43 protein-coding genes, 1 tRNA gene, 2 rRNA genes and 7 pseudogenes are annotated in these 48,402 nt (G+C 45.1%); 27 read left to right on the forward strand and 26 right to left on the reverse strand.

Annotated elements, in window-relative coordinates; translation table 11 throughout:
• Positions 1 to 464 (forward strand): hypothetical protein (locus tag MiSe_RS21770; RefSeq protein ID WP_226584860.1); only part of this gene is annotated, 464 nt, incomplete at its 5' end.
• Here MiSe_RS21770 and MiSe_RS21775 read toward each other — a convergent pair.
• Positions 448 to 912, reverse strand: coding sequence for a DUF29 domain-containing protein (locus tag MiSe_RS21775; protein WP_226584861.1), 465 nt, complete (start codon positions 910 to 912; stop codon positions 448 to 450). The genes MiSe_RS21770 and MiSe_RS21775 overlap by 17 nt on opposite strands.
• 179 nt (positions 913 to 1,091) lie before the next feature.
• Between MiSe_RS21775 and MiSe_RS21780 the strand changes: the two genes are divergently transcribed.
• From MiSe_RS21780 to MiSe_RS53940, 5 genes and pseudogenes are all read left to right on the forward strand, one after another.
• On the forward strand, positions 1,092 to 1,313 hold the full coding sequence (locus tag MiSe_RS21780; protein WP_226584863.1) for a hypothetical protein: 222 nt from the start codon (positions 1,092 to 1,094) through the stop codon (positions 1,311 to 1,313).
• Positions 1,314 to 1,904: 591 nt separating this feature from the next.
• On the forward strand, positions 1,905 to 3,431 hold the full coding sequence (gene bchB, locus MiSe_RS21785) for a ferredoxin:protochlorophyllide reductase (ATP-dependent) subunit B (protein WP_226584865.1): 1,527 nt from the start codon (positions 1,905 to 1,907) through the stop codon (positions 3,429 to 3,431).
• 56 nt (positions 3,432 to 3,487) lie between these two features.
• A complete protein-coding gene (locus MiSe_RS21790; protein ID WP_226584867.1) occupies positions 3,488 to 3,718 on the forward strand; it encodes a hypothetical protein in 231 nt (76 codons plus the stop codon).
• 551 nt (positions 3,719 to 4,269) lie between these two features.
• Positions 4,270 to 4,500, forward strand: a complete 231-nt coding sequence (locus MiSe_RS21795; RefSeq protein WP_226584869.1) for a hypothetical protein — start codon at positions 4,270 to 4,272, stop codon at positions 4,498 to 4,500.
• Positions 4,497 to 4,760 (forward strand): annotated as a pseudogene (locus MiSe_RS53940) (ParE family toxin-like protein). Before MiSe_RS21795 ends, MiSe_RS53940 begins: the two are co-directional and overlap by 4 nt.
• Before the next feature lie 68 nt (positions 4,761 to 4,828).
• Here the strand turns inward: MiSe_RS53940 and MiSe_RS21800 are convergent.
• A complete protein-coding gene (locus MiSe_RS21800; protein WP_307731495.1) occupies positions 4,829 to 5,920 on the reverse strand; it encodes a formylglycine-generating enzyme family protein in 1,092 nt (363 codons plus the stop codon).
• Between the two features lie 143 nt (positions 5,921 to 6,063).
• Positions 6,064 to 6,207: a hypothetical protein gene (locus MiSe_RS21810; protein ID WP_226584871.1), complete on the reverse strand. Its 144-nt coding sequence runs from the start codon at positions 6,205 to 6,207 to the stop codon at positions 6,064 to 6,066.
• 236 nt (positions 6,208 to 6,443) lie between these two features.
• Between MiSe_RS21810 and MiSe_RS21815 the strand changes: the two genes are divergently transcribed.
• Both MiSe_RS21815 and MiSe_RS21820 read left to right on the forward strand, forming a co-directional pair.
• Positions 6,444 to 6,827 (forward strand): type II toxin-antitoxin system TacA family antitoxin, encoded by a 384-nt coding sequence (locus tag MiSe_RS21815; RefSeq protein ID WP_226584873.1) that lies wholly within the window; start codon positions 6,444 to 6,446, stop codon positions 6,825 to 6,827.
• Positions 6,828 to 6,830: 3 nt separating this feature from the next.
• Positions 6,831 to 7,349 carry a GNAT family N-acetyltransferase gene (locus MiSe_RS21820; RefSeq protein WP_226584875.1) on the forward strand — a complete coding sequence of 173 codons (519 nt, stop codon included), beginning with the start codon at positions 6,831 to 6,833 and terminating at the stop codon, positions 7,347 to 7,349.
• Between the two features lie 102 nt (positions 7,350 to 7,451).
• Here MiSe_RS21820 and MiSe_RS21825 read toward each other — a convergent pair whose 3' ends face one another.
• Together MiSe_RS21825 and MiSe_RS21830 are read right to left on the reverse strand one after the other, a co-directional pair.
• Entirely contained in the window at positions 7,452 to 7,826 is a 375-nt protein-coding gene (locus tag MiSe_RS21825; RefSeq protein ID WP_226584877.1) for a type II toxin-antitoxin system PemK/MazF family toxin, read from the reverse strand.
• Positions 7,823 to 8,116, reverse strand: a complete 294-nt coding sequence (locus MiSe_RS21830) for a hypothetical protein (protein ID WP_226584879.1) — start codon at positions 8,114 to 8,116, stop codon at positions 7,823 to 7,825. The genes MiSe_RS21825 and MiSe_RS21830 overlap by 4 nt, the downstream gene beginning before the upstream one ends.
• 74 nt (positions 8,117 to 8,190) lie before the next feature.
• Here MiSe_RS21830 and MiSe_RS21835 point away from each other — a divergent pair, with 74 nt between their 5' ends.
• The gene (locus tag MiSe_RS21835; protein ID WP_226584881.1) at positions 8,191 to 8,520 is read left to right on the forward strand and encodes a type II toxin -antitoxin system TacA 1-like antitoxin; all 330 of its coding nucleotides are present in this window, start codon (positions 8,191 to 8,193) and stop codon (positions 8,518 to 8,520) included.
• Between the two features lie 41 nt (positions 8,521 to 8,561).
• On the opposite strand, the gene MiSe_RS21840 is transcribed toward MiSe_RS21835, so the two are convergent.
• From MiSe_RS21840 to MiSe_RS21860, 5 genes are all read right to left on the reverse strand, one after another.
• Positions 8,562 to 9,428, reverse strand: a complete 867-nt coding sequence (locus MiSe_RS21840) for a DUF6999 family protein (RefSeq protein WP_444980532.1) — start codon at positions 9,426 to 9,428, stop codon at positions 8,562 to 8,564.
• Between the two features lie 59 nt (positions 9,429 to 9,487).
• Entirely contained in the window at positions 9,488 to 11,341 is a 1,854-nt protein-coding gene (locus tag MiSe_RS21845) for a StlD/DarB family beta-ketosynthase (protein ID WP_226584884.1), read from the reverse strand.
• Between the two features lie 416 nt (positions 11,342 to 11,757).
• A complete protein-coding gene (locus tag MiSe_RS21850) occupies positions 11,758 to 12,393 on the reverse strand; it encodes a Uma2 family endonuclease (RefSeq protein WP_226584886.1) in 636 nt (211 codons plus the stop codon).
• Positions 12,394 to 12,461: 68 nt separating this feature from the next.
• Entirely contained in the window at positions 12,462 to 13,097 is a 636-nt protein-coding gene (locus MiSe_RS21855; protein ID WP_226584888.1) for a Uma2 family endonuclease, read from the reverse strand.
• A 173-nt stretch (positions 13,098 to 13,270) separates the two neighbouring features.
• On the reverse strand, positions 13,271 to 13,585 hold the full coding sequence (locus MiSe_RS21860) for a hypothetical protein (RefSeq protein WP_307731496.1): 315 nt from the start codon (positions 13,583 to 13,585) through the stop codon (positions 13,271 to 13,273).
• Between the two features lie 585 nt (positions 13,586 to 14,170).
• On the opposite strand from MiSe_RS21860, the gene MiSe_RS21865 reads away from it, so the two are divergent.
• Positions 14,171 to 14,356, forward strand: a complete 186-nt coding sequence (locus MiSe_RS21865) for a ribbon-helix-helix domain-containing protein (protein WP_226584890.1) — start codon at positions 14,171 to 14,173, stop codon at positions 14,354 to 14,356.
• On the forward strand, positions 14,356 to 14,556 hold the full coding sequence (locus MiSe_RS21870; protein WP_226584892.1) for a hypothetical protein: 201 nt from the start codon (positions 14,356 to 14,358) through the stop codon (positions 14,554 to 14,556). Before MiSe_RS21865 ends, MiSe_RS21870 begins: the two co-directional genes overlap by 1 nt.
• On the opposite strand, the gene MiSe_RS21875 is transcribed toward MiSe_RS21870, so the two are convergent.
• From MiSe_RS21875 to MiSe_RS21885, 3 genes are all read right to left on the reverse strand, one after another.
• Positions 14,510 to 15,436, reverse strand: coding sequence for a PRC-barrel domain-containing protein (locus MiSe_RS21875; protein WP_226584894.1), 927 nt, complete (start codon positions 15,434 to 15,436; stop codon positions 14,510 to 14,512). The genes MiSe_RS21870 and MiSe_RS21875 overlap by 47 nt on opposite strands.
• A gap of 103 nt (positions 15,437 to 15,539) precedes the next feature.
• The gene (locus MiSe_RS21880) at positions 15,540 to 16,799 is read right to left on the reverse strand and encodes an RNA-guided endonuclease InsQ/TnpB family protein (RefSeq protein WP_226584896.1); all 1,260 of its coding nucleotides are present in this window, start codon (positions 16,797 to 16,799) and stop codon (positions 15,540 to 15,542) included.
• Positions 16,800 to 17,028: 229 nt separating this feature from the next.
• On the reverse strand, positions 17,029 to 19,209 hold the full coding sequence (locus MiSe_RS21885) for a CBS domain-containing protein (RefSeq protein WP_226584897.1): 2,181 nt from the start codon (positions 19,207 to 19,209) through the stop codon (positions 17,029 to 17,031).
• 219 nt (positions 19,210 to 19,428) lie between these two features.
• On the opposite strand from MiSe_RS21885, the gene MiSe_RS21890 reads away from it, so the two are divergent.
• Complete coding sequence (locus MiSe_RS21890; RefSeq protein WP_226584898.1) at positions 19,429 to 19,635, forward strand: hypothetical protein; 207 nt, start codon at positions 19,429 to 19,431, stop codon at positions 19,633 to 19,635.
• A 1,088-nt stretch (positions 19,636 to 20,723) separates the two neighbouring features.
• Here the strand turns inward: MiSe_RS21890 and MiSe_RS21895 are convergent.
• Complete coding sequence (locus tag MiSe_RS21895; RefSeq protein ID WP_226584899.1) at positions 20,724 to 21,158, reverse strand: FHA domain-containing protein; 435 nt, start codon at positions 21,156 to 21,158, stop codon at positions 20,724 to 20,726.
• A 29-nt stretch (positions 21,159 to 21,187) separates the two neighbouring features.
• On the reverse strand, positions 21,188 to 21,970 hold the full coding sequence (locus MiSe_RS21900; protein WP_226584900.1) for a double zinc ribbon and FHA domain-containing protein: 783 nt from the start codon (positions 21,968 to 21,970) through the stop codon (positions 21,188 to 21,190).
• On the opposite strand from MiSe_RS21900, the gene MiSe_RS21905 reads away from it, so the two are divergent.
• A complete protein-coding gene (locus MiSe_RS21905) occupies positions 21,901 to 22,200 on the forward strand; it encodes a hypothetical protein (RefSeq protein WP_226584932.1) in 300 nt (99 codons plus the stop codon). The two genes, MiSe_RS21900 and MiSe_RS21905, sit on opposite strands and share 70 nt — an antisense overlap.
• Before the next feature lie 230 nt (positions 22,201 to 22,430).
• Here MiSe_RS21905 and pgl read toward each other — a convergent pair whose 3' ends face one another.
• Positions 22,431 to 23,159, reverse strand: a complete 729-nt coding sequence (gene pgl, locus MiSe_RS21910; protein WP_226584926.1) for a 6-phosphogluconolactonase — start codon at positions 23,157 to 23,159, stop codon at positions 22,431 to 22,433.
• Positions 23,160 to 23,466: 307 nt separating this feature from the next.
• Here pgl and MiSe_RS21915 point away from each other — a divergent pair, with 307 nt between their 5' ends.
• The 3 genes from MiSe_RS21915 (at position 23,467) to MiSe_RS21925 (ending at position 28,896) form a co-directional block, all read left to right on the forward strand.
• Positions 23,467 to 24,321, forward strand: coding sequence for a hypothetical protein (locus tag MiSe_RS21915; protein ID WP_226584901.1), 855 nt, complete (start codon positions 23,467 to 23,469; stop codon positions 24,319 to 24,321).
• A gap of 405 nt (positions 24,322 to 24,726) precedes the next feature.
• Positions 24,727 to 26,778 carry a GAF domain-containing sensor histidine kinase gene (locus tag MiSe_RS21920; RefSeq protein WP_226584902.1) on the forward strand — a complete coding sequence of 684 codons (2,052 nt, stop codon included), beginning with the start codon at positions 24,727 to 24,729 and terminating at the stop codon, positions 26,776 to 26,778.
• A gap of 426 nt (positions 26,779 to 27,204) precedes the next feature.
• A complete protein-coding gene (locus MiSe_RS21925) occupies positions 27,205 to 28,896 on the forward strand; it encodes an ABC1 kinase family protein (protein ID WP_373872835.1) in 1,692 nt (563 codons plus the stop codon).
• Positions 28,897 to 28,966: 70 nt separating this feature from the next.
• Here MiSe_RS21925 and MiSe_RS21930 read toward each other — a convergent pair.
• A tRNA-Glu gene (locus tag MiSe_RS21930) sits at positions 28,967 to 29,039 on the reverse strand.
• Between the two features lie 726 nt (positions 29,040 to 29,765).
• Between MiSe_RS21930 and MiSe_RS21935 the strand changes: the two are divergent.
• The 9 genes and pseudogenes from MiSe_RS21935 (at position 29,766) to MiSe_RS21975 (ending at position 38,941) form a co-directional block, all read left to right on the forward strand.
• A pseudogene (locus MiSe_RS21935) lies at positions 29,766 to 30,799 on the forward strand (IS701 family transposase).
• 6 nt (positions 30,800 to 30,805) lie between these two features.
• A pseudogene (locus MiSe_RS21940) lies at positions 30,806 to 31,187 on the forward strand (transposase); the annotation flags it as partial.
• A gap of 135 nt (positions 31,188 to 31,322) precedes the next feature.
• On the forward strand, positions 31,323 to 32,177 hold the full coding sequence (locus tag MiSe_RS21945; RefSeq protein ID WP_226584903.1) for an RNA polymerase sigma factor: 855 nt from the start codon (positions 31,323 to 31,325) through the stop codon (positions 32,175 to 32,177).
• A 37-nt stretch (positions 32,178 to 32,214) separates the two neighbouring features.
• Entirely contained in the window at positions 32,215 to 32,841 is a 627-nt protein-coding gene (locus tag MiSe_RS21950; RefSeq protein ID WP_226584930.1) for an IS607 family transposase, read from the forward strand.
• Between the two features lie 196 nt (positions 32,842 to 33,037).
• Complete coding sequence (locus tag MiSe_RS21955; RefSeq protein ID WP_226584905.1) at positions 33,038 to 33,511, forward strand: hypothetical protein; 474 nt, start codon at positions 33,038 to 33,040, stop codon at positions 33,509 to 33,511.
• Positions 33,478 to 33,996, forward strand: coding sequence for an RNA-guided endonuclease InsQ/TnpB family protein (locus MiSe_RS52820; RefSeq protein WP_226584906.1), 519 nt, complete (start codon positions 33,478 to 33,480; stop codon positions 33,994 to 33,996). The genes MiSe_RS21955 and MiSe_RS52820 overlap by 34 nt, the downstream gene beginning before the upstream one ends.
• A gap of 8 nt (positions 33,997 to 34,004) precedes the next feature.
• Complete coding sequence (locus MiSe_RS21965; protein WP_226584909.1) at positions 34,005 to 35,678, forward strand: tetratricopeptide repeat protein; 1,674 nt, start codon at positions 34,005 to 34,007, stop codon at positions 35,676 to 35,678.
• Positions 35,679 to 36,089: 411 nt separating this feature from the next.
• Positions 36,090 to 36,470 (forward strand): hypothetical protein, encoded by a 381-nt coding sequence (locus tag MiSe_RS21970; RefSeq protein WP_226584911.1) that lies wholly within the window; start codon positions 36,090 to 36,092, stop codon positions 36,468 to 36,470.
• A gap of 1,628 nt (positions 36,471 to 38,098) precedes the next feature.
• A complete protein-coding gene (locus MiSe_RS21975) occupies positions 38,099 to 38,941 on the forward strand; it encodes a hypothetical protein (protein ID WP_226584913.1) in 843 nt (280 codons plus the stop codon).
• A gap of 201 nt (positions 38,942 to 39,142) precedes the next feature.
• Here the strand turns inward: MiSe_RS21975 and MiSe_RS52825 are convergent, their stop codons facing one another.
• The 6 genes and pseudogenes from MiSe_RS52825 to MiSe_RS22005 all read right to left on the reverse strand — a co-directional run bounded on the left by MiSe_RS52825 (position 39,143) and on the right by MiSe_RS22005 (position 46,383).
• A complete protein-coding gene (locus MiSe_RS52825; protein ID WP_373872836.1) occupies positions 39,143 to 39,397 on the reverse strand; it encodes a zinc ribbon domain-containing protein in 255 nt (84 codons plus the stop codon).
• A 37-nt stretch (positions 39,398 to 39,434) separates the two neighbouring features.
• Entirely contained in the window at positions 39,435 to 39,701 is a 267-nt protein-coding gene (locus MiSe_RS21985; protein ID WP_226584917.1) for a hypothetical protein, read from the reverse strand.
• Positions 39,702 to 39,728: 27 nt separating this feature from the next.
• Entirely contained in the window at positions 39,729 to 40,115 is a 387-nt protein-coding gene (locus MiSe_RS21990) for a hypothetical protein (RefSeq protein WP_226584920.1), read from the reverse strand.
• 56 nt (positions 40,116 to 40,171) lie between these two features.
• A pseudogene (locus MiSe_RS52830) lies at positions 40,172 to 41,929 on the reverse strand (group II intron reverse transcriptase/maturase).
• A 627-nt stretch (positions 41,930 to 42,556) separates the two neighbouring features.
• A pseudogene (locus MiSe_RS52835) lies at positions 42,557 to 44,314 on the reverse strand (group II intron reverse transcriptase/maturase).
• An 819-nt stretch (positions 44,315 to 45,133) separates the two neighbouring features.
• Positions 45,134 to 46,383 (reverse strand): annotated as a pseudogene (locus MiSe_RS22005) (RNA-guided endonuclease InsQ/TnpB family protein).
• A gap of 54 nt (positions 46,384 to 46,437) precedes the next feature.
• On the opposite strand from MiSe_RS22005, the gene tnpA reads away from it, so the two are divergent.
• Positions 46,438 to 46,845, forward strand: coding sequence for an IS200/IS605 family transposase (gene tnpA, locus MiSe_RS22010; protein WP_226584922.1), 408 nt, complete (start codon positions 46,438 to 46,440; stop codon positions 46,843 to 46,845).
• 39 nt (positions 46,846 to 46,884) lie between these two features.
• Here tnpA and MiSe_RS51100 read toward each other — a convergent pair whose 3' ends face one another.
• The gene (locus tag MiSe_RS51100) at positions 46,885 to 47,019 is read right to left on the reverse strand and encodes a hypothetical protein (protein WP_264196638.1); all 135 of its coding nucleotides are present in this window, start codon (positions 47,017 to 47,019) and stop codon (positions 46,885 to 46,887) included.
• A gap of 359 nt (positions 47,020 to 47,378) precedes the next feature.
• Between MiSe_RS51100 and MiSe_RS22015 the strand changes: the two are divergent.
• Positions 47,379 to 47,886 (forward strand): annotated as a pseudogene (locus MiSe_RS22015) (transposase); the annotation flags it as partial.
• A gap of 221 nt (positions 47,887 to 48,107) precedes the next feature.
• On the opposite strand, the gene rrf reads toward MiSe_RS22015, so the two are convergent.
• Positions 48,108 to 48,224, reverse strand: a 5S ribosomal RNA gene (gene rrf, locus MiSe_RS22020).
• A gap of 55 nt (positions 48,225 to 48,279) precedes the next feature.
• Positions 48,280 to 48,402, reverse strand: a 23S ribosomal RNA gene (locus tag MiSe_RS22025); the annotation flags it as partial.

The raw sequence follows: 48,402 nt of genomic DNA on the forward strand, positions 1-48,402 counted from the left end.
ACCTTAATATTGCCGTGCCCCTACGCCAAGGGGCACGGCGGGCGAGATATCTGCCAAAAACAGATAACCTTAATATTGCCGTGCCCCTACGCCAAGGGGCACGGCGGGCGAGATATCTGCCAAAAACAGATAACCTTAATATTGCCGTGCCCCTACGCCAAGGGGCACGGCGGGCGAGATATCTGCCAAAAACCGATCACCTTAATATTGCCGTGCCCCTACGCCAAGGGGCACGGCGGACGAAATATCTGCCAAAAACCGATCACCTTAATATTGCCGTGCCCCTACGCCAAGGGGCACGGCGGACGAAATATCTGCCAAAAACAGATAACCTTAATATTGCCGTGCCTGAATTAGAAGTAGGGGCACGGCACGCGAGATATCTCCCAAAAACAGATAACCTTAATATTGCCGTGCCCCTACGCCAATACGCAATTTACGAACCAATCAATCCTCGTCAATAGCTTCATCATCTTCCAATAAACTGTAAGATTCCTCAAATACCTCTGACCATGTCAGGGAAGCCAGTTGACATTTTTTCCCCATTTCTAAAACAGCTTGTTTCATCGCTGATTTAAAACATTTATCCCAAACTGATTCGATATAATTTCGATTCAAACTCGGCATGTCTTCCCGGATATCTTCAATTTCCATCCGAGCATAGTTAATAGTGACAGCCCAGCTTGTTGACCGTTTTTCCGGTTGACATTTCCATTTGATAACATGAGCCATCAACCGCACCAACTGGCTTTTCAGTGCGTGTCTTTCTGTTCTTGACATCGCTTCGATCAGCGCATCTAAACCTTCACTTGCTTCCATAGACTTTCCTTCTCTTAAAAGTTGTTGCACGGCTGTGGCGGTTTGGTAATGGGAGTTAAAGGCTAACCATTCCCATTCTTGTTGAGTTGGCATGGTTATTTTTCCTAGTTTCGTCTCAACTAACTTAGTTTGAAAAACATACTTATTATAACCTTGAAAAATACTTGTGTATACACACTTAAATTGTCTACAATAAACCATTTAAGTGTGTATATACAAATTTATTTATTGCTAGTAACCTATTGCCAATACCCATTTATTGGTATTGAGCCATGAATAATTCCAACAGCCTTGTTTTAGACGGTTTGAAAAATTCTCAGCCTTATGCGATCGTTGCTGTGTTTCCCGAACGCAAACCAAAGGCAGTAGGGCGAACTCGTAACCGCTCCGATGCCGAGGATATAGCAAGGTTTTTGAGCCGAAAGGTTCCAAAAGGCGCATTTTACGTAATTTTTGACCCAGAAGAAAGCTATACCCAAATGGCATCCACATAAGCGAGGCAGAGCCTCTACAATCTCGTTCCCAGGCTGAGCCTGGGAACGAGGAACGAGAAATACAGCGGCTTGCAGCCGCGTGAGGGAAAGCGTTATCGCTTCGTTTGTGTAGCGGCACCCTTAAGGGTGCCGCTACACAAACGAAGGTGTACCTCACTCATTTGCAATCCGCTGTAAATATGTATTTTGTAGGGGCGAAGCATGAGGGCGACAATTGAGCGCGATCTATAACAATCTTTTTTCCCGAATGCTTCGCCCTGCCGAGATCCCGATAGAAAATCAGACTATGCCGCGTTTATCAACCTCTTTTAATGGACTGGCATTCTAGATCCCGATAGAAATTCTGCAATTTCTTGAGAACTGTGGCAAAAGATTAAGAATCATTGCACTAAAACAACAAAATAGTTGTTTAAATTACCCATAAAACCCAATCAGCAAGAGCGTTTGAGACTTAGCTCGCCTACCAAACGCCGTAAAAAGTCTTAACTTTAAGGGACAGCATCTTTAGAGAAAATCAGAAACGTCGTTAAAAATGCTCGCGCCCACCCTTCATCATCGGGCTTACTCAAACAGCGCCAGGGAGAACAGATTATGAAATTAGCTTATTGGATGTATGCAGGTCCCGCCCACATTGGCACTCTCCGGATTGCCAGTTCTTTCAAGAACGTCCACGCCATCATGCACGCGCCTATAGGCGATGATTACTTTAACGTCATGCGATCGATGTTAGAGCGGGAGCGGAATTTCACCCCAGTAACCGCCAGTGTAGTTGACCGCAACGTGTTGGCACGGGGTTCTCAAGAAAAGGTGGTAGACAACATCACCCGCAAGGATAGAGAAGAACGCCCTGATTTGATCGTTCTTACTCCTACATGCACATCGAGCATTTTGCAAGAAGATTTACAAAACTTTGTAGAGCGCGCCCAATTGGAAGCCAAAGGCGACGTGATGCTGGCGGATGTGAACCACTACCGAGTGAACGAACTGCAAGCAGGCGATCGCACTCTCCAACAAATCGTCCAATACTACATCGAAAAAGCCCGCAAGAAAAACGAACTACCCGAAGGTAAAACCGAAAAACCTTCAGTCAATATTATCGGAATTTCTACCCTTGGCTTCCACAACCAACACGACTGCACCGAATTAAAGCGGTTAATGGCAGATTTGGGCATAGAAGTCAATCAAGTAATTCCCGAAGGCGCTTCGGTTCACAACTTGAAAACGCTACCCAAAGCTTGGTTTAACTTAGTTCCTTATCGCGAACTCGGCTTAATGACTGCCAAGTATTTAGAGCAAGAATTCGGCACGCCTTATGTCGATATTGCGCCGATGGGTGTGGTAGAAACTGCCCGTTGCATCCGCAAAATTCAGCAGGTAATTAACGCCCAAGGTGCGGAAGTTGATTACGAAAATTTCATCAACGAGCAAACCTTATATGTATCCCAAGCAGCTTGGTTCTCTCGGTCGATTGACTGTCAAAATTTGACGGGTAAAAAAGCCGTCGTATTTGGCGACAATACCCACGCCGCTGCGATGACCAAAATCCTCGCACGGGAGATGGGAATTAAAGTAGTTTGTGCTGGAACTTACTGCAAATACGACGCCGATTGGTTCCGCGAACAAGTAGCAGAATACTGCGATGAAATTCTGATCAGCGAAGACAACGGTCAAATTGGGGATATGATTGCTCGGATCGAACCCGCCGCCATTTTCGGCACGCAAATGGAACGCCACGTCGGTAAGCGTCTAGATATTCCTTGCGGTGTAATTGCAGCCCCGATTCACATTCAAAACTTCCCGATTGGATACAAGCCATTTATGGGATATGAAGGCACAAATCAAATTGCCGATTTGGTCTACAATTCCTTCACCTTGGGAATGGAAGACCACTTGTTAGAAATATTTGGAGGTCACGATACCAAAGAAGTGATTACCAAGGGAATTTCGGCTGATTCCGATCTGAATTGGACGAAAGACGCGCAAGCAGAATTGAATAAGATTCCTGGATTTGTGCGGGGGAAAGTGAAGCGGAATACCGAGAAATTTGCACGCGATCGCAATATCTCGCAAATCACCGTTGAAGTGATGTACGCTGCCAAGGAAGCTGTCGGCGCGTAGGTTATAATAGTAGGGTGGGTGTTGCCCACCCTATTTGTTAGACGAGGATTGTAGGTATGTCATCTCATGCGATCGCCACCGTAGTAGCCATCATGGAGTCTTTGCCCGAATCTTTGCAAAACCAAGTAGCAGAACATTTACAGGAATATATTTTAGATTTGCAAGATGAACTGAAATGGGATGAGTCTTTCAAGAAAACACAGCAGCAACTTATTAATGCTGCCAAGCGTGCTAAGCAAGAAATTGCTGAAGGAAAGGCGAATTTACTCGATTATGACCAGTTATGAAGTCAGCAACTCTCCCTTCTTTTTGGACTGCTTACAGATCTCTTGATAATGAGATCAGACAAAGATCCCGAAAAGCCTACCGCTTGTGGACAGAAAATCCCTTTCAATCCTCGTTGCATTTCAAATGTATTAATCAAGAAGAAAAATATTTTTTACTAGGGCGTAAATATGAGCAGTAACGCACCATCTGGCAATTCCGCTCAAAATCGAGTCTATACCAGATTTATTAAAAATATAAAAAGAATTAGGATAGTTATTTATCTGATTTTAATTTTTTATTCTTTAGTTGCCGCAGCGCCAGCATTCATCTTTATAAGGCCAGAGAGCTTTTTAGGGGTGTTATTGATTTTTTTATTTCTTGCTGGTTCCTGTAGTTTTGTCTACATTTCAACAGAAGCATTGATAGTATTTTTTGACATTCTAAATCGTATAGAAGAGAATACAAGGTCAATTTCAGGAAGTAGGAGATTAAACGAATGAGTAACGCGCGAGCATTACAAGGGGTGCGATCGCCTTACACTGGAGTCAGATAGCATAGGAGGAGCATAGGTATGTCATCTCATGCGATCGCCACTGTAGTCGCCATCATGGAATCTTTGCCCGAATCTTTGCAAGACCGAGTAGCAGAACATTTACAAGAGTATATTTTAGATTTGCAAGATGAACTGAAATGGGATGAGTCTTTCCAGAAAACGCAACAGCAACTGATTAATGCTGCCAAGCTTGCTAAGCAAGAAATTGCTGAAGGAAAGGCAAAGTTGTTGGATTATGACCAGTTATGAAGTCCGCAACTCTCCCTTCTTTTTGGACTGCTTACAGATCTCTTGATAATGAGATCAGATAAAGAGCTAGGAAAGCTTACCGCTTGTGGGCAGAAAATCCCTTTCACCCTTCGTTGCACTTTAAATGTATTAATCAAGAAGAAAATATCTGGTCTGTCAGAATAACCCGGAGTTATCGGGCTATTGGAATTTTGGAGAATGATACAGTCACCTGGTTTTGGATTGGTAGCCACGATGACTACGAGCGTTTTTTTTCGTAAAAGATTAGCATCGCAACCAAAAACCAGAAGGCCGGAAACCGAAGAGGCGAAAACCAAGCAACCGAAGACTAAGCCCCCGGAAACAAAGAAACCGCAACCCGAAAACTGCAATTCCTGCTCCCATAGCCCAGCACGTTCCAGCTGCGGTAGGCACTGCGGCAAAGGACCGCACTGTAGTCCCACGAACCTCCACGCCGCACTCGGTAATCAGATTCGCCAGTTTCCCAGGAACTTCCGTCACAAGGTGCGCCGTTATAGTTATCGTGCCAGCGATCGCTGCACCATTCGCAAACATTCCCGTGCATATCGTACAGTCCAAACGCATTCGGCAGAAAACTCCCCACCGGCGTTGTTTCCTTGCGGTAAAGTCCCTTTGGCGCAGAACCATAGGGGTAGTATCCGTTGTAATTGACTAAATTGGGGGTAATAGTCTCGCCAAAGTGGAAAGGCGTCGTTGTACCTGCACGACAAGCATATTCCCACTCTGCCTCGCTGGGTAAGCGATAATTTTTCCCCGTTTTTTGCGATAATTTGGCACAAAATTCCACTGCATCTTGCCACGATACTTTTTTTACAGGTCGTTTCGCGCCTTTGAAAATCGAATAATTATTTCCCATCACCGCTTGCCATTGTTCTTGGGTGATGGGATATTTGCCTATAAAGAAAGGTTTGACGGTTACTTGATGTACGGGTTGTTCGGAATCTCTTTCTGTTGAACCCATTTGAAATGTTCCGCCGGGAATATAGACTATTTCCAGCACAACTCCATCCCCTAAGTCTTCGGGAAAAAACTTAGCCGAGTGAGGGCGGCGGCTGATTTCTTCTCCTTTAGCATTTACGGTTATGACATCAAAATTAAAGCTAGGAAGAAACTTATCTAAATTCTGTTTTACTTTTTCTTCATTTCTATCTCGCAGCAGCGAAAAGGCAGCCAATTTCACCTGCATTGATTCATCGCGCCAAGCCTCAATCATCAAATCTAAACCAGCTTCACCATATTTGAGTGCATCCTTTAATGCAGCGATTCGCACTTCAACAATCGGAGAAGCTAAGCGAGTTTTAACGCCAAGAATCCCGCCTAAAACAGCCGCATACAATGGGATTTCAGATTTACCGCCCAGGACAGCATCGTATTCTCTAGGTTGATTTTCATTTTCCATTACGTTATTTCCTTAGATCTAAAACAATACAGCTACTTGATATTGCGGAGTTTCGCTATCATATCGACCTTTCTCTGTTGCAGGGGAACCAATCATAAAAGTACCGCCCGGAATCGATACCATTTCTCAAGTCACCCCGCGCCCTAAATTTTCGCTTTACCTTTCAAAGTTTTGATGACAACTCGCTTCCCGTTGTGCTTTTTGGCTAAATAGGTGATGCCAAACCCACCCTCCCCCAGCTTACGCTCAATCGTGTAGCGATCGCCATATAATCTCTTCCCCGCCACCCAAACCATAATCGCTCAAACCAGGAATACTTTATCCTCCGATTATGCCATAATCGCTATTTTGCTTGTGCGATCGCGCAAGCTATCCTAGTAATAACCATAAGGTAGCCTCTTGGGGATTTGGAGACTAAACGAATGAGCAACGCGATCGCACTCATATCACCCAAGCTGCGATCGCACAAGTTATCCTAGTAATAACCACAAGGTAGCCTTTTGGAGATTGGGAGATTAAACAAATGAGCAACGCGCGAGCATTACAAACCGTTATCGAGTACGTTGAAGCACTTTCGCCGGAAGAACAGGACTTGCTAGTTGAACTCATCCACAAGCGGCGAGTTGAGAAGCAAAGGGCAGAAGTTGCAGAGAATATCGAGCTAACTCTCAGCCAACAAGACAAAGAAACTCTCGAAAAAGCAGCCGCAGCGCAAACTAAAAGCCTGAGCGAGTATCTGCTAGAAGTTGCTCTCAATTTAGCCAAAGAAACTCCAGAAATAGAGCAGATTGTATTGAGCGATCGCGACTGGGAAATCTTCGCATCCGCCCTTGAAAACCCACCTGAACCAAACGAAGCACTAAAAGCAGCCATTAAAGAGTATCAGGAAGAGTATGGAAAGTGGTAACCCATGAAATGGATTTTTTGTGCGATAGATGATGACAGAGTAAGGAGGGAAACTTTTGACTGTGGCGTACCGGAGTTAAATGAATATCTGAAAAAGTATGCGCGACAGAATGATAGAAGAGGAATTGCTAAAACCTTTGTGGCAATTCCTGAAGGTGAAAGTGGAGATGTAGCAGGGTACTACTCTGTCAGCATGGCTGAAATTAAACGCGAGTCCCTACCCGAAAATTATCGGAGAGGATTACCTCGCTATCCCGTACCAGCTATGCGCCTTGGTAAACTTGCTGTTGCTGTTTCCATGCAAGGCAGAGGACTGGGCAAAAAACTGTTGATCAATTGTTTTGAAAAAGCCCTTCGCCTTTCCTCGGAGGTGGGAATATTTGCAGTAATAGTCGATGCTAAAAACCAGCAAGCTAAAGAGTTTTATTTGAAATATGGTTTTATACTGTTAGAAGATGATGAGCTTTCACTTTTTATCCCGATAGCTACAATCATCGGGGTGCTTGAAATCCCTTCCCCATAACTCAGTCAACATCAGGAATTTGGATGCTTGGGGAAAAGTGCGATCGCACTCAAACACCACTAGAGCGATATGCCTCCCTTCCGCTACGAGATCGCATGTTATTTAAGGACTTGTCATCCGCTGAAGTCCACTCAAGATAGGTGCATATTCTTCAGGTGTCAAACTTCCCCGATAGTCCACAATTCGGTTAATATCCAAAACTCTTACCTGATCTAACAAAGCAATAGACGGCGACCTTAAACCTGCAACTCCCGCCGCAAAACGTGGATATAAATCGGGAGAAGCAATAGCCCGCGCTTGATTTCGATCTGTTGTCATTGGAATCACAATTATTAATTCAAAGCGCGGTGTTCCCAGTCGGTTTGGAAAACCGATCGCAATCGCAGGTCGATAACCTTCTTGTTCGCGACCTTGAGGATTTTGTGTGGGAAATCGCACCGTTACAATGTCCCCAAACAGTAAAGAACGATTAGTCATTTCTCAACAATTACTACACCCATACCAGGAACATACTTAACAGGCAAACCCTCACTCATTTCTCCGGGTTGCCAATCGTAAGCGTCGTAGCTTTCCAGGTTAGATAAATCCATCTCTAACCATGCTGTATCTTGTTCTTCTCGTAGGTCATCCTCTACTACAGATAATGATGATTTCTCACGATTTCGGTCGCGCCATATTACGAAATCTAAAAACTCTAGAACTTCTTGAAGTGCCATTTCAGGAAGGCTGTCCAGTTTCTCTACAATCTTTTCTTTGAGGGAATCCATGTTTCTGCTCTATCAAGAGTCTGATTATCTTGGATGATGGGAATCCTGTAAACAAGTGTAGTCTATAATTTAGCTTGCTGCGCTTCGCTTTTCCCCCTAACTCAGTTAAAATCAGGAATTTGGGCGCTTTGCGGAGAAGTGCGATCGCATCTGGGGAGGTTCTGGCGCGATCGCCCTCGCCCACCTCCATTACCTACTTTCATTTCGCTCAAAGGTCGCTAAAATACAATCAATCCCTCTGTCGTGAGGAACCCGAAACGATGTCAAACCCAATCCAGACTACCCAAACAACCACAATTGAGATAACCATGAGTCAGGAACAAAAAGAAGTACTGGAAAACGCTGCCACTATCAGGAGTCTCAGTCTAAGCGAGTATTTGCTTGAAGTAGCTTTGAAGCTTTAGTTTGGCGCACTCTTCCACTAAAATAATCCGAACCAGGAATATTACTCAGTTTTTTCATTACGAATCTCCAAATAGCGGTGAAGATACTCAGAGACAATGCCGTGCAACATCAGATCGCGAGCTGCATTAAAAGGACTATTGGGCGCTAAAGGATGGCGATTCTTAATTACGTGATTCCAGTCATAATCGCCCGTAACTTCACTGACATAAAGTCCAAAATTTTCATCGAATTGCAGCGATAAAACTGCCCTGGCAAACTCATCGCTGGTTAAACAGAAAGAATAAAATACTTTAAACAGTTCGATGGCTGATTCTAAGTCCAAAATCCTTAACCACCGACGCTTCTGAAAATCGACTTCCACCTGTACGGGTTGAATGCTGTTATAGCTAAGTCCTCGCTTTTTTACTTCGTCCAGCCATTGGGGATTGGCTTGCTTTGCCTCCTGATAGTCGAGGATAAAATTGTAGAGAATGAGGTCATGCTCCCAAAAAGCATTATTCGCTAAGTCACTGACAGTGCGAGGATAGAGATGGGCTTTCTCAATCCTTAGATCTGGGCCATTATCAATCAGAAAATTGACAATATTAGAACCGAGTCCCAAGTGTCGCACAATCAGATAGGCGGCTTCCGGCGAGACAAAATTATTGATGAAAAAAGCAGCCGACTGGTGCATGAGTTTGTAAGCGCTGAATTGAAAGGGTAGCAAGCGCTTTGTTGTCATAATTAAAGCTAGGGATATATTCGCAAAAATTTTGATCGGGATTAATAGATAATTGCGAGTCCAGCTTTGTAAATCCCGCACCATGTAGGCTTTGGCAACTGGATCGACTGGAATGGATGCGTCCAAATAAAGAGCATCCCAGACATTGGGGTTGGCGCGATCGCGTGGCTGTGGCGTCCAAGGCATCACCGATTCGGCTTTTTTTCCCTTGCCAACTGCTTCTCTAGTTTCAGTATAAGGTTGCATTATCGAATTTCCTCCAGTTGCAGCAAGTATAAACGAGCAGTAACTTGAGCGGTTTTAACAATGCGCCTCGCAATTTCTGGAGTCATCCATTCCGCATTGATTAAAGCATCCAGCTTACCGATATGAGATTCATCATTTACGCCGTGATAAGCCAGGAAAGAAACTTGTTCGTCAGTGAGACTCAACTTTTGTTTAATTTGTTCTGCCCATTTGGCAGCCAAGCGATTACCCAAACCTTCAATAATAAACATGCTGCCAATCAAATCAACAGGATTTTCTCGCGAAGCTTGATGGAAAATAAACGCCGAAAGCGCCTCGCTGCCAATATTTTTTTCAGCCTCAACAATCTCTGACAAATTGCCCCCAACTGCCACATAATTGCGTTCCAACATTTGGTAGTCGCGATGCTCATCTTGAGCATGACCGATAAACGTAGAACGCCGGCGAAAATCTATCATATTAGAAGCAGCACGGGCAATCCACCGCGCCCCTTCTACAACTTGAGGACGCAAATTCCGCAGCATAGCTTTGTAATCTTCTAGGGTAAAATCGCCTCGATTGAGTTGGCGAATAATCAAGACAGAATTCAATTTGCGTTCAAATTCTAGCCATACTAAAGCTAACTGGCGCAATAAAGTAGCTGAAACTGATTCATCTGCGGGGCTAATAGTAGCGGGAGCGAATTGGTTATCTGTAATACCTTGCACATCGCTGACTAAACCCGTTGCTTCCACAACAGTTAACATCATGTAAGCAGTTGTAAAACGACCGCTTTCAGGGACAAAACAGAATATTTTTTGACCTGGTTGCAATTTGCCAGAATAAAATAGTTCTTCCAGCATTAAGTAAATGGAAGCACAGCCAGTATTTCCCCGCGTGTAGAGGTTCGTAAACCACTTAGATTCGGGAATCATGCAGCCTGCTTTAGTCAGCAATTCGACAATTTGCCCCCGGAAGAAATGGGAGGAATAATGACACAACAACCAGTCAATTTCTTCAGGTTTGACGCGCCCCGCTTCAATCAACTTCAACCAACCTTCTACGCCCAATTTAATTACATTATCCAGCAACCGAATATTCTGCCGCAAGTTAATCGCCCCCTCGGCGGCGGCATCTGCATAAGAAAGATAATCCATCCAACTTTTTTGCCCAGTTTCCTCGGTTGTTCCAGCATACATGCACAAGGGGTAAGCATTGGCATGGGAAATTAATTCAATCCACTCTATTTTTAAACTGATACCTTGAGAATTAGGGTGATTTTGTAGGAGAAATGCTCCTGCACCATCAGAAAGCATCCAGCGCAGAAATTCTGTATCAAATGGCAATACACTACCAGATTTTAAAGCAGTTTCAGCTTCAAATTTTGTGTTTTTAAACAAGCGAGAAGCAAACTCAGAAGCAACGGCAACGGCTGTCTGTTTTCTACCTAAACCAATCTGAGAAGCGGCGTAGTTTAATGCTGCTATACCGGCACAACAGACACCTTGAGTCGAAATAATTTCTAGGGGCGATAACTCTGGTAATTCGCCGTGTACCATACTGGCAAATCCGGGTACTAATAAGTCTGGCCAGCTAGTAGCGCAAGCTAGTAAATCAACTTCAGCTAGGTTTAAATTAACCTGTAATAAGGTATCGCGTACCGCATTAGCTGCCATTTGGCTATTAAGATAAGTGGTGTTTTGCTGTTTATCTATTGCGTAGTAACGCTGCTGAATTCCGTTGTTTTTGAGGATGCGATTTTTGACCTTAGAAGGACGTCCGTTAATTTTACCTAAGTAGTCTTCGATCTGGTCATTGCCAATAGGATCTCCAGGCAAAAATTTGCCGATGCTGTTGATATAGATACTGTTCATAGTCAAGCTTTTGAGTAGCAGTCAATTTAATGTAACTCTACTTAAATCTTATTTAAGATTCCAGTAAAAAGGACAGTTTAAATAATTGGCACAATGAAAAAATTCTAGGCATATCTTAGCTAGAGGCTTGACAGATAGCGTCGGCCTTGTCTACTCTAGTTCGGGTAAGGTTTGTACTTAAAATGTTCGTCAGTCGTGCTAGGGCTAAAAAGTAATTATTAATGTGACACTTAAGAAACTGTCATGAAATAAGTTGATAAAAAAGAGTCGCTGTTATATACATTGTCAAATGTCTAATCGTAGCGAAATATCTTGGATCTTCCCGATCTCAGGTAAGCAATGGAATGGATTTTTTGGGCGATAGATGATGCCACAATCGTCAAAGTGCTTGAATAAACAGAAATGCGATCGCTTCCTCACTCCCCCTCCTTCTCTTCCACCACTTCCACCTCTTCTTCTACTTCCTCCGCCTCAAAATCAACCTTCTCATAAATATCAACCAGCGGCACTTCTAACCCGAAGGAATTAAACAATAACCCAGCATCCTCTTCATCGTACTCGCAATAAGACCACCGCTTATTTGACTGCTTAGAAAATTGTTCGATTGCGATCTTAGTCTGAGCGATCGCAATATATTCTTGAAATGTCGGAATAGTTCTGTAATAACTAAACTTGTCGCCTCGATCGTAACCTTTCGTCGATTTCGATAAAACTTCAACAATTACTTGAGGATTGGTAATCGTATCCTTGCGATTATCGTGATACTCAGGTTTACCTGCAATAACCATCACATCAGGATAAACATAGCTTCTGATTCTGGGTATCCACAGACGCACGTCACTCATAAAAACATCGTATTCCTGTCCTTTAAGTGCAAGACGCAACGCAATGCTCATGCTAAGCGCAATTCGGTTATGATTTGTAGTTCCACCTGTCATGGGAATAATTACTCCATCATGATATTCACTTTTATATTCTGCTGCTTCTTCCAGGGCTAAATATTCCTCTGGCGTGTAGTAGCGTTGTTCCATTGGTAGTAAAGTAGCTGTCATAGTTATCTGCTCAACTTAATTATTGTCTTACATCTAGTTTAACTTAACTAGACAGAGCGATCGCTTTCTCACTCCCCCTCCTTCTCTTCTATCACTTCCACCTCTTCTTCTACTTCCTCCGCCTCAAAATCAACCTTCTCATAAATATCAACCAGCGGCACTTCTACCCCGAAGGAATTAAACAATAACCCAGCATCCTCTTCATCGTATTCGCAATAAGACCACCGCTTATTTGACTGCTTAGAATATTGTTCGATTGCGATCTTAGTCTGGTCAATCAGAATATACTCTTGAAATGTCGGGATAGTTTTGTAATAACTAAACTTGTCTCCTCGGTCGTAACCTTTGGTAGATTTCGATAAAACTTCAATAATTACCTGAGGATTGATAATCGTATCCTTGCGATTATCGTGATACTCAGGTTTCCCTGCAATAACCATCACGTCGGGATAAACATAGCTTCTGATTCTGGCTATCCACAAACGTACATCACCAATGAAAATATCATAGTTCTGTCCTTTGAGAGCCAGTTTTAACGCAACGTAAGTGTTTCCTGCAATTCGGTTATGATTTGTAGTTCCACCTGTCATAGGAATAATTACCCCATCGTGATATTCGCTTTTGTCTTCTGCTTTTTCTTCTAGTGCGAGATACTCTTCTGGCGTGTAGTAGCGTTGTTCTGTTGGTTGTAGAGTCGCTGTCATGATTTTTCCCCAACTTATACTATGTCTTGAATTTAGTTTAACGCGCGGGGAGATTGGGGCGCGATCGCACATACAATAGCTCTCTCCAATAACTCTTGTGGGGTGGGCATTCTGCCCGCCTTTGAGAGTAGTTATTGGAGAAGTCTAATCAACAGCGATCGCACCCACACAAATTACATGCGATCGCCCAGCGTGCCGGATGGCATATCGCTTTGCATTTTCTTAGGCATCTCCCCAGGATCGAAAACAACAATCAATTCAGCCCCAGGAATCAATTGTTGCAAAATTCTCAAATGACCATCTGCATCAGACCAATTGCGAAATCGACCCACAACAATTCTTTGCAAATTTGGCAGCAGACGCACAATAATCCAAGGACTAAGACGTTCTCGGTGCAGCATAATAAAAATATCTCCTTTTTCAATTGGAGCCAGAGCCAGTCCGTGCTTTTCCAGGGCGAGGGGCTGGCTTCTGACTTTTTTAGGCACTCAACTCTTGCACCAATACACCGGGCGGGCGGGACGCCCACCCCACAAGAGATAGTTTTTCTTGTGGGGTGGGCGTCCCGCCCGCCCCACTTATTGCAGGTGCAAGATTTGATTTACCTCATATTATTACACGGAGTTTGCGATTTAGCACATAAAAAGTGGCTAAAAAGTGGCTAATGCCTCGCCCTTGAGTGGAAGCCTGTACCATAGGGAGCGATAGCAAAATGCAAATGTTGACAGTCAGCACCCCGCTCTGAAGAGACGGGGCTTCATGCCCAGAAACTTCAGGTAGCTGACGGGCCTAAGTCAAAACTTGCCTACGTTATTTAGGTCACGACACCCTGGGATGCTCTCGCTAGTCCCCTGCTCTGTCGCTAGTGGTTAAACAGTTTTACGAGGGGTAAGACAGTGCTGCTAGCCTAACAAGCCTAAATAACATTGGCGAAGCTAACTTAACCCGTTTAACGGAGTTTTGGGGGCAACCATACCCCCACCCCTTTTTGGGGAACGGCGGTTAAAACCGCTCCTGTCCTATTTCATCCCCCACTTAAAAGATGGGGGCTTGCATACTCCCGGTGGTTTAAGGTGAGCAAGCGCGTCTACGTAACGCTTCCCGATTCAGTGTACGAAGCCCTAGAGCGATGGGCTGATAAACAAGGCAGACCGACAGCGAACCTGGCTGGTTTTCTGATCGAAGTGGCTGTGTTGGAAGCCCAAAAAACTGGCGAAATACCGCCGCAACAAAAAAAGCCCCCAGAGGGGCCAAAGTGATGGAGGAGCGTTCGCGCAAGCGAAGGGAGGCATATCGCGCACTTGCAGCTGTAGGGGTGCGATCGCTCTATCCTCACCACCAGCGCAGGATTATGTTAGATTTGGCGGCATCCGGTAGCTATGATGCCACAGGTTTACTCAACAAAGACTCTTTTATTTTTCCTCTGCATCGGATGACACAGAAACATCGATATCGATAGTCTTATCCACCTGACTATCCAAAGCAACATCTTGACGTTTTGGTTTAATTTCAGATAATTTTTCCTTCGCTTTTTCTGTTACCGATTGAGCTTGATCTTTGACTTGCTCGCTTAGTTCCTTCGCTTTTTCCGTTACCGATTGAGCTTGATCTTTGACTTGCTCGCTCAATTCCTTAGCTTTTTCCGCAGCCACTTGAGCTTGATCCTTAACTTGAGCGCTCAATTCCTTAGCCTTATCACCTACAAATTGAGCCTTATCTTTAACTTGCTCCGTCAACTGTTGACCGCCGCGCTTCAGCGAATCCAGATCGAGCTTAGTTTTCTGGAAATCTTCCTTAATAAACTCAGCCGCCTGACTGACTTTTTGACTTAATCCGGGAGTAAACAGCTGCGGCTCTTGAACAGCACCATCTGCCACGATAACGCGCTTGCTACCAATGCTGGCTATCGCTGAAATCGGTAATATATAAACCCCATCCAACCTGCCGCGCCACCCGCTAGAAACAAATAAATAATTTACCACCGCACCCGTTTCGGGGACGAATAGATAGTCCGATACCTTACCAACCTTATTGCCAGCATCAGTCCAGATTTCGTGACCGATCAAAGTACGAGGTGATTCTGGTTTCGCCGGATCGTTTGCATCTGGGTTGAGGTTTACGATAATGCTATCAGCCCCAATCGATTCAATTTCAGCCCAAGCAAACGATCGCTTCTTGCTGCCAAGGATACCAGACTTGCAAGTAAAACCCACTACTTGATGCTCGCGCACAGAAAGCCACAGTTCGTTGACCCGACCTACTTCCTCAGCAGTACTGCGATCCAGCACCAACCGATTGAGTAACTCACTTTGCTGTATAACTTGTTGTTGCGTATTCATAAACCAACTCCAAGGCTGTTTGAATCAGAGCGAGTCCGGTAACACACCCATCGTGACATCCTCCCACACTAACCGCAAGCGGTATAGTGTGGGCTTCCAAGACTCACGCCCTGGATTTCCTGGTTGTTCCCTTACGGGGTTTCGACACTTGCCTAGACTGAGTTACCCCAGTCCCCGGTAGAGCGTCTGCACAGGCAGTTTCCATTCCCGTCTGTCCAACGGTACTAATTAATTGAATTCCTCGGTTTCGTATGTTTTGACCTGCTGCTACATCCCTATCAGTTTTATATCCACAATGAGGACAATTATGAATTCTCACACTCAGGTCTTTTTTGACTTCACCACCACATTCAGGACACTGTTGAGAAGTCCCCCTCGCATCAACTTCGGCAAAGAACTTTCCACGTTTCCAACACACATACTTGACGATGGTTCTAAACTGACCAAACGCGGCGTCAAGCATATGTTTACCAAACATTCCCTTTGCACTGGTTCGATAGTCCAAGTCTTCCATGAAGATCGCGTCACCAGCATCACAAATGGCATGAGCTTGTTTGTAGTGAAAATCTTTCCTCGTATTGTCGATTTGGTGATGAATTCGAGCTACCTTGATTCTGGCTTTCTCGTAATTGAGCGACCGCTTCTTTTTCCTAGAGAGTCTACGTTGCAGCAATTTCAGCTTACTTTGCAGACTCTTAAAAAACTTGGGCGGTTTTACGAGAACACCATCACTGGTTGCCAAGAATTTCTCCAGTCCCACATCTACCCCAATGGGATGACCATGAGGGGTTGGGTCAGGAACAGTAACATCACATTGCAGCGAGATAGAGGCATACCATTTATCGGCTTTCCTCAAGATTCGCACCTGTTTGACCACAAATCCTGCTGGGATGGGTCGGTGCAAGTTGATGGGGATGGCCCCAATCTTGGGCAGCTTAATATGAAGGTTCGTTACAGGGTTTTCTTTAAATTGAGGAAACAGCAACGACTTAAATTGCCCGTAATTCTTAAACCTGGGAAAGCCAAATCCTCTGTGTTGAAAGTATTTCCATCCAACGTGCAGTTGCTTAATCGCTTGTTGGAGAACCCCAGAAGGAACTTCGCTCAATCTAGGAAATTCCTTCTTGGCTTTAGGCAAGTTGTTAAGTTGTTGGATTTCGTTCGGAAATTTCAGTTCAGTAGAGAGGATGTACTCTTTCTCGATGGAGCATCTATCCACCAGACACTTCCGACTATCGCACCAATCTTTTATCTCCCGCAGGGCGTAGTTGTAAGCGCTGCGACAGATATCCATCCACTCAATCAGTGTTTGTTCGGTAGCGGTGTCTGGATAGATTCGGTAGCGGTGGGTGATAGTCAGCATTCCAGTATTATACTGGGTTTACCGAACACAATTTAACCTTTAAATGTTAATTTAAGGGTTGTTGAACCCCTTAAATTAACTTGGGGAGCGAGTGTGGTCTTGGGGGTTTCCCCCATGAACATCTCGCGTGGAGTCCATGTATCCCACGCCAAATTAAAAATTATGGCGTGGGTCTTATAGCTCCCCCAAACCCCCACGAAAAGATAAATTGACGCCTCAAACCTGGCTACTAAGTTAACGCGCCTTGCCGAATGGGAATCTCAATAATAAACTCAGTTCCCTGTCCCGGTGCTGAAACGCAATTCAATCGACCACCGTGTTTCTCAACCACTATTTTGTAACTAATTGACAAACCCAAACCCGTACCTTTGCCCACAGGTTTCGTGGTAAAAAAAGGGTCAAACAGCTTCTGGCGGGTCGATTCTGTCATTCCCGGTCCGTTATCTGCAATCCGAATCCCTACCCAGTCGCTGTTTATGACTTCGGTGCGAATCCGAATTTGGGGTGAGGAGTCTGGGGAATCTTCTGAGGACGCATCCTGCATCCTATCCCCACAATCTTCTTCCAAAGCATCGATGGCATTGCTGAGAATATTCATAAACACCTGGTTCAGCTGCCCAGCATAACAGTCCACCCGTGGCAAGTCCCCGTACTCCTTAATCACCAAAATACCGGGATGTTCTGCTAGAGTCCCTCGTTTCCGAGATACCCCCTGGGGACGCAATCGGTTCTGTAAAATCAGCAGAGTGCTATCAATCCCCTCGTGCAAGTCAACTGGCTTCATTTCCGCCTCATCCAAGCGCGAGAAGCTTCGCAAGCTCAGCACAATTTGGCGGATACGCTCTGCACCCAGATGCATCGAAGCCATCAATTTGGGTAAGTCGTCCAGCATAAAATTGAGGTCGATCGCTTCTGCCTGCATTTGAATTGCAAGGCCGGGGTGGGGATATTGCTGCTGATAGAGCTGTACTAGGCGCAACAAACCTTGGACATATTCAGTTGCATAAGGGAGATTGCCGTGGATGAAACTAACCGGGTTATTGATTTCGTGCGCCACACCCGCCACCATCTGTCCCAAACTGGACATTTTTTCCGTCTGAATTAGATGAGCTTGGGTATTTTGAAGTTCGTGCAGCGCTCGCTCTAGTTGCTGGGTTTGTTGCCTCAGTTGCGCTTCCGATTGCCGCAAAGCCGCTTCTACCCGCTGGCGAGAGGCAATATCCTGTTTTAGAAGTGCGTTAGCTGCTCGTAGTTCAGCAGTCTGTTCCTCGACCTGTCTTTTTAACTCGTCGTTGGCTTTTTGTAGCGCTACCTCAGCTCGCTGGCGTTCGATAATCTCTTGCTGCAATCGTTCGTTGGTTTTCCTTAATTCCGTTGTACTTTCTTCGACAGCTTGCTGTAACTCTTCAATAACACCATACATTTCCGTTGGGGAAAGCACTTGCAGCAAGCTCGTCTGGGAAAGTACTCCCAGCAGTTCTCCTTCATCCCCAGTGACAACCAAGCGCCGCACGTGTCGTCGCTGCATTTCTTGGTAGGCAACCCACAAAGATTCTGTTGCTCCCAGACAAAACGGTGGAGTACTCATTACGTCTACTGCCTGCATCTGGGATAAATTCAGCTCCAGCGCCTGAAACTCCACGATATCCCCTTCTGTGACGATTCCTACCGGGATGCAAGATGAGGAAGAAAACGGTTCGAGTGGGAGACAAGGGAGAGCGGGGAGTGTTTCATTTATATTCCCCGTGTCCCCCTGTCCCCGCGTCCCCCCTTCTCCTTCTCCCCTCTCCTCCGTAATCACCACACAACTAACCCGATGCTGAGCCATTAGCTGGGCTAAACTCAGCACCGACGCCGTTGCTCTGGCATGAACGACTTCGGTTGTCATGACGTCCGCCACGTACCACAATCGGGTCAGTAGATTTACGGGTTGCATCCCTCTGCCAATACTTACAGGCGTTACCACACCCATCAGCTGACCCTGCTTGTCCATAATTGGCAGGTGGCGAATCCGGTACTGGCGAAAGATTGAGAGTGCCGTGAAGATATCTTGAGAGTCTGATTGTGTCAGGGTAATTACTGGATGGGTCATCACCTGAGCCACCGTAAATTCCCTTAAATTCATTCCCAGCGCAGTCAGCCTGACAATATCCCTTTCTGTAAATATCCCTACTAATTGCCCTCGTTCCATTACCAAAGCACAGCTAGCTCGTTTGAGACTCTGGAGGGAAGATGTGCTTGCTTCGACTTCTGACAATGGATGCGATCGCGTTACCGAGCAACTGCTTCTCACCTGACTCATCCGCGCCATCACCTCGATCGCGGGAGTGTCAGGATCGACAATCAGGACATCAGGCTCGATGGCACGCCTTAGATCCAAAGAATAGATGCGGGGGCCGTTTAGCTGCATGGTTCGTTGGCTGCGTGATGATTGCCACATCACAATTCTTTGATGGAGACATTGTATGCTGCTATCCGGTCAGCTTTGCAGCTATTCTTCATTATGCCTACTGAAGCCACCCCATGCCGTCCATGCGAGGGGGTTCACGCCTCGCTTTCAACCTCTCTGGAGACTCTCCCTATTTCTAGGTACAGCATCGGTGAGTCTCAGTATTAGGAATTAAAACTTTTGTGGCGACTCGCTCTGACTGGACGAGGTTTTCCAAAGCAAGAAGGAACTTGCCCTCCTACTCGCAAGTTAATTGTTGCGGTCGCCTGTCTGCTTGCCGCCAGCAGGAACGCTTGGGCACCCGACCACGCCAGAAAAGCATTGTCTACTTGGAGCAGTACAAATCTCTCTGACCAAGAATTCCGCCTTCACACTTGTGGACGCTAGTTGATATCGTTGACCGTTGCATCGGAATTAATCCCTGTAGGAGCAATTAGCAAGCGAGCAATTAGCAATTACCCAGAAAGGCCGATCATTCCGATGCAACCGGATTTGATATGAGAGGTTTTTCTTTTTTTTGGTGACCCATTGATGACAAGTTTGAGATAACTTAGTTGTCTGTGTGGAAAATTCGACCACGTGAACGCCAGCGCTTTGGGCCTGTGCGTTTCAAATCAGATACGAATTCTCCCGTTGCACAGCGAAGCACAGACTTTCCGAATAGTTTTTGTCAAGCTTTGTAGTCAAGCTTCTCTAACTTGATTGTGTTTCCCAGACTCAGAATCTCATCAACTAATCTCCCGTGTAATGACTTGCGATGCGCGCGTCAATTTTTTTCCAGGTTAGCCAAGGCACTTCTTGTTGATAGGTAAGCTTTAGAATCGTTCCACTTTTTGCAACCTTTTTTGACAGTTCCTTTTTTCTTTTTCCCTTTGCTGTCAACAAAGTCGGCCAAATTGTAGTTATCTGGATTTGCTAATGGCTAATGGCTAATAGCTAATGGTAGAACCGAAAAATATTCCCATAAGCAATTAGCAATTAGCCATTAGCAACCCACGATAGTTATAACTAGCAACTTGGGTTATGTACTGTGACGCGAGGTTTTGGCAAGAGTAATCTCTCCAAAACTCGCTCAAGTTTTTACCCAACTACAGAATTGGGCACATCTCACCCAAAGTTTTTAGTTGTCACCCCGTAATTTTAATTGTCTAGGTTCCGACCAGTTTATGCCGGAAAGCGCTGTTCACCACGCTGCTATGACCTGTGAATTTGAGTCAAAGCAACCGATGGTTATTCGGTATGTTAATCATATCATTTCTGTTGGAAATAGCAGCAAACGTCGTCAACAGAAAAGTTAATTTTAGGGTTATTGAACCCCGTAAAATTAAAGTGAGGGAGTCCATGTATCCTATGCCTCCCTATCGGGTAGGACGTCGGTCAAAGAGCTAACCCAAGCCCCCTCGAAAGATAAATTGTTATTGATAGCGATGTCCGACTCTTGGCGCGGTTTCATCGCTTTACCTGACCGATGGTTTTCAGGCATCGGTTACAGTTGGGTCTTCCCGGTTGTCGCTTCGGGGATTGACCAAAGTGTCTCTTGATTTGTCAGGCTGTGGTTCGACGGGCGATCGTTTTTGGGAGATGATTTTTTGCCCCTCCATCACCTCTGCCATTCCCAGGTGGATTTGGATTTGAGGCCCGGAGCGAGCTAAGCGAATCAAAGCACCATCTCCGATCGGTGCTTCGCTGATGCGTTTCCCATCTAGGTAAGTACCGTTTGCACCCAAATTAACTATTTCCCAGGTAGAACCCCGACGACGCAGTTCTACGTGGTGGCGGGAAACCACGGCGCTGTACAGAATCACTTGGTTATCGGTAGCACGCCCGATGCGAATCACCGATTCCTCCTCAAAAGACCAAGTTTGAATCGGGATTGACTGAAGCGGATGTAGAAGGTTTAGCGTAATCACATTAACAGTCTCAACTCTCTTAGATCGAGCTACGAAAGTTGGAACAAAAATGTTACCAGGTCACCTTTGCCCAGAGAAATGCGATCGCCCGGTCGCAATCGATGTCGGTTTCCCGTTGGCAGGGGCGTGTGGTTAATGTAAGTCCCGTTGGCACTCCCCACATCTTCGATATAGTAACTATCTCCCTCTACCCTAATATCGGCATGAACGCGGGACACTATCTCTGAATGGGGAAATCCGGAAACATCGATGTCCGGCGGAATCTGGTCGTTGGGCTTGCCGAGGTGGATAATAGATAAATTTTGTGGCAACTCAATCGTCTTTTGGGTTTGGACGTGCAGCAATCCTGCCGTCTGCTGCTGCAATTGAGTTTTACCCCCAAAGGCAAAGCTAGGCGGTGCAACGGTGGGGACGTTTGAAGACGGTATGGGTTCGCTCTCTGGCGCCATGGGCGGCGGCGTCACCCTTGCGGGTGCAGGAGGACTGGTACTGGGTGGTTGCGGATCGGGCAATGGAGAACTCATGCTCACAGAATCGGGTTGAACCAAAGGATCGGGTGCCACTAAATCTGGCAAGGGTACCTGTGCTGTCGGGGCGACTGTTGGAATAGCGGCAGCCACTGTCTCTGCTGCGCCTGTGATACTGCCACCAGGGCGCAAGTCAAAGCCACACTGACCGCAGAAGCTAGCATCTGTTTGCACGGAGGTGCCACAGTTCGGGCAACTGGTCGTTGCCGGTAAGGGTGTATAACAAGCTTCGCACTGAACCGCTCCGTCAGGGTTTTGGTGGTTGCAATTCGGGCAAACAATCATCTTTCTTCCTGCCTGGAGAACAACGCTATACCGCTTTGGCGGTGGGAGGAAAGGCAGGGCAGGGTTTGTGCCTTTCCACAATTAAATTAAGTACTGGTCTTTTTGGTTCAGGAACCAGCAAACCTGGCTCGGATTTCACAGGTATTGTCAGCCTCAACAATGTTAGCAGTCGGTACTATCCAAGCAGCACTGGCTTAACCCTAATTGCCTGTTTAACCACTCGGTTCTAGCATCTCGGACTGGCGGGAGCATTTTTTGGTAGGAACTTGAACGCTTGCCACCAACGTAGGTATTGCTAAGAGAGTTTGGTCAGCTAGGACTTTTGCCAGCCCCCGTCACACCTATTAAAGTTGGCGGTGGGTTACAGATAGAATATTCCCTGCCCTGGAAACGATCCTAGAGGAATTCGGGTCAAACCGGAGCTAATCAAAGTCAAATCTTTTAATCACAGCGAATTTTGTCAGCCCACGAATTTCAGTTCTTGACCTGCTGACTCATCAAGTAGCCACCACAACTCTCCTACGGGTTGAATTAGCCGACTTGGGTAGGTCATCTCATCCCCTTGTGGGGCAAATATCTGGGCTAAAGCAGGTCGCTTGTTAGCACCAGCTACTACAAAGATGACGCAACGAGCCGAGTTAATCAGCGGTGCGGTAAAAGTTAACCGGGGCTGACCGTCTTTATTGCCAACAGCAATCAAGCGATCGCTTACTCCCAGTGCCTCTGTATGGGGAAATAACGAAGCTGTATGTCCATCATCTCCCATTCCCAGCAAAATAATATCCAATGCCGGAAACTCCCCTGGTGGGGTTTTGAAGAACTCGCTTAACTCGGCTTCATGTTTGGACGCATCAACAGCGGGGTCGCCTGCATCTGTAGGCATGGGATGAATATTAGCTGCTGGGATATTAACTTTGTCTAACCAAGCGCGACGAGCCATCCCTTGATTGCTATCGGGATGATCTGGCGGTACGTAGCGTTCGTCACCCCAAAAAACGTGGATTTTTTCCCAAGGTAGATCAAGATTTGCGATCGCTTCGTACAATGGCTTCGGCGTACTACCACCAGACAGGGCGATCGTACACCGCCCGCTCAAGGAGATTGATGACTGCATTTGAGCCAGGACAAGTTCGAGCGCGCGCTCGATCAAGCCTGCCATAGTGGGTAAAACTTCGACCTGCTTGCCCATTGTTATTGTCCCCATCAGCTTATGTTATCCGCGTCTAGCTGATCTTAGGCGAAGAGAACCCACTCTGCGATCGCCATTACTACAATTACTTCAATGTTTATCCTGTGGGGAGCGCGCGATCGCAGGATGTCAAGATGCTGGTACGATCTAAAAAATTATCGGCGTTGTACGCTTGCTGCACTTGATCGCACGAGGGTTAGAGCGCTCACACCTAAGCTTAGAGTCTCGTGAATGGTCAACGGATAGTTTAAATTAAATGTTTAGGCAAAACTTCGGGATCATTTGTCAAGCGACTTCTTAACCCAAAATGGTAGATCCGAGAAACGACCTCACCAAACAGGCTCGATCGGGTAGCATAACCGCGATTATCCAACTTCTGAATGAAGACCTGGCTTCCATTGGTGTCAGAGCCAGAGCCGTGCGCGATTCTGACCTGTTGCAACTTCTCTGCGAGGCTGAAACCGTCGAGCAGCTCGAACAATCCACTTTGGTGGAGCGAATCCGGCAGATTTTGGAGTTTATTGGGCCGCGCGATATCCGTCGCGTCAAAATTAACACTCGCCTTGTCCGAGAACAGCAGTTACTCTGGTTGCAAGAAATTAACCGCGAAAGAGAAAATCAGCTGCTTTGGTTTGAAGAAATTAAATTGGCAAGGCGCAATCCTTTGATGGGTCTGGTAGCCGATCTGAGGGAGCGTCAAACCGGGTCGATGAAGCAACCCCTACCCAAACCTTCTGCCTCCCCCATTGTACGGCATCGACGCCAACTGAGGCGAGGCATGATGGCTGGGGTAGTCATGAGCATATCGCTGCTGCTGGTTGGCTGGGGTTTCTATAAGTGGTTTGGCCCAAAACAGGCAGATTCAACGCCAGTCAATGCCAATTCCTTCATCGATGCCTCTCTCCAAACGAGTCAAACCGACTCCGCCAGTGACCCCTTTGTTGCCGCCGTGCGAATGGCCGAGCAAGCTTCCGCAGAGGGTAGAACCGCCCAAACCCCAGCGCAGTGGTTAGAGATAGCGACTCGTTGGCAAAAGGCTTCAGATCTCATGGCTCTTGTGCCTTTCGAGGATAAGCGCTACCAGACTGCTCAAAACCGCAAGGTACTGTATCGTAAAAATAGCGAAGCAGCTCTGCAAGAAGTAGAAAGAAGGCGTTCCTAGTTTTAACTTGGTCAAAAATAGCTAAAATATCAGTCTTGAGCTTCAAAGCATTCAAGTTCAAGGTTGAGCGCGAGGCAACCCCTAGAGGGACAAGGTTGGCTCGCGCGATTTGTGTAATTGCCCTGAGCAGCGGGGATCTGTGACAAATTGACGCTTCAAAACAAAAAAATTATCAAAGCAGCCAATCGTAGAGAAATCACTGATGTAGAGCCGTTTGGAAAAGGATAATCTAGTGCAAAAGCCAGGTCGGCTCTGGTCAAGTGGCGCTCGAGCAATTAACGTCAGCTCCCTGCCTGCTAAAAATCTCACCTCCTGCATCAATGCGATGTAGCTGGCACGACCAAAACAAGCTTCGCCGGTGGCTGAGTGCGGACATTTAAACATAATCAAAGGGCTTTACAGGTCATGGTAAATTCGCAGGAGAAGACAAAGGCGACAGGCAAAAAGAGTCGCGCTGTCAAGCTAGCAGAAATAGAGTCGTTCGCTTCCCCCAGGAACAGCTGTTTTGAACCCGTTCTGAGGCCGGAATCTGTCTACCGACTTATGCAGCAGGAGAGCGATTATTTCGATTTAGGGGCAAAAATTACGCAGAAAATGCTCAATAGCCCCGATCCGGAAGCGGTTTTGTTAGAACTACCCGGTGCGATCGCTGACGGTTTTGGGGTGGAATACTGCCTAATTGCTCTGATCGCTAGCGATACAGCCACGGTGGAGAAGGCATATTGCTATCCCGGCAATCCTGTCGCAACGCAACAGGAGCGCTTAAATCCTGGACTGTCCAATCTGGTTAAAGCAACGATGCTGGCAAGGAAAAATCCCTTGGCGATCGCTGATACAGGCGCAGTTGAAATCGGTCAATCATCGCTAAGTAAGCTCGAAGACAAGCCTTTTGGTGCTGTTTTGGGGACAACAACCCAATTTCAAGGTCAGGTTAATGGGGTAATCCTCTTGATGCGTACGCGCCCCTACAATTGGACTTTACAGCAAAAAGAACAACTACTAGCCTTATCAGGCTCAATAGCAATGGCCATTTCGCAAGCTCAACTCCACAGACAGGTTCGTACCTCACTCAAGCACCAGAATCTGCTCAACAACCTGACGATGGCTATCCGTAGTTCTACGGATCTGGATCGGATTCTCAACTTGGCGATTGATGGCACAGCGCGCACGCTTGAGGTGGAGCGGGGTCTAATCTTGCTATTGAAGTATACAGACTCCCAGTTGAAAAGTAATTCCCAGGGGCGCCCTCCCAGGGCTAAAGTAACAGTTGCTTGTGAATGGTCTGCTTTTGACCAATCAGAGGAAAATCAAAATGTTGGGACTTTGTTAAACCAATCGTTTTGGTTAGCCGAATGCGCTCTATGCCAGCAGACTTTCAACAACTCGCCGGCGCTAACGGTCATTGCTGACAAGCCAGATTTTAAGGATCAGCCTCAGGCTGGCATTGCCCCCATTTTCGCTCAAAATGTTATGCCATCCCTGCTACTGGTTCCCTTGGAAAGTAAAGACACCGTGCTGGGGTTCTTGGTGCTACAGCAAAGTCAGCCCCGTGCCTGGTTAAAAGAGGAATTAGAGCTGGTGGAATTAGTCAGTGCCCAGCTGAGTATCGCTATCCTTGGGTGCCAAATGCAGCGGCAAATTTTAGCCCTGGTGGAAGAACGCACGACACACGTCAAATCGAATTTGGTAGTTCAGGCTAAGTGGTACGAAAAAACCCGCCAACAGCTCGAACAACAGCGGCAGTTAAACGAGATGAAGGATGAATTCATCGCCACTGTGAGTCACGAGTTAAAAACACCGCTGACCAAGATGAGACTGGCGATCCAGAATTTACGTCGTCCCGGATTGGCGTCAGATAAACAGGCTCAGTATCTGGATATTTTAGAACAGCAGTGCAATCAAGAAATTGATTTGATTAACGACTTGCTGACGATTCAGCAACTCGAGTCTAAGAAAGTCCAGCTTCAGGTGCAAAGGGTAGACTTGAAGTATCTGATTGCAGATCTAGCCCAGTCTTTTGAGGCAACTTGGGCGGATAAGGGGTTAACCTTGGCTGTGGAGTTACCTGCAAACGCCCTGATGCTTCAGACCAATCTAAACAGTCTTAGCCGCATCCTCCAAGAACTGTTGACCAATGCTGGCAAGTACTCCAATCCAGACACTACAGTCAATCTCAAGGTCGCTTGCCCAGTTGATGGACAAAGTCCTCAAATTGTTGTATACGTCTCTAATATCGGGGCGGGCATCTCACCGGCAGAGCAAACTCAGATTTTTGATAAGTTTCATCGCGGTCCGGGTGTTACCGAGAAAGCGATCGCTGGCACAGGTTTAGGGCTAGCTCTGGTTAAGAGTCTCGTACAGCATTTAAATGGTACCATTGCCGTTTCCAGTTGCCCGTCCCAGCAATATCAGGATGCTTGGGAAACCTGCTTTACCCTCAGCCTGCCTCAGATGTAATAGTATGAATTGTCTGTAATTATTTCATCGGTTGTGACAGAAAAAAGACACTAGCCCACAGACCAAACATCTTTTAAGTGGGATCTTGGCAACTCGGCCTCTTGAAATGTCTTATAATAGGACGCTGGCGGCAATGCACTCTGTTTAATTGGAGCAACATATTTAGGCTTGCTTATGAGTCGAGCTTGTATATATCAAAAGACGCTTGCAACATCAGCCAAAATCTGAAACATACGTTTTTGTGGCAGCAAGCGAGCCCAAGCGTGGACGTTTAACCAAGATGCTTGCTCCAGACGGTCTGTCGGCGTCATAATTAGTTTGCTAGTTTTGGCTGGCTCAGAATCTATGAGGCAATAATTTCCCGACATCGACGGCGGGAGATTGTCAAAAACTACTATTGGGAGTAGTGGTGGTGCATAACCTTAAATGACGAATCGGATGCTCAAATCTGCTGCGACGCCTAAATCACTCCGTTGGCAAAGGTCTAAATATTCCCTGCTAGCACGTCAGATAGACATTTTTGGGGCGGCAGCAACTTTAGCGTTCTATTTGTGGTGGGATGCGACATTTCCCAATGATTCTGCACTCCATAAGCGCAGTCGGGCAAGGTGGTTAGTTACTACGCTGTTAGATTTAGGGCCGACTTTTATTAAAATTGGTCAGGCACTGTCTACTCGCGCCGATCTACTACCTTTGGAGTACGTGCAAGCATTGGGGCAATTGCAGGATCGGGTGCCTGAATTTAGTACAGCCCTGGCGATCTCTCTGATTGAATCTGAACTGGGCAAGTCTATTCATGCTTTATATCGAGATTTCGATCCGATTCCCCTCGCTGCTGCCAGCTTAGGGCAGGTTCATAAGGCAAGGTTGCATACAGGGGAAGATGTAGTCGTAAAAGTGCAGCGTCCCGGATTAGAAAAGTTATTTAACTTAGATTTTAAAATTTTATTCAGATTAGTACGTTTTTGTCAGCGGTATTTGCCTTGGACAAGAAAGTACGACTTAGAAGCTATTTATGATGAGTTTTTTAGTATCTTATATCAAGAAATAGACTATATACAAGAAGGGAAAAATGCCGACCGCTTCCGGGAGAATTTTAGCAACCATAGTCGCATTATTATCCCTCAAGTATATTGGCAATACACCACTACAAAAGTGCTGACAATGGAATATGTACCAGGAATTAAAATTGACGACTGCCAAACCTTGCAAACCTGTGGCTTAGATTTAAAAAAGATTGCTCAGCTTGGTATTTGTGCGTATTTAAAGCAATTATTACAGGATGGATTCTTTCATACCGACCCCCATCCAGGAAATATGGCAGTGAGTCAAGAAGGCAGCCTAATCTTTTATGATTTCGGCATGATGGCTGAGGTCAATTCCATGTCTAAGGAGCAGATGGTTAAAACTTTTTTTGCCGTATTAAGGAAGGATACCAATCAGGTCGTAGATACTTTAATCGATATGGGTTTAATTGAGCCAGTCGCAGATCTGACGCCGGTGCGACGGCTAATAACATTTCTTTTAGATAAGTTTACCGAAAAACCCGTCGATATTAATGCTTTTGGTGAAATTAAAAATGAACTCTATGCCATGTTCGAGCAGCAACCCTTTCGCTTGCCAGCACAAATGACATTCATTTTGAAGTCATTGACAACCCTCGATGGCATTGCTCGTACCCTAGACCCAGAATACAATCTGGTAGTAGCCGCTCAGCCTTTTGTGAAAAGCATTACTGTCTCTGGAGGACAGGGAAATGCAGTTAGGGAACTAGCCAAACAAGCAAGGGATTTTATCAAGTATAAGTTGCAGCAGCCCTCTGCCGCTGAAGTGTTAATCCGACGCTTAGAAGAACGCATCGAACGGGGTGAACTGCAAGTTCGGGTGCGATCGATGGAGAGCGATCGCGCTCTCAAACGCATTCATCTAGCCCTTAAAAGCCTGGTTTATGCTTGTTTGAGTGGATTTACCTTCCTAGCAGGTGCAGTGCTGCTGCTAGGTCCCTATAGTAGCTGGGCGATCGCCGCTTTTATCTTATCAGGGTTATGGTTCTTAATTTTGCTCCGCTCTTTTATCGATTTAGCTATTAAGGAAAAATTTGATAAGCTGACCGAATAATAAACTTTGCTGTGTTAAATAATTGATTTAACACAGCTTTATAGACTCAAAATTCTTTACTTTTTTTAAGTACCCCCAGGGGAATTCGAATCCCCGTTACCTCCGTGAAAGGGAGGTGTCCTAGGCCTCTAGACGATGGGGGCTTGTTTATTTCGCCTTTATTATAATAACCAAGGTCACGGCCTCTGTCAACACCTAGATCGGATAATTTTAGCTGCGCTTCTCCGAAGCAACCCATATTGCCACCGTCAGTAGAGCCAAAAATTACTGATACATCTGGGTTTCAGCCATTTTTCCCTCTAGCTGGAACGGAGGTTTAAATTTTTATATCATAAAAATCTAAACCTCCGTAGCCTAAAATCCTGATGTTGCCCTTGGTCTAAAAGACTCCCTATTATACACCAAAAGCCCACTAGCCATACGACCGAGGATCTAGTTGCCAGACTAGGATTTTGCCCGCCTTAGGGTTACCGCTGTTTTTTCACTCTGATGATAGTATAATTAGGGAAAACAGCTAGAACCCAAGCAAAGCTTATGGATAAGCCACGTCCAGCTCGACCAACCCTCAATTTTGTAGATGAATATTGTGCTGCCTAGAGAAATCTGTTTTCAGATGTCAGAAGTTTTGAGGCTTTTAAACACAGGACTTACGCAACTGTCACATGCGATCGCGTACACAGGATCTGGGTAGCATGGGCTTGACAAAAAGACTATTTAATGTTCTTGAATTATGATAATGATAATCAAACTTATTAGGTGGACAGCACGGGTCTTTGACCCGTGCTGTCCACCTATCAAAGGTTCAACTAAAAACAAAAAGGTTTATCATAACTAAAATCACAAAAACAGGACTCAATTGCTCGTAAACTATGAAATTTAGCAAGCTAGATTACTGCCAATATTTATTGAGCGGTCAAATTAACTATACAATAACCAATTTAGCAGACGATATCAAAAAAATTAGTCATGACCAAATTAATCGTTATTTAAGAGCAGAAAAGCTTAGCCATCGTCTATGGGAAAATGTTAAACCATTAATTCAAAGCCATGACCAAGGTTATATAATTTTAGATAAAAGATATAGCCAATAAATTGAGTTTAGCTGAAAACAATATAGTGGAAATGAACATAGAGTTATCAAAGGTATTGACTTAGTTAATTGCGTATATGTTAATCCTGTTTCAGGCCACTTCTGGGTAATTGATTATCGTCTTTACGATCCAGACGGTGATGGGAAGAGCAAGCTTGACCATGTATTAGAAATGCTTCAAAACCTGATCTACTAATCGACTGCTGCCTTTTCCCACAGTTTTGATGGATAGTTGGTATGCGACAAAAAACTTGATGCAATATATTGACAAACGAGGAAAGATTTACTACTGTCCTTTAAAGAAGAATCGCTTAGTAGATGATACAGGAGGAAAAGAAAGTTATAAATCGATAGCCTCTCTTGACTGGAATGAATCAGAACAAACAATGGGAAAGGTTATCAAAATTAAAGCTTTCCCTAAAAACAAAAAAGTGAAGCTGTTCCGGGTAATTGTCTCCACGGACCAAACGGAATTTATAGTAACGAATGACTGGTCTCAAGATTCTAATGATGTTGTACAAGAGGTGTGTAACTTCGGTTGGAAGATTGAGCAGTAACACCCTTGAAATTAAGCAATTAACAGGAATTGAATCTTGCCAATGTCGTAAGGGAAGAATTCAAATAAATCATATTGCTTGTGCCATGCTAGTCTGGCTTAGACTTAAACATAAAGCCTATCAAACAGGTCAAACTGTTTATCAACTTAAGCACAGATTGCTTTCAGACTACTTAATTCAACAACTCAAACGTCCTAGTTTAGCCATGATCTTGGCAAAATTGCTGCTCATGCGATCGCATGTGACAGTTGCGTAAGTCCTGAAACATCTGCATATAAGGATGATATCTGAGCTGAAGCGCAAAACTTTACCAGCAATAGCAGAAATAGTGGGATTACCAAATTCGCAATCGTTGCATCATTTCTTGAGCAAATCGACCTGGTCAGCTAAACAATTGAAAAGCCAGAGGTTAGGTTATACTTGACAAAATTTAAAAGGCTGAAAAATATTTGTAATTATTGATGAGACCGGAGATAAACAGATTATGTAAGTCGCCAGTATCTAGGTAAGCTGGGAAAATAGACAATGGTATCGTAGCGGTAACAGCCTGGGGTTTAATTGATAATATTACCTTGACCTTAACTTTTGAAATTTATAAACCGAAACAACGCCTCCATCCAGGAGATGTCTATCGTTCTAAACCGTTGTCCTTGAGGCGCAAGACCCTGACAAGGCAACAAAAATCGGTCAACCCCGCACGCAGTAAGGGGTTGACCGATTTTTATCGCCCCGTCAGCACAAAAACCTGATTTAGGCTGTAGCAAGTACAACAGAAAAATATGAACTATATAAACAATCGGTTTCAAGGTGACGGCACCGACTTTTGGCAGTTATGGGTGCAGTATCAAGACTATCTTTATCAGCGCTGTCTGAGTTGTATGAAAGGCAACTCTACGGATGCCCAAGAAGCACTCAGTCGAGCCAGCATCAAAGCTTGGGAGAAATGGCTTGACTACGCTGGGAAAATTGCTAACCCCAGAGCATGGTTGGCTCGACTGACTCATAACCTCTGTATGGATATGCATCGATCGCGCCGCAGAGAAGCAACAGATATTGAGAGCATTGAAAAAATTGCTATGGCAGAGGATAAGTATGTTGCTTTTAGCGCCCCATCTCCCGAGTTAGCAGTCCTCGAACGCGAGAGGGATGTATGCATACGTGACGCGATCGATGCCTTGCCTGCCAATGTACGCATTCCTTTTATGCTTCGGTATGACCGGGAGATGTCCTACTCAGACATCGCCCAACAACTCGCCATCTCCAACGACAGCGTGCGCCAACGAGTTCAGCAAGCGCGAGCCATTCTGAAAACACAGTTGAACAAGTATTTTTCAGAGTTGGATAACTCTTCTCGCTCAGATACCGACTTGAATTATTGTTTTAAAAAGGGAGTTACGAGTCAGGAGTCTTGGGAGAGAGATTTTTCTCTGGGGGGACAGCAATTCTGCCATTCGGCCATCAAGCCTGCCTGGGAAGAACTTGTATCTGAACGAATCGCGACTTCCGACTGCAAAACGCCGATAACTGCGGGGTGTACTCCAGAGTCAATCGATTACAAGGTTGCTGCTACATGTCTAGAAGTCCTGTCACATACATGGTACAGGTCACCCAGTTGTCTGAGGTGGAGCTTTTAGATAGCTCTAGACAATATAGGTAAACCTGTTAATATGTCTGTATGATGGAGACATACAGACCAAGTTTGGCAAGCTAATCGGTAAGTCAGTATCGACGTTGCAGCGGTGGGATCGAGTTGGAATACTCAAAGCGCACCGCGCTCCGACTGGACGCCGATACTACACTCATGACCAATTACTAGAATATAAAGGATTAAAATCAAATAATGCAGGTAAAACGGTGATGTATCTGCGTGTTTCTACTTCAGCTCAAAAGCCAGATTTGAAAAACCAAAAAGCCGCCGTAGAAACTTACTGTACTCACCATAAAATCCTCGTAGATGAGTCGATAGAAGAGATCGCCAGTGGACTTAACTACAAACGCCCAAAGTTTTCCAAACTGTTTGAGGAAATCGAACTGGGGCAAGTAAGTCGCATTGTGATAGCACACAAAGATAGGTTAGTTCGTTTTGGCTTTGAATGGTTTGAGAGTTTTTGCACCAGACACGGTGCTGAAGTAATCGTCATTAACGGAGATCCCCTATCACCAGAACAAGAACTGGTGCAAGATTTACTGTCAATTGTTCATATCTTCAGTGCGCGACTCTACGGACTGAGGTCTTACAAAAAGGCAATTAAAGATGCTGCTAGTCAAAAAGATTCAGCTCCGACTCAGTCGGAGTGATGCGGCAACACTAGAGTTTATGCAAGCCAAGTGTCGTGGGTTGTATAACTGGTGGATAGCTCTGCTCAGAAATGGTGAACATTGGAAACTGTATGAAGCAAAAAAGAGTTTAATTGCGAGCAAGCAGTACGATTTGGAACTGAAATACGTCTAGGGAAAGCTGTTAGCAGAAGTTTATTTCAGACTAGACAAAGCAATGGCTGCTTTCTTTCGACGAGTCGCAGCGGTCGAAAAACCTGGGTTCCCAAGATTTAAGCCCCGTCATCAGTTTTTTCCACTCAAATATCCAGGGGCTTATCTAGCTGTGAGCGGCGGGAAAATTACTTTGCCAACGGTCGGCAAGGGCAAGGGGAAAAAATTTGAAAACGTCGTCGCACATCTAACAGAAACTCCCCCACCAAATTTTAAAGAAGTAGCTGTCACTAAAGACAGTCGTGGTCGCTACTACTGTTGTTTTGTCTATGAAACCAATAGTTATTCTCCTAGTGACAACCCAACATATCTAGGGATAGATTTAGGCATCCAGACACTAGCAAGCGGAGTTAACGAACAAGGAAGAGTTTATCAGATAGGTGGCTTTAAGGGTTATAGATGGTTCAACCGTCAATTAGATAAAATTCGCTCAAGGAGGTCTTCATGCAAAAAAGGTTCAAGGTTGACTGTTTCCTAAGTAAAGTCTATCAACTCGTAGCCGAAAAGAAAAGAAATAAGCTCGTTGATTCTCTCCATAAAGCATCTAGCTTGATCGCTTACAAACTGGCTGAAAGTGCTGTTGTGATTGGCGAACTGTCACCCCGACAGATGGTGAGCAACTCTCATAATAAGTTTAGGAACCGGGCTGTGTTTAATGACTGGGGATTGTATCAGTTTGTTGAAATGCTCAAATATAAATGTGTGTTAGCTGGTAAGTCTTTACACCTTATTAGCGAGCGAGATACATCCTTAACCTGTTCGCGATGCTCTCACCAACAGGATATGCCCCTGTACAAACGTACTTATCGTTGCCCCCATTGCGGTAATGTGATGGATCGAGATACTAACTCTGCCATCAATATACTACTGCGGTTCCTTGCGCGGCTCGCGCCACACAAACTGGCAACAGTTTGCGGTGTACTTGGAGTAATCCAAGCAATCGACACGTTTACACACGTTTAGAAGAGCAGATGAACGTTCACCTTGTCTTAGACGACAAACCCACCCGAAAAGACCAGAAGCTGAAAACCTTAAGCAATTATCTGCAACGCTATCCCTCAGGATGGAAGAAACGTTTGGAATTGGCAAATCTGCTGTACGAGATGGGACGCTGGCAGGAAGCTGTGGAAGAGTATCAGCAAGTACTCCAGCGCCAGCCCTGCTTAATGGGGGTGCAGTTGCAACTGGGGAAGATTTTGCACCTGATGGGAAAACAAGCAGAGGCGATCGCGGTTTATGAGAAAGCCTTGTTTTTATCCCCCAATGCTGCGACTGGGCACCATATAGAGGGATTGATTGAAGTCTGTCGCGATCGCCATCAAGAAGCTGTGAAGCTGTTCGAGTCGGCAGCATCCACCGAACCTGACAACCCTGCTCACTGGTATGCGCTAGCAGACATATACCTAAAGACAGAATCTCCTGTGGCAGCCCTACGAGCCTTTGATGCGGCATTATCGCTCAATCCGAATGACGTTGTTGCCTTGAGCCAGAGTTATGAGCCTCTGTTGGCAGTGGGCAAAATTAAGAAGGCACAGCAGCGTTTGGAGCAGGCATTAAAGCTATCTCCTAATGATTGCCGCACTCTCCAACAGTTGGCGATGCATCGCTGCCAGCAAGGGTTAGTTGCGGGCGAGGCGGGCAAGCAGACTAAGCAGTTGATTAAAACTGCCTTGGCTTTGGCTCCTGACTCTGCCACTGCCCATCAAGTTTTGTCACTCTACCACCTTTGCCGGGGTGAGTGGGAAAAAGCGATTGCCCTGTTGCTGAAGTTTACACAGGAACACCCTAACAGTCCTTTTGGCTGGTATTACTATGCCTGGTGTTTGTTCCACACGGGCAATTCCTATACAGCTGCTGATGCAATTTTGAGAGCTTATACGCTTTACCAGAATGATTGCGAAATCTATCGGGCGCTGTGGGAGATTTTGCCTGCTGCTGGGAGATTGGGGGAGTTACGCCATTCTCATGTATTCCGCCAGGGAATAAATTCCCTGGTTCATAGCTCAAGTCCGTTAAAACCTACTGTTGATATTTCTTGTAGTCGGTTTCAACCGACTTGTGCTGTAGCCCCAGATTTCCGGGCGGGTTATGAGTCGAATCAAACAACCCTGGTATCTCCTCCTGCTTCCCTACTAGAAGAGATGCTCGAGCGCTTTCCCCAACGCTGGAGTGTTTGGGTAACGGCGGGGCGAGTGCTGGTGGAACATTATCAAGATATTGAGCGAGGGTGTATGATTTCTGCCCAAGCGGTGCAACTTCAACCTCGGCTACCTGATGCTTGGTTTCTGCATGGACGGGTGCTGGCGCTAGCAGGGAGGCATCGGGAAGCAACTGAAGCGCTGGAACAAGGATGGCAGTTGCCACCCAAAGGGGATCTGCGATCGGTAACTGCGTCTGTGTGGTTGGGGGAGAGTTATCAGGCGCTTGGGGATGAACGTTGCAGTCGGAAATGGTGGCAAGAAGCTTACTACTACGCCAATGCACTAATGAAGTTTAACCCCACTACCGCTGATTACTGGCAAGGGAGGGCATTGTCCGCATTGGGTGATGTGACGGGCGCAAGTTCGGCTTACCGCCGTGCCTTGTCTGGGAATTTGCTCTACCCAGCACCATCTCCGGTCAACGAGGCTTTGAAACAATTGTAAACTTTTGTTCACAAATGTTCCTAATTTTGAGGCTTTTTTCGACTTATACCCCGATTTTGAAAAAATTGCCTCTAACTCGAAAAATTAGACAAATTGCCCTCTGAGAGCGTCTTTAAGGTGTAAGGATCGTGTATCCAAAACACGGATAAGGGATGGGATATCTACACTACCCCTGCCCTAGAGAGGCAGTGTAGATAATGAAGCTGCGAACTCAACCCCTCATATCATGTTGGTTTGTATCCTTCTTGTTAAGACAGCAGGTGAACAACCTCACCCCCGACTCCTCTCCATACATGGAGAGGGGAGGAGATCAGGTGATAAGTAAAGAAGGGCTTTAGGTATCTTCAACTAGACAAGAAGGATGCTACAAATTGAATCAGTTTTTCATCCAGTTTATTAACTAATAAAACCATGATCGAACTAGAAAATGTCAGTGGCCTCAGTGCACCTTCAGCGAGTCAAAAAAAAGCAATTCTAAACAGCGGACTCCTCGAAGAATTCTGCAAGAAACTAAGCAAAGACGGCAAGGGCACAAAAGTCTCTATTGGGCCTCAGGAAAGCCGAGGTACGATCGTCAGTAAAGAGGGATATCGTATTGACCTGCAGAAGTATAACAATGACGGGTTTGCCAACTTCCAGATTCAGAACAATACCACAGGAGGGGTTACGAGCCTCTCTTTTGCGGCCCTGTTCATGCAGCCCAATCAGGAATTCAGCGGTCAAGATGTCATAGAAGCCTTTACTAGGAGCCTCAACAGCGCAGGAACGCAGGCTGCCCGTTTGAGAGCATAAGCTGGGCACTGGCTGTCTGTTGGAAAGAGCGATCGCGCTGTTTGACTGAGTGCGATCGCGTTTTTACTTTGTCTACCAGCTCTAGCTGCATTGCCAAGCGTAAAGCTTCCTCCAGGGTTACTGCCTTCTCCATTTGTTCTTAGCTTGCTCCCAGTCAAAAGATGGTGGATGTTCTCCCATTTTCACTCACATCCGGCGCCCGCGAGTCAGTGGATAATTCGGTCTGCAAATTAGGGGAGCTTGACTAAATAGCCAAATACTTTACTCTAGTTACTCATAGTTATTTATGACGATAATATTGACTTTGTTGTAATTTTATGCTAGATTTAGCATCATGCCGAAAACCAAGGCTTAAAATATTCTGGTTTGTAAACCAGTCGCTGCGCTGCAAAACTAGCCAGCCGAGAAAAAGGTCGAACGTTTTACCACTATTCGTTAAATAGGCTGAAAATAATGGTTGAGCAATGGCTAAAAGCTGCAAAAAACAGTTACTCATCTTAAAATAGGGTGTTGCTCACCCGAATTTACGCATCACTCCACAAATCGCAGGGTGGAATGATTATATCTTCCGCTTCGGTCGGTACAGTTAAACTTGCCGCAGCCTCTGAATTTTGAGCAAAGGTCATGGTGGTTAAGCGGCAAGATGGCTACTTCTAGTTTAATCGGGGGGTTCTCGCTTGGATGAGATACCGAAGCGATGGCATTCCCCTGATCGTTGTGTTCTAGAGCGCCAGTCCATTACTCAATGTTGACAAAATAGGCAGATTGTGTAGTAACCGAAAACCTCTGGAGGGGCGAAGCATTCGGGCGATAATTTATGGCTCGAATCCAAGATTTGTTGCTTGAATGCTGACGCTAGTTCCGACGCTCGTTCCTCGCTAACACTGCGCTATCGCTACCGCAACGCTTTCGCCCCTACTAACAATATTCTCTATGCATAAATCTTACTTATTGTCAAATACTTTTACTCGACTGGCGCTCTAGGCTTCGACGCTGTGGGCGTATATTTGCTTTCACTGACATGCTGCCTAAGGGGGGTAAGGGGGGAGTGCGTAAGTCCTTCTTCCCAGACGCAACGCTCCCGCATTTGGATTAGGTTTGAGGGTGAGGGAGTGCGATCGCCAATTGCCGTAGGGTGCATTAGGGCGAGCGCTCTGTTATAGGTGAGGTTGAGTATCGCCAACCGGCTTTTTCGAGATAGCGCTCTTGCTGGTCGTTCGTAGGAGCCTTGGTATCCATTAGTGTCAACTTAAGCGTCAAACCCTTACTCAATCAGATCTTCGTAGGGTGAGCTGCTCCCGGGCGAACAGTATTTTCACGCCTACAACCAAGCCCAAATTCGTCTTGCCCACCAGTCGGTGTGGTGGGCAATTCCCGAATTAAGGATTAATAGATTAGTGTCAAAGCTGCTCACGCCAATTGCCCACCCTGCAAAGATTTTCGCTTAAGTTGACGCTCAATTTGTCAAGTTTTGTGACAATTTTGTCCCACTTTTGAGACGTTTTTTGAGTTATGCCCCGATTTGGGAAAAAATGCCTCTAACTCGAAAAATTGGCCGGAATAGCCAAGTGAAAACGTCTTAGTAATAGAACCGAAGTTTACTCACCAAGTGAGGTATAAAGATCGACATGACAAAGTTTTCGAGCCTAATCAAACGGTTGGCAACCACTCTGATGGTGGTGCTGACGGTTTTCTCTGCTGTTTGTTTGCTGTCAACTAACCCAGCATTTGCCAACCCAGATACCTCAAGCCCCTGGGTTATTCAAAAAAGTCTTTCTTGGACGCGTTGGGCTCCTGCTCCCTATCTGCGTTGGGATGTGTATAACGATCTTGACAATCGGGTTCAATTAGTTGCCGATCCAACCACTAAGAGTGCGGTTTACTTCCTGAAGTCGGATGGAAGTGTTGGCTATCGCAACGTCGATCACAACGTCAACAAAACTTTCCCCGGTATTACTGCCAAGCAGATTGCGGTAGGTAAAAACGGGCGGCTGTGGGCGATTACCACCGATGGGCGTTGGGCACGTTGGGCTCCTGCTCCCTATCAGCGTTGGGATATCTATAACGATCTGGACAATCGAGTTCAATTAGTTGGCGATCCTCAATCGGAAGGTGGAATTTACTTCCGTAAGGCAGATGGCAGCGTTGGCTTCCGCAACGTCGATCACAACGTCAACAAAACGTTCCCCGGTATTACTGCCAAGCAGATTGCGGTAGGTAAAAACGGGCGGCTGTGGGCGATTACCACCGATGGGCGTTGGGCGCGTTGGGCTCCTGAGCCTTATCTGCGTTGGGATATCTATAACGATCTGGACAATCGGGTGCAGTTGGTTGGCGATCCTCAATCGGAAGGTGGAATTTACTTCCGTAAGGCAGATGGCAGCGTTGGCTTCCGCAACGTCGATCAAAACATCAATAAAGCATATCCAGGCGTTGTTGCAACAGATATAACAGTTTCCGATCCCGCTTAAACTTTTTGCTCTCAATCATTCATTAGAGGTTGACACTCCCCGCTCTAAACAGACGGGGATTCTTGCGTCTACAGATACTCTCCACTAGGGAGAATACCCAACATCTGCGTTCGGGGCTGTGCCAAGCAGCCCATTCTCCAGACCGGATGAAACCATTACAGCAGCATCTCTCTTTAGGTCTAAAGAACATGAGAAACCATCCTACCCGGCTAGATTTCTCGCAGCATTCAAATCAGCATTGTGGTAGTGACCATTAGGGCAATTAAAATGGTCTCCTTTTCTATCGCCAAGAGTGCCACAAGTAGAACAAGACTTACTGGTATATGGAGCCGGACGCTTAATCAGTTTCAAGCCCTTTAAGGCTAACTTATACTCCAGTTTTTGCTCCAGAGAATAATACGCCCAAGAATGTCTAGATTCTCCATTGTCAGAGCGATTCTTTTTACTCTGCTTCATAGTTTGACGACACCCTTCTAGGTCTTCAACCACTACATCAGCATTCAGATACGAGCGCGAATCGAACAATCCTTCTGCTAATAGTGTGGTTGACGGCTTCCATCCACCTACGTTCTCGCTTATCCCACTTTTTCAAAGCGCGGAATTTAGACGCTGATTGCAAAGATTTTCGACGCTGCTGATTAGGACGACGACGATGTTTAACTTCCTTGCCACTAAAGAACTTCCCAAAACCGGATTCAGGTGCTACCACAGCGATATTGTTCTGCCCTCGGTCACATCCAACTCTGTTAATCGTCTGCACTGCTGGAACTTCCAGAGTGACAGAGATCTAGGCATACCACTTCCCTCGATGCTTAATGAGTTTGGCAGAACCTTTATCAATAAAAGTATCATTTTTAAGCAACAATTCCAAAATTGGTTGCCAATGTTTTGACGCTACTTCTACAGGGACTCGCTTGGTTCCTTTCATTTTCGGAAAACTTAAGCTATAAGTTTCCCCAATTTTATGAATTGTCCAGTTCTGCTTATTGATTTCTGGGGGCAGAGATTTATATTGTTTAACCTTCTTCCCAACTCCAGACGTGGTGTGCCGAATTGTTTGATTAGCTCTTGGCAACATGAGCAACGTTTCTATCTTGGCTGTGGTCAACTTCCTTCGTTCAGGAAGTGGAATAGTTAACAGCCAATTCGCTAACCGAGTATTTGACTCAGTCATCTCGCCAAACATCTTTGCTTTGGCTTGATTGAGGTCGGAAAACTGTTAAACTAAGCCTAGATGTCACCATCTAGACTCGTCTTCAAAACCGTGCGTGAGACTTTCGACCTCACACGGATCCTCAGTTACACGGTGCTTTTCACGCATACTAACCTTATCCAATGAGGTTTTGGTGTCATGGCAATGTCGATGGAGTAATTGTTTATTGCTTTTGGAATTATTACCCCCAAGGAATTTGGGAGTAATGTGGTCGATTTCCAGCAATTCCCCATCTCGGAATGTTAATCCGCAATATGCACATCTGCCTTTTTGCTTCTTAAGCAATTGGGCTTTATCTATTGGCATTTCTGGGTGTGAACCCATCCGACTACTCCAGTATGTTAAATCCCCATCATAAGGACTTTTTTCACCTTTAACTTTCGTGGATCTGACAATTTTAGTGTCAGAATGGTTTTGGAGTTTAAAAGCGTTTTGTCCTTTCCTAGTTGAGAACACCCAGTTTCTATTTCCTATTGAGTTCCAGTATTTACTGTGTACCCATTTTAAGGATTTATTAGGGTGTCTTCTTTTTCCCCATCTTCTCAGTTGTAGATCTAGGATATTGTCACAATGGCTATAGGTTTCTTTACTAACTTTGGTTGAGTAGTAATTCGAACATCCTCTAATGATTGGGTTCATCTCCTTTATTAGTGCAATTTGAGGCGAGGATTTATGTTTGGCTATTTTGTCACCTAAATTTCGGATGTGGATTTTTACTTTTTCTTTGCTAGGGGTGATGAGGGTTTTAAATCCTATTTTTTCTCCGTTAGTATTGCTGCCACATTGATTTTTACCTTGTGGGTATTGTCTGCTGAATCCTCAGAATTCGAAACCTATTTCCCCATTATGTTTATTCAATGTATGGGTTATTTTGGTTTTACTAGGTTTGAGTTCTAATCCCATTTCTGCTAGCCATTCATTGATTATCTTTTGACAGTCAAGGATGACATCTAAGCTTTCATGCAGGATAACAAAATCATCTGCATATCGGATTAGGGATAGGGCTTTTCTGTTATTCCCTTTCCTTCCTTTGAGCGTTTCAGCATATTGCTTCACTTTCTCTTCCATACCGTGTCGGGCTATATTTGCTAACAACGGACTGATTACACCGCCCTGTGGTGTACCCTCATCGGTAGGAAATAAGGTTCTGCCATCTATAACCCCTGATTTTAGCCAAGCCTTGATTTGTCGTCTTAGCTTGGCATACGTAGTTTTGTCAAAAGTTTTTCATGATTGATTTTATCGAAGCATTTTGAAATATCTGCATCTAACACAAATTTGGGTTTGTATCGAATTGCCAGGAATATTGCTTCGATAGCATCGTGGGTTGAACGTCCAGGTCCCAATCCATAGCTGTTCGGTTCAAATCGAGCTTCCCATTCAGGTTCCATTGCTAATTTTACTAGAGCTTGTAAAGCTCGTTCATACATTGTAGGAATTCCTAAAGGTCGCTTTTCATCATTTCCCGGTTTGGGTATCCAGACTCGACGGTTTGGCTTCGATTTGTGACCAACTTTTAGTTGGTTTACTAGGGTAATTCTTCCAGGAGGTGTTAGGGATTTTCTTCCATCAACTCCTGCTGTTTTCTTACCTTGATTATCTGGCGTCACCCGCCGTACAGCTAAAAGTTTGCTGTACCAGGACTTGAGGAGTAGCCGTTGTAATTTGTGGATTAATTTGACATTACCTTGTTGACTAGATCTGAATATTCGTTTTTGCAACTTAAAGACACATCTTTCGACTTTTCGCCAGCCAATTGATCTCCTTCCATTCATACATCGATTTTTCAATCGTGTTCATAACTTTTGAATTGCTATTGACGACTATTCAATCCATGCAACCGGATTCACGTCAGCATATCCTTGTTCATTACAAACAGGCGGCTTCTTGAATCATCCTTCCTCTTTAAACCTTCCGCTGGTTACTACTTAAGAATCGACCTTCTTAAGAGGTTTATAGAGGTTACTTCGTTCCTAATCTCCGTTGTTTCTAATTTTAGGGTCTCTCTATCCACCGAGTCCTTATGGATGTTCCTCGTTAAGATACTAAAATTCTTCGAGCATTTTGGACTATTGACTTTTGTCCCCAGCCGATAATCCGCGTAGGCTAGTTCGCTATAACGATGGTTCAGACGAGAGTTCGTATGCCTACCCATGATTAGGTGCTAGGCGGGATTCCCTGTCGGATTCAGAGTTACCGCCGTTTAACCCCGCTTCAATCCATAAAGTTACCAGCTTTATGAACTGGGGGTTATGCTTTCACCGCAACATCTACGGGAGTGGACTTTCACCGCTACGGAAATTAAGTTGTCAAGTTTCAGTTTTCCTGAAATACTTGCCCGGTTTATATTTCAGCCTTTTGGCTTCCATTCCGACCAGAACGAATCGCACGTTAAACTAAGCCTAGATGTCACCATCTAGACTCGTCTTCAAAACCGTGCGTGAGACTTTCGACCTCACACGGATCCTCAGTTACACGGTGCTTTTCACGCATACTAACCTTATCCAATGAGGTTTTGGTGTCATGGCAATGTCGATGGAGTAATTGTTTATTGCTTTTGGAATTATTACCCCCAAGGAATTTGGGAGTAATGTGGTCGATTTCCAGCAATTCCCCATCTCGGAATGTTAATCCGCAATATGCACATCTGCCTTTTTGCTTCTTAAGCAATTGGGCTTTATCTATTGGCATTTCTGGGTGTGAACCCATCCGACTACTCCAGTATGTTAAATCCCCATCATAAGGACTTTTTTCACCTTTAACTTTCGTGGATCTGACAATTTTAGTGTCAGAATGGTTTTGGAGTTTAAAAGCGTTTTGTCCTTTCCTAGTTGAGAACACCCAGTTTCTATTTCCTATTGAGTTCCAGTATTTACTGTGTACCCATTTTAAGGATTTATTAGGGTGTCTTCTTTTTCCCCATCTTCTCAGTTGTAGATCTAGGATATTGTCACAATGGCTATAGGTTTCTTTACTAACTTTGGTTGAGTAGTAATTCGAACATCCTCTAATGATTGGGTTCATCTCCTTTATTAGTGCAATTTGAGGCGAGGATTTATGTTTGGCTATTTTGTCACCTAAATTTCGGATGTGGATTTTTACTTTTTCTTTGCTAGGGGTGATGAGGGTTTTAAATCCTATTTTTTCTCCGTTAGTATTGCTGCCACATTGATTTTTACCTTGTGGGTATTGTCTGCTGAATCCTCAGAATTCGAAACCTATTTCCCCATTATGTTTATTCAATGTATGGGTTATTTTGGTTTTACTAGGTTTGAGTTCTAATCCCATTTCTGCTAGCCATTCATTGATTATCTTTTGACAGTCAAGGATGACATCTAAGCTTTCATGCAGGATAACAAAATCATCTGCATATCGGATTAGGGATAGGGCTTTTCTGTTATTCCCTTTCCTTCCTTTGAGCGTTTCAGCATATTGCTTCACTTTCTCTTCCATACCGTGTCGGGCTATATTTGCTAACAACGGACTGATTACACCGCCCTGTGGTGTACCCTCATCGGTAGGAAATAAGGTTCTGCCATCTATAACCCCTGATTTTAGCCAAGCCTTGATTTGTCGTCTTAGCTTGGCATACGTAGTTTTGTCAAAAGTTTTTCATGATTGATTTTATCGAAGCATTTTGAAATATCTGCATCTAACACAAATTTGGGTTTGTATCGAATTGCCAGGAATATTGCTTCGATAGCATCGTGGGTTGAACGTCCAGGTCCCAATCCATAGCTGTTCGGTTCAAATCGAGCTTCCCATTCAGGTTCCATTGCTAATTTTACTAGAGCTTGTAAAGCTCGTTCATACATTGTAGGAATTCCTAAAGGTCGCTTTTCATCATTTCCCGGTTTGGGTATCCAGACTCGACGGTTTGGCTTCGATTTGTGACCAACTTTTAGTTGGTTTACTAGGGTAATTCTTCCAGGAGGTGTTAGGGATTTTCTTCCATCAACTCCTGCTGTTTTCTTACCTTGATTATCTGGCGTCACCCGCCGTACAGCTAAAAGTTTGCTGTACCAGGACTTGAGGAGTAGCCGTTGTAATTTGTGGATTAATTTGACATTACCTTGTTGACTAGATCTGAATATTCGTTTTTGCAACTTAAAGACACATCTTTCGACTTTTCGCCAGCCAATTGATCTCCTTCCATTCATACATCGATTTTTCAATCGTGTTCATAACTTTTGAATTGCTATTGACGACTATTCAATCCATGCAACCGGATTCACGTCAGCATATCCTTGTTCATTACAAACAGGCGGCTTCTTGAATCATCCTTCCTCTTTAAACCTTCCGCTGGTTACTACTTAAGAATCGACCTTCTTAAGAGGTTTATAGAGGTTACTTCGTTCCTAATCTCCGTTGTTTCTAATTTTAGGGTCTCTCTATCCACCGAGTCCTTATGGATGTTCCTCGTTAAGATACTAAAATTCTTCGAGCATTTTGGACTATTGACTTTTGTCCCCAGCCGATAATCCGCGTAGGCTAGTTCGCTATAACGATGGTTCAGACGAGAGTTCGTATGCCTACCCATGATTAGGTGCTAGGCGGGATTCCCTGTCGGATTCAGAGTTACCGCCGTTTAACCCCGCTTCAATCCATAAAGTTACCAGCTTTATGAACTGGGGGTTATGCTTTCACCGCAACATCTACGGGAGTGGACTTTCACCGCTACGGAAATTAAGTTGTCAAGTTTCAGTTTTCCTGAAATACTTGCCCGGTTTATATTTCAGCCTTTTGGCTTCCATTCCGACCAGAACGAATCGCACTTAGTTTTAGCGTGATAGTTACTTGACTCATGCTATTATTTTAGCATATCTTACCCTAATGGGTAAAGACGGCAAATAAATAAGCCCTTGTCGCATTTCATCCACCGGATAAATCACGGTGGATGAAATGCTCCCGCTATTATTTAGGTAAGCTTGTTGGTGGAAAATCGCTGGTGTTAGTAATTCATGAACTACCCACTGCTGCTAACGCTGAGCAGTGGGTTTCTGTCGCTTCATAGAGGAAATTTGCTTCCAACCTCCCGTGTGTTGGGGACTGGAAGTAGGGATTACCTCTCCACGACCCGTGTCCGCTAGTTCCTAACGCCCATGACAGCATTACAAGAGCAGCGGCTACATCCCTGTCGCTAGTATAGCCACACTCTGAGCAGAGATGAACGCGCTCAGAAAGGTCTTTTTTGCGTTGATGACCACAATTGGGGCAGGTTTGGGAAGGCTTAACTTTTTTAGTAGGAACCTTGACCAAAAATCCACCGGATTCCTGTAACTTGTACTCGATAGCTTTGGTGAGATTCCCAATGCCAATGTCCAACATTGAACGATTAAGCCCCGTATGCATGAGCCTTCCTTTTGCTACCTTTTTTTGCCTTGCGGGTCATCCCCTTGAGATTGAGTTCCTCAGTTGCGACGAGGCTGTTACCGCTGACTATCTCTGCCGCAACTTTATGAGTCCAATCTTGTCTTTGGTTAGTCACCTTGCGCTGTAGTTTTGATACCCGCTTGGTTGCCTTTTTCCAGCGTTTTGATGCCTTAACTTTTTTCCTGAAATTAGGCGCTCTTTTGCGGCGTTTCCCCTTAGATGCTTCCTTGACTTTTTCCTGACTTTTGGCGAAAAACCTGGGATTCTCTATTAGCGTTCCATCACTCATGGCGACGGCGTGATAGGTGCCAAAATCTAGCCCAACTGCACCTACACCCGCTTCTCTGATTGGTACGCACTCAACAGTAATCGATGCGTACCAGATCCCATTGCGATCAACAATCGTGCAGGTAGTAGGTGTCCCCCAAATCCTGGCTTTACCCCGCATCTGAATAGATAGCTTGAGGTCAGTCAATTCTAAGTAGCCATTGTTACCTGTATGAACCTTCCAGGATTGAGTGTCTGGATAACTCCATCCACTGTGCCGAATTGACTTGAATTTAGGCTTGCCTCTTAGTCCTTTAAAAAAGGATTGGTAAGCTAAATCAACTCGTTTCAAAGTCGCTTGCAAAGTGTGCGAACCGAGTTCTTTATACTCAGGCCAAACTTGTTTAAAAGCAGCGAGTGAGTTTTGTTGCTCTAAGTACGAAACACAGTGACCAAGCTTTTCGTACTGGACTTTGCGGTTGCAAATAGCCGCGTTGTAAAGCAGTTGATGCATTTTCCTTGCCCACAGCAGTTTTTTAGCTGCTGCTGGCTTGGGATACAGCCTAAAGGTCACTCGTCTGACTGCCACAAACTTACCTTTACTTGATATACTAAAGCTTAACATCAGATGCAGGTAGCGTCAATGTCTGTCAGAAAAGGTTCACACTCTGTTTTTAGCATTCACCTACACTTCGTGTTTGTTACCAAGTATAGGCGCCTGGTGCTGAAGGCTCAAATCCTAGATCGCATGAGAGAAATTTTGGCTCATGTTTGCGTTAAAACCAAGTGTCAATTGATCGAGTTTAACGGCGAATCAGACCAGGTACACTTGTTGATAAACTTCCATCCAGACAACAACATTTCAGCTTTCACAGGCAGTCTTAAAAGTGCATCTAGTCGCATCATCAGAAATGAGTTTGAAGAACAATTGAGCAAGTTTTATAAAAATCCTGTTTTGTGGTCTGGATCTTATTATGTTGCCTCTACAGGAGGTGCGCCCATCGAAAAAATTAAAGCCTATATCAAGTCTCAGGATTCTCCGCAAGAGTGATTGAATTTTTGAGGGGTATCGAACCCCTCAAAAATTCCGCTATCCTTCCCCACCTTGTAAGAAGGTGGGGACAGCCGCGATTAGTTCTAGATGCGCGGCGATAACTTGGTTATTTGGGCTGGGTGTATTGTGTCGCTTCCCGTGGTCAGGGTGGCGCAAAATCCGTTTTTTCATACTTAGAACGTCAAACCATAGCTGCTGCTAGTTTGACATCTTCAGTACCCTGATGTTTCAGCGCAGGAGCGATACAAGAACCAAATTGAGCCAATGCAAGTAGGTTCTGCTAAAACAGAGAGGCCCTCAAAGATCGTGTTTGCGTGTCTTTGATCAGAATGATAATCATACAGAGAGGGAAAAGGCAATCAGCGATTGCCTTTTCCCTCTGCCCGACTAGCAAAGATTCTCATTTTCATTATCAGTCTTTTTGAGCATATTCACTCATTGACAAAAGTTCCACTTTCTTAACCTGGCACGAATGGTGCCGGTCTTACCCGCCTCTCCCAGTCACAGAGACGCCCCACGACCTGTGCCGCTTTTTTGATCGCATCAGTTGGGATAACTTTAACGAATCGGGAGACTTCAAATCCCAAATAGAAGCTTATTATAACTTCACAGGATATTATCGGTGAATCGGTTCATGTTGACCGCATTTATCGAACTAGAGAAAACCGAGCCTGGTGCAAAGAGAGAGGAATTAGAATTAGTGGCCCTCCTTTAGGAAGACCGCCTGCTCATGTGAGTCAAGAAAACAAGAAGCATGCCAGAGAAGATGAGAAAATTCGCAACGCTATTGAGGGAAAGTTCGGACAAGGCAAACGAAGATTTAGTCTTTCTCGAGTGATGGCCAAACTTTCTAATACTTCTCAAACCGCCATTGCTATTACTTTTTTAGTTATCAATCTTTCTACCTGGATCAGACGGGTTTTTTGTGCTTTTTTGTGTCGATTTCCCAAAACAACACCTTTCTCCCCCTCGCTGATTATCAAAAATTATCTTTGGGCGCATCTTGGACCATATCAACTTATGTACGATCGAGCTTGAATAAATCATTAATCCTTCTGTCGCGATCGCAGACTTATTCAGCAAGCCCTAATTAATCGCCGCTTCGCAATAAGCGGGCATTTTATCAACGGGGGTTGAGGGCAATAACGCTTATACAGCAAGCCTTCTAGGGCGCTTGTCGCCCCCTAAACCAACAAATACAAACACCAAAAAGCTCTCTTCGATCAGAAACAGAAGAGAGCTTTTTGGTTGATTATAGAACCTGGCACCGCGCTATTTTTCCAGACAGTCACCCGCCTAGTATCTTCGCCGCTGCGGCGTTTCACCTCCGAGTTCGGGATGGTTCGGTGTGGAGCCACCGCGCTCACAGCACCAGGAAAAATGGTTGGGTAATTTACAAAACCCAGAAGACTGCATAGCAACAAATAGTTTGAGGTCAAGCCCTCGGTCTATTAGGACGCCTGGGCTGCATACATTACTGCACTTCCACCTGACGCCTATCAACGGGTGTTCTACCCGTGACCTTACTGGATTAACTCCATGAGAGCACTCATC

Origin of the sequence: Microseira wollei NIES-4236 (assembly GCF_020521235.1) — a bacterium.
In the GTDB taxonomy this organism is placed as follows: Bacteria; Cyanobacteriota; Cyanobacteriia; order Cyanobacteriales; family Aerosakkonemataceae; genus Microseira; species Microseira wollei.

Bases quoted from the DNA above. Each gene is read 5' to 3' on its own strand.
- bchB (WP_226584865.1), top strand. From the start codon at position 1,905: ATGAAATTAGCTTATTGGATGTATGCAGGTCCCGCCCACATTGGCACT.
- MiSe_RS21840 (WP_444980532.1), bottom strand. From the start codon at position 9,428: ATGCCTTGGACGCCACAGCCACGCGATCGCGCCAACCCCAATGTCTGG.
- MiSe_RS21830 (WP_226584879.1), bottom strand. From the start codon at position 8,116: ATGGATTCCCTCAAAGAAAAGATTGTAGAGAAACTGGACAGCCTTCCT.
- MiSe_RS21775 (WP_226584861.1), bottom strand. From the start codon at position 912: ATGCCAACTCAACAAGAATGGGAATGGTTAGCCTTTAACTCCCATTAC.
- MiSe_RS21990 (WP_226584920.1), bottom strand. From the start codon at position 40,115: ATGACTGAGTCAAATACTCGGTTAGCGAATTGGCTGTTAACTATTCCA.
- MiSe_RS21955 (WP_226584905.1), top strand. From the start codon at position 33,038: ATGGCTGCTTTCTTTCGACGAGTCGCAGCGGTCGAAAAACCTGGGTTC.
- MiSe_RS21870 (WP_226584892.1), top strand. From the start codon at position 14,356: ATGGAGGAGCGTTCGCGCAAGCGAAGGGAGGCATATCGCGCACTTGCA.
- MiSe_RS21795 (WP_226584869.1), top strand. From the start codon at position 4,270: ATGTCATCTCATGCGATCGCCACTGTAGTCGCCATCATGGAATCTTTG.
- MiSe_RS21855 (WP_226584888.1), bottom strand. From the start codon at position 13,097: ATGACAGCGACTCTACAACCAACAGAACAACGCTACTACACGCCAGAA.
- MiSe_RS21780 (WP_226584863.1), top strand. From the start codon at position 1,092: ATGAATAATTCCAACAGCCTTGTTTTAGACGGTTTGAAAAATTCTCAG.
- MiSe_RS21880 (WP_226584896.1), bottom strand. From the start codon at position 16,799: ATGCTGACTATCACCCACCGCTACCGAATCTATCCAGACACCGCTACC.
- MiSe_RS21915 (WP_226584901.1), top strand. From the start codon at position 23,467: ATGGTAGATCCGAGAAACGACCTCACCAAACAGGCTCGATCGGGTAGC.
- MiSe_RS52825 (WP_373872836.1), bottom strand. From the start codon at position 39,397: ATGAAGCAGAGTAAAAAGAATCGCTCTGACAATGGAGAATCTAGACAT.
- MiSe_RS21945 (WP_226584903.1), top strand. From the start codon at position 31,323: ATGAACTATATAAACAATCGGTTTCAAGGTGACGGCACCGACTTTTGG.
- MiSe_RS21825 (WP_226584877.1), bottom strand. From the start codon at position 7,826: ATGACTAATCGTTCTTTACTGTTTGGGGACATTGTAACGGTGCGATTT.
- MiSe_RS21820 (WP_226584875.1), top strand. From the start codon at position 6,831: ATGAAATGGATTTTTTGTGCGATAGATGATGACAGAGTAAGGAGGGAA.
- MiSe_RS52820 (WP_226584906.1), top strand. From the start codon at position 33,478: ATGCAAAAAAGGTTCAAGGTTGACTGTTTCCTAAGTAAAGTCTATCAA.
- MiSe_RS21875 (WP_226584894.1), bottom strand. From the start codon at position 15,436: ATGAATACGCAACAACAAGTTATACAGCAAAGTGAGTTACTCAATCGG.
- MiSe_RS21970 (WP_226584911.1), top strand. From the start codon at position 36,090: ATGATCGAACTAGAAAATGTCAGTGGCCTCAGTGCACCTTCAGCGAGT.
- MiSe_RS21925 (WP_373872835.1), top strand. From the start codon at position 27,205: ATGACGAATCGGATGCTCAAATCTGCTGCGACGCCTAAATCACTCCGT.
- MiSe_RS21815 (WP_226584873.1), top strand. From the start codon at position 6,444: ATGAGCAACGCGCGAGCATTACAAACCGTTATCGAGTACGTTGAAGCA.
- MiSe_RS21800 (WP_307731495.1), bottom strand. From the start codon at position 5,920: ATGGAAAATGAAAATCAACCTAGAGAATACGATGCTGTCCTGGGCGGT.
- MiSe_RS21965 (WP_226584909.1), top strand. From the start codon at position 34,005: ATGAACGTTCACCTTGTCTTAGACGACAAACCCACCCGAAAAGACCAG.
- MiSe_RS21790 (WP_226584867.1), top strand. From the start codon at position 3,488: ATGTCATCTCATGCGATCGCCACCGTAGTAGCCATCATGGAGTCTTTG.
- MiSe_RS21850 (WP_226584886.1), bottom strand. From the start codon at position 12,393: ATGACAGCTACTTTACTACCAATGGAACAACGCTACTACACGCCAGAG.
- tnpA (WP_226584922.1), top strand. From the start codon at position 46,438: ATGTCTGTCAGAAAAGGTTCACACTCTGTTTTTAGCATTCACCTACAC.
- MiSe_RS21920 (WP_226584902.1), top strand. From the start codon at position 24,727: ATGGTAAATTCGCAGGAGAAGACAAAGGCGACAGGCAAAAAGAGTCGC.
- MiSe_RS21885 (WP_226584897.1), bottom strand. From the start codon at position 19,209: ATGCAGCTAAACGGCCCCCGCATCTATTCTTTGGATCTAAGGCGTGCC.
- MiSe_RS21975 (WP_226584913.1), top strand. From the start codon at position 38,099: ATGACAAAGTTTTCGAGCCTAATCAAACGGTTGGCAACCACTCTGATG.
- MiSe_RS51100 (WP_264196638.1), bottom strand. From the start codon at position 47,019: ATGAAAAAACGGATTTTGCGCCACCCTGACCACGGGAAGCGACACAAT.
- MiSe_RS21900 (WP_226584900.1), bottom strand. From the start codon at position 21,970: ATGATTGTTTGCCCGAATTGCAACCACCAAAACCCTGACGGAGCGGTT.
- pgl (WP_226584926.1), bottom strand. From the start codon at position 23,159: ATGGGCAAGCAGGTCGAAGTTTTACCCACTATGGCAGGCTTGATCGAG.
- MiSe_RS21845 (WP_226584884.1), bottom strand. From the start codon at position 11,341: ATGAACAGTATCTATATCAACAGCATCGGCAAATTTTTGCCTGGAGAT.